The sequence below is a fragment of the Pseudomonas sp. 30_B genome, assembly GCF_017491605.1.
GTDB lineage: Bacteria > Pseudomonadota > Gammaproteobacteria > Pseudomonadales > Pseudomonadaceae > Pseudomonas.
This window is the reverse complement of the sequence record NZ_JAFGYY010000015.1, coordinates 1-55638: the sequence shown is the minus strand read 5'-3', so window position 1 is coordinate 55638 and position 55638 is coordinate 1. Positions and strand designations below refer to the sequence as shown.

At 67.8% G+C, this 55638-nt stretch carries 54 protein-coding genes (1 of these 54 only partly in view); 21 read left to right on the top strand and 33 right to left on the bottom strand.

Annotated features, from left to right (window positions below):
- Positions 1-101: the 5' portion of a hypothetical protein gene (locus J5M67_RS17545; protein WP_207886614.1), read on the bottom strand. The gene continues 67 nt to the left of window position 1, outside the view; 101 of the gene's 168 nt are visible here — the first part of the coding sequence; its start codon is at positions 99-101; the stop codon falls past the left edge of the window.
- A complete protein-coding gene (locus tag J5M67_RS17540; RefSeq protein WP_207886613.1) occupies positions 79-1284 on the bottom strand; it encodes a TolC family protein in 1206 nt (401 codons plus the stop codon). Before J5M67_RS17540 ends, J5M67_RS17545 begins: the two co-directional genes overlap by 23 nt.
- Before the next feature lie 456 nt (positions 1285-1740).
- Between J5M67_RS17540 and J5M67_RS17535 the strand changes: the two genes are divergently transcribed.
- Both J5M67_RS17535 and J5M67_RS17530 read left to right on the top strand, forming a co-directional pair.
- Positions 1741-2415 (top strand): heavy metal response regulator transcription factor, encoded by a 675-nt coding sequence (locus tag J5M67_RS17535; RefSeq protein WP_207886612.1) that lies wholly within the window; start codon positions 1741-1743, stop codon positions 2413-2415.
- On the top strand, positions 2412-3797 hold the full coding sequence (locus J5M67_RS17530) for a heavy metal sensor histidine kinase (protein WP_207886611.1): 1386 nt from the start codon (positions 2412-2414) through the stop codon (positions 3795-3797). Before J5M67_RS17535 ends, J5M67_RS17530 begins: the two co-directional genes overlap by 4 nt.
- A 16-nt stretch (positions 3798-3813) precedes the next feature.
- Here J5M67_RS17530 and J5M67_RS17525 read toward each other — a convergent pair whose 3' ends face one another.
- The gene (locus J5M67_RS17525) at positions 3814-4143 is read right to left on the bottom strand and encodes a DUF2790 domain-containing protein (RefSeq protein ID WP_207886610.1); all 330 of its coding nucleotides are present in this window, start codon (positions 4141-4143) and stop codon (positions 3814-3816) included.
- 144 nt (positions 4144-4287) lie between these two features.
- Between J5M67_RS17525 and J5M67_RS17520 the strand changes: the two genes are divergently transcribed.
- The 11 genes from J5M67_RS17520 to J5M67_RS17470 all read left to right on the top strand — a co-directional run bounded on the left by J5M67_RS17520 (position 4288) and on the right by J5M67_RS17470 (position 16896).
- The gene (locus tag J5M67_RS17520; protein WP_207886609.1) at positions 4288-4632 is read left to right on the top strand and encodes a hypothetical protein; all 345 of its coding nucleotides are present in this window, start codon (positions 4288-4290) and stop codon (positions 4630-4632) included.
- An 89-nt stretch (positions 4633-4721) separates the two neighbouring features.
- The gene (locus tag J5M67_RS17515) at positions 4722-5966 is read left to right on the top strand and encodes a TolC family protein (RefSeq protein WP_207886608.1); all 1245 of its coding nucleotides are present in this window, start codon (positions 4722-4724) and stop codon (positions 5964-5966) included.
- Positions 5963-7429, top strand: coding sequence for an efflux RND transporter periplasmic adaptor subunit (locus tag J5M67_RS17510; protein WP_207886607.1), 1467 nt, complete (start codon positions 5963-5965; stop codon positions 7427-7429). The genes J5M67_RS17515 and J5M67_RS17510 overlap by 4 nt, the downstream gene beginning before the upstream one ends.
- On the top strand, positions 7426-10578 hold the full coding sequence (locus J5M67_RS17505; RefSeq protein ID WP_207886606.1) for an efflux RND transporter permease subunit: 3153 nt from the start codon (positions 7426-7428) through the stop codon (positions 10576-10578). Before J5M67_RS17510 ends, J5M67_RS17505 begins: the two co-directional genes overlap by 4 nt.
- Positions 10575-10931: a copper-binding protein gene (locus J5M67_RS17500; protein WP_207886605.1), complete on the top strand. Its 357-nt coding sequence runs from the start codon at positions 10575-10577 to the stop codon at positions 10929-10931. The genes J5M67_RS17505 and J5M67_RS17500 overlap by 4 nt, the downstream gene beginning before the upstream one ends.
- A 301-nt stretch (positions 10932-11232) precedes the next feature.
- Positions 11233-12039, top strand: a complete 807-nt coding sequence (locus J5M67_RS17495; RefSeq protein WP_207886604.1) for an ABC transporter substrate-binding protein — start codon at positions 11233-11235, stop codon at positions 12037-12039.
- A gap of 77 nt (positions 12040-12116) precedes the next feature.
- Positions 12117-12830 carry an amino acid ABC transporter permease gene (locus J5M67_RS17490; RefSeq protein ID WP_207886603.1) on the top strand — a complete coding sequence of 238 codons (714 nt, stop codon included), beginning with the start codon at positions 12117-12119 and terminating at the stop codon, positions 12828-12830.
- 1 nt (position 12831) lies between these two features.
- Positions 12832-13524, top strand: a complete 693-nt coding sequence (locus tag J5M67_RS17485) for an amino acid ABC transporter permease (protein ID WP_207886602.1) — start codon at positions 12832-12834, stop codon at positions 13522-13524.
- Between the two features lie 214 nt (positions 13525-13738).
- The gene (locus J5M67_RS17480) at positions 13739-14200 is read left to right on the top strand and encodes a helix-turn-helix domain-containing protein (RefSeq protein ID WP_207886601.1); all 462 of its coding nucleotides are present in this window, start codon (positions 13739-13741) and stop codon (positions 14198-14200) included.
- A 12-nt stretch (positions 14201-14212) separates the two neighbouring features.
- On the top strand, positions 14213-15337 hold the full coding sequence (locus J5M67_RS17475) for an HlyD family secretion protein (RefSeq protein ID WP_207886600.1): 1125 nt from the start codon (positions 14213-14215) through the stop codon (positions 15335-15337).
- The gene (locus J5M67_RS17470; protein WP_368735938.1) at positions 15334-16896 is read left to right on the top strand and encodes a DHA2 family efflux MFS transporter permease subunit; all 1563 of its coding nucleotides are present in this window, start codon (positions 15334-15336) and stop codon (positions 16894-16896) included. Before J5M67_RS17475 ends, J5M67_RS17470 begins: the two co-directional genes overlap by 4 nt.
- A 107-nt stretch (positions 16897-17003) precedes the next feature.
- Here the strand turns inward: J5M67_RS17470 and dmpG are convergent, their stop codons facing one another.
- Genes dmpG through J5M67_RS17450 form a run of 4 tightly spaced genes read right to left on the bottom strand, consistent with a single transcriptional unit; the run spans position 17004 to position 20585 of the window.
- Positions 17004-18038 (bottom strand): 4-hydroxy-2-oxovalerate aldolase, encoded by a 1035-nt coding sequence (gene dmpG / locus J5M67_RS17465; RefSeq protein ID WP_207886599.1) that lies wholly within the window; start codon positions 18036-18038, stop codon positions 17004-17006.
- 13 nt (positions 18039-18051) lie between these two features.
- Complete coding sequence (locus J5M67_RS17460) at positions 18052-18960, bottom strand: acetaldehyde dehydrogenase (acetylating) (RefSeq protein WP_207886598.1); 909 nt, start codon at positions 18958-18960, stop codon at positions 18052-18054.
- Positions 18961-18969: 9 nt separating this feature from the next.
- Complete coding sequence (locus tag J5M67_RS17455) at positions 18970-19761, bottom strand: fumarylacetoacetate hydrolase family protein (RefSeq protein ID WP_207886597.1); 792 nt, start codon at positions 19759-19761, stop codon at positions 18970-18972.
- Positions 19758-20585, bottom strand: a complete 828-nt coding sequence (locus tag J5M67_RS17450) for an alpha/beta fold hydrolase (protein WP_207886596.1) — start codon at positions 20583-20585, stop codon at positions 19758-19760. Before J5M67_RS17450 ends, J5M67_RS17455 begins: the two co-directional genes overlap by 4 nt.
- Positions 20586-21036: 451 nt before the next feature.
- Here J5M67_RS17450 and J5M67_RS17445 point away from each other — a divergent pair, with 451 nt between their 5' ends.
- Both J5M67_RS17445 and J5M67_RS17440 read left to right on the top strand, forming a co-directional pair.
- A complete protein-coding gene (locus J5M67_RS17445) occupies positions 21037-21807 on the top strand; it encodes an SDR family oxidoreductase (RefSeq protein WP_207886595.1) in 771 nt (256 codons plus the stop codon).
- A 4-nt stretch (positions 21808-21811) separates the two neighbouring features.
- Positions 21812-22282 carry an SRPBCC family protein gene (locus tag J5M67_RS17440; protein ID WP_207886594.1) on the top strand — a complete coding sequence of 157 codons (471 nt, stop codon included), beginning with the start codon at positions 21812-21814 and terminating at the stop codon, positions 22280-22282.
- 401 nt (positions 22283-22683) lie between these two features.
- On the opposite strand, the gene J5M67_RS17435 is transcribed toward J5M67_RS17440, so the two are convergent.
- The 17 genes from J5M67_RS17435 to J5M67_RS17355 form a co-directional block, all read right to left on the bottom strand.
- On the bottom strand, positions 22684-23118 hold the full coding sequence (locus J5M67_RS17435; RefSeq protein WP_207886593.1) for a nuclear transport factor 2 family protein: 435 nt from the start codon (positions 23116-23118) through the stop codon (positions 22684-22686).
- Complete coding sequence (locus tag J5M67_RS17430) at positions 23115-23501, bottom strand: nuclear transport factor 2 family protein (protein ID WP_207886683.1); 387 nt, start codon at positions 23499-23501, stop codon at positions 23115-23117. The genes J5M67_RS17435 and J5M67_RS17430 overlap by 4 nt, the downstream gene beginning before the upstream one ends.
- Positions 23498-24700: an acetyl-CoA C-acyltransferase gene (locus tag J5M67_RS17425; protein WP_207886592.1), complete on the bottom strand. Its 1203-nt coding sequence runs from the start codon at positions 24698-24700 to the stop codon at positions 23498-23500. The genes J5M67_RS17430 and J5M67_RS17425 overlap by 4 nt, the downstream gene beginning before the upstream one ends.
- 196 nt (positions 24701-24896) lie before the next feature.
- The gene (locus J5M67_RS17420; protein ID WP_207886591.1) at positions 24897-25355 is read right to left on the bottom strand and encodes a MaoC family dehydratase; all 459 of its coding nucleotides are present in this window, start codon (positions 25353-25355) and stop codon (positions 24897-24899) included.
- A 1-nt stretch (position 25356) separates the two neighbouring features.
- On the bottom strand, positions 25357-26139 hold the full coding sequence (locus J5M67_RS17415) for an SDR family oxidoreductase (RefSeq protein ID WP_207886590.1): 783 nt from the start codon (positions 26137-26139) through the stop codon (positions 25357-25359).
- A gap of 11 nt (positions 26140-26150) precedes the next feature.
- A complete protein-coding gene (locus J5M67_RS17410) occupies positions 26151-27356 on the bottom strand; it encodes an acyl-CoA dehydrogenase family protein (RefSeq protein WP_207886589.1) in 1206 nt (401 codons plus the stop codon).
- A complete protein-coding gene (locus tag J5M67_RS17405; protein WP_207886588.1) occupies positions 27353-28519 on the bottom strand; it encodes an acyl-CoA dehydrogenase family protein in 1167 nt (388 codons plus the stop codon). The genes J5M67_RS17410 and J5M67_RS17405 overlap by 4 nt, the downstream gene beginning before the upstream one ends.
- A gap of 332 nt (positions 28520-28851) precedes the next feature.
- Positions 28852-29727 carry an SDR family oxidoreductase gene (locus J5M67_RS17400; RefSeq protein WP_207886587.1) on the bottom strand — a complete coding sequence of 292 codons (876 nt, stop codon included), beginning with the start codon at positions 29725-29727 and terminating at the stop codon, positions 28852-28854.
- Between the two features lie 169 nt (positions 29728-29896).
- Positions 29897-31045: an acetyl-CoA C-acetyltransferase gene (locus J5M67_RS17395; RefSeq protein WP_207886586.1), complete on the bottom strand. Its 1149-nt coding sequence runs from the start codon at positions 31043-31045 to the stop codon at positions 29897-29899.
- Positions 31046-31055: 10 nt separating this feature from the next.
- Complete coding sequence (locus J5M67_RS17390; protein ID WP_207886585.1) at positions 31056-32117, bottom strand: acyl-CoA dehydrogenase family protein; 1062 nt, start codon at positions 32115-32117, stop codon at positions 31056-31058.
- An 11-nt stretch (positions 32118-32128) separates the two neighbouring features.
- Positions 32129-33295 (bottom strand): acyl-CoA dehydrogenase, encoded by a 1167-nt coding sequence (locus J5M67_RS17385; protein ID WP_207886584.1) that lies wholly within the window; start codon positions 33293-33295, stop codon positions 32129-32131.
- Positions 33296-33314: 19 nt separating this feature from the next.
- Positions 33315-34067 carry an enoyl-CoA hydratase family protein gene (locus J5M67_RS17380; RefSeq protein WP_207886583.1) on the bottom strand — a complete coding sequence of 251 codons (753 nt, stop codon included), beginning with the start codon at positions 34065-34067 and terminating at the stop codon, positions 33315-33317.
- On the bottom strand, positions 34048-35148 hold the full coding sequence (locus tag J5M67_RS17375) for a nitronate monooxygenase family protein (protein WP_207886582.1): 1101 nt from the start codon (positions 35146-35148) through the stop codon (positions 34048-34050). Before J5M67_RS17375 ends, J5M67_RS17380 begins: the two co-directional genes overlap by 20 nt.
- The gene (locus J5M67_RS17370) at positions 35145-36008 is read right to left on the bottom strand and encodes an enoyl-CoA hydratase (protein ID WP_207886581.1); all 864 of its coding nucleotides are present in this window, start codon (positions 36006-36008) and stop codon (positions 35145-35147) included. The genes J5M67_RS17375 and J5M67_RS17370 overlap by 4 nt, the downstream gene beginning before the upstream one ends.
- A 2-nt stretch (positions 36009-36010) precedes the next feature.
- On the bottom strand, positions 36011-36820 hold the full coding sequence (locus J5M67_RS17365) for a CoA-transferase subunit beta (RefSeq protein WP_207886580.1): 810 nt from the start codon (positions 36818-36820) through the stop codon (positions 36011-36013).
- A 2-nt stretch (positions 36821-36822) separates the two neighbouring features.
- Entirely contained in the window at positions 36823-37704 is an 882-nt protein-coding gene (locus J5M67_RS17360) for a CoA transferase subunit A (RefSeq protein WP_207886579.1), read from the bottom strand.
- A gap of 10 nt (positions 37705-37714) precedes the next feature.
- Entirely contained in the window at positions 37715-38611 is an 897-nt protein-coding gene (locus J5M67_RS17355; protein ID WP_207886578.1) for a VOC family protein, read from the bottom strand.
- A 244-nt stretch (positions 38612-38855) separates the two neighbouring features.
- Between J5M67_RS17355 and J5M67_RS17350 the strand changes: the two genes are divergently transcribed.
- Positions 38856-40025 (top strand): helix-turn-helix transcriptional regulator, encoded by a 1170-nt coding sequence (locus J5M67_RS17350; RefSeq protein WP_207886577.1) that lies wholly within the window; start codon positions 38856-38858, stop codon positions 40023-40025.
- A gap of 741 nt (positions 40026-40766) precedes the next feature.
- On the opposite strand, the gene J5M67_RS17345 is transcribed toward J5M67_RS17350, so the two are convergent.
- The 6 genes from J5M67_RS17345 to J5M67_RS17320 all read right to left on the bottom strand — a co-directional run bounded on the left by J5M67_RS17345 (position 40767) and on the right by J5M67_RS17320 (position 46276).
- On the bottom strand, positions 40767-41210 hold the full coding sequence (locus J5M67_RS17345) for a nuclear transport factor 2 family protein (RefSeq protein WP_207886576.1): 444 nt from the start codon (positions 41208-41210) through the stop codon (positions 40767-40769).
- 209 nt (positions 41211-41419) lie between these two features.
- On the bottom strand, positions 41420-42175 hold the full coding sequence (locus J5M67_RS17340) for a glucose 1-dehydrogenase (RefSeq protein WP_207886575.1): 756 nt from the start codon (positions 42173-42175) through the stop codon (positions 41420-41422).
- Positions 42172-43176 (bottom strand): acetyltransferase, encoded by a 1005-nt coding sequence (locus J5M67_RS17335; protein ID WP_207886574.1) that lies wholly within the window; start codon positions 43174-43176, stop codon positions 42172-42174. Before J5M67_RS17335 ends, J5M67_RS17340 begins: the two co-directional genes overlap by 4 nt.
- Positions 43177-43185: 9 nt before the next feature.
- A complete protein-coding gene (locus J5M67_RS17330) occupies positions 43186-43974 on the bottom strand; it encodes an SDR family oxidoreductase (RefSeq protein WP_207886573.1) in 789 nt (262 codons plus the stop codon).
- 26 nt (positions 43975-44000) lie between these two features.
- Positions 44001-45164, bottom strand: a complete 1164-nt coding sequence (locus tag J5M67_RS17325; RefSeq protein ID WP_207886572.1) for a sulfotransferase — start codon at positions 45162-45164, stop codon at positions 44001-44003.
- On the bottom strand, positions 45164-46276 hold the full coding sequence (locus J5M67_RS17320) for a DUF1214 domain-containing protein (protein ID WP_207886571.1): 1113 nt from the start codon (positions 46274-46276) through the stop codon (positions 45164-45166). The genes J5M67_RS17325 and J5M67_RS17320 overlap by 1 nt, the downstream gene beginning before the upstream one ends.
- Positions 46277-46428: 152 nt before the next feature.
- Here J5M67_RS17320 and J5M67_RS17315 point away from each other — a divergent pair, with 152 nt between their 5' ends.
- The 3 genes from J5M67_RS17315 to cysN all read left to right on the top strand — a co-directional run bounded on the left by J5M67_RS17315 (position 46429) and on the right by cysN (position 49800).
- Entirely contained in the window at positions 46429-46899 is a 471-nt protein-coding gene (locus J5M67_RS17315) for an SRPBCC domain-containing protein (RefSeq protein WP_207886570.1), read from the top strand.
- Between the two features lie 112 nt (positions 46900-47011).
- Positions 47012-47908 (top strand): sulfate adenylyltransferase subunit CysD, encoded by an 897-nt coding sequence (cysD, locus tag J5M67_RS17310; RefSeq protein WP_207886569.1) that lies wholly within the window; start codon positions 47012-47014, stop codon positions 47906-47908.
- The gene (cysN, locus tag J5M67_RS17305; RefSeq protein WP_207886568.1) at positions 47908-49800 is read left to right on the top strand and encodes a sulfate adenylyltransferase subunit CysN; all 1893 of its coding nucleotides are present in this window, start codon (positions 47908-47910) and stop codon (positions 49798-49800) included. The genes cysD and cysN overlap by 1 nt, the downstream gene beginning before the upstream one ends.
- A gap of 1264 nt (positions 49801-51064) precedes the next feature.
- Here cysN and J5M67_RS17300 read toward each other — a convergent pair.
- From J5M67_RS17300 to J5M67_RS17290, 3 genes are all read right to left on the bottom strand, one after another.
- Positions 51065-52636 (bottom strand): FadD3 family acyl-CoA ligase, encoded by a 1572-nt coding sequence (locus tag J5M67_RS17300; protein WP_207886567.1) that lies wholly within the window; start codon positions 52634-52636, stop codon positions 51065-51067.
- Positions 52637-52844: 208 nt separating this feature from the next.
- On the bottom strand, positions 52845-53591 hold the full coding sequence (locus tag J5M67_RS17295; protein WP_207886566.1) for an SDR family NAD(P)-dependent oxidoreductase: 747 nt from the start codon (positions 53589-53591) through the stop codon (positions 52845-52847).
- 163 nt (positions 53592-53754) lie between these two features.
- A complete protein-coding gene (locus J5M67_RS17290; RefSeq protein ID WP_207886565.1) occupies positions 53755-54234 on the bottom strand; it encodes a nuclear transport factor 2 family protein in 480 nt (159 codons plus the stop codon).
- Between the two features lie 239 nt (positions 54235-54473).
- On the opposite strand from J5M67_RS17290, the gene J5M67_RS17285 reads away from it, so the two are divergent.
- Positions 54474-55229 carry an SDR family NAD(P)-dependent oxidoreductase gene (locus J5M67_RS17285; RefSeq protein ID WP_207886564.1) on the top strand — a complete coding sequence of 252 codons (756 nt, stop codon included), beginning with the start codon at positions 54474-54476 and terminating at the stop codon, positions 55227-55229.
- A gap of 14 nt (positions 55230-55243) precedes the next feature.
- Positions 55244-55638, top strand: a 395-nt coding sequence (locus tag J5M67_RS17280; protein WP_207886563.1) for an SDR family NAD(P)-dependent oxidoreductase, incomplete at its 3' end; no start/stop codon positions are given.

Sequence of the window (55638 nt, the reverse complement as noted above, 5' to 3'; positions counted from 1 at the left end):
GAGGGCCAGTGGCGGGTCGGTGCGTGGGCGGAAGTCGCCAGCACGGCGAACGCGAGGCCCAGGCCGGCGCGCCAGGCGCTAAGGCGCCGACGCGCCGACATCGCCGTAGACCCGCTCGATACGGCCCCAGGCATCGCTGACCTGGGCCAGGGCCTGGAGGTACTGGTCGCGGGCGGTGATCAGGGTGCGCTGGGCGTCGAGCACTTCGAGGAAGCCGAACTTGCCCATCTCGAAGCCGCGGGTGGCGCTTTCCACGGCGGTCTGCGCGCTGGGCAGGATGGTGCTGCGGAAGGCGCTCACCTCCACCTGCGCCGTGCTCCATTGCTGCAGCGCCTGCTGGGTTTCCTGGCGCAGGCGCAGCTCGGTGGCGTTGCGCAGGTCGCGCGCCTGGTCGGCGCGGCGGGCCTCGGCGAGGATGTTGCCCTGGTTACGGTCGAACAGCGGCAGCGGCATGCTCAGGCCGATCACCGCGATGCGATCGCTCCTGCCATCCTCGATGGCCTCCTGGCTGCCCAGGCTGACATCGAGGTCGGGGATGCGCTGGGTCTTCGCCAGATTCAGCGCCGCCTCTCCCTCCTCGATGCGGGTCTGCGCCAGGCGCATTTCCGCGCTGTCGCCCAGGCGGCGCAGCAGTTCGTCGCTGCTCGGCAGGCGTGGCAGGCGGTCGGCGACGGCGCTGCGCACGGCGCTGAAGTCCGGCGTCGGCAGGCCCATCAGGGCGGCCAGCCCCTGGTAGGCATCGGCCCGCTCGCGCCGCGCCCGCTCCTGCTCCAGACGCACTTCGGCCAGTTGCACCTGGGCGCGATTGGCCTCCAGCGGCGCCGCCTTGCCGGCGCGCACCCGGCCTTCCGCCGCCGTCAGCCCGCGCTGCGCCAGCGCCACCGACTGCTGCGCGAGGCGCTCGCGCTCCTGGGCACGCAGGGCTGCGTAGAAACCGGAGATCACCGCGCCGCGCAGTTCGTTGCGGCGCGCCTGCACGCCCAGCGCGGCAGCGTCCTGGCCGCGCTCGGCCAGGGCCACCCGCGCACCGCGCTTGCCACCCAGTTCCAGCGGCTGGCTGATGCCGATGGTGGTGGTGCGGTTGGCGGACTCGGTGCCCTCCTGCTCCCACGACAGCGTCGGGTTGGGCAGCAGCCCGGCCTGCTCGCGCAGGCCCTGGGCGATGCCGATGTCGCGGCCGCTGGCAGCCAGATCGGGGTTATTGGCGAAGGCGGCCTGCAAGGCCTCGCCGACGCCGATCTCGCGGCCCTGGGCCAGGCTGCCGAACAGCAGCAGGCCGAGCATCCAACCGCCTCTCGCCGGCCAACGGAAAACGCCTCCAGAACGACTCGAACGCACAGTGAACCTCACACGGTGGATTTAACTTCGACGGCGCACCGTCATTTCCACCGGCGAATCTAGAAGCGTCTCTCTAGCGACAAGGTGACTGGATAATTACAAACATGTAATTGGCCAGCCGGCTCATTCTCGTTGTATGTATTTAAAAAGGACTCCGCGCATTTCCATGTAACTTCAGGAAACAATTGGCAAGTTTCAATCGCTCTTCATCCGCCCTTGAAAACCCATCTAACTCAGTAGCTTACAGAATCAATTCGCAACACTTCGCACACCACCGGCACTGTTGACCCTGAAGTCGCTACAGCTTCTAGACTGCGCGCCCTGTGCCAGCGGCGACGAACTTTCCTGCCTGCCTGAAATAGCGCAGCGCCATTATTCAAGTCATTACCGGATAACTCACCCATGAAAATCCTGCTCATCGAGGACGACCACAAGACGGCCGATTATCTGCAACAGGGACTGAGCGAAAGCGGTTATGTGGTCGACCGCGCCGACAACGGCGTCGACGGCCTGCACCTGGCCCGGCAGTGCGCCTACGACCTGATCATCCTGGATGTGAACCTGCCGCAGATGGATGGCTGGGACGTGCTCGCCAGCCTGCGCGAGCACAGCGACATCCGGGTAATGATGCTCACCGCCCGTGGTCGTCTGACCGAACGGGTCAAAGGCTTCGACCTGGGCGCCGACGACTACCTGCTCAAGCCCTTCGAATTCCCCGAACTGCTGGCGCGGATACGCTCGCTGCTGCGCCGCAGCGAGCGCATCGAGCAGCCGCAGGTGTTGCAGATCGGCGGGCTGGAGCTCGACCCCGGCCGTCACCGCGCCTACCGCGACAACCAGCGCATCGACCTGACCAGCAAGGAGTTCGCCCTGCTGCACCTGCTGATGAGCCGCAGCGGCGAAGTGCTCTCGCGCACCCAGATCATCTCGCTGGTGTGGGACATGAACTTCGACTGCGACACCAACGTGGTGGAAGTCACGGTGCGCCGCCTGCGGGCGAAGATCGACGATCCCTTCGCCGACAAGCTGATCCACACCCTGCGCGGCGTCGGCTATGTGCTGGAGGCGCGAACATGAGACCGGCCAGCCTGTCGTTGCGCATCGGCCTGTGGGTCGGCCTGCTCGGCTCGGTGCTGATGCTCCTGCTGGTGGCGCTCGCCTACCTCGCGCTCGATCACCAGCTGGACGTCCGCGCCGCGCGGGCGCTGGAAGACAAGCTGGGGCAACTGCGCCACAGTCTCGACGTGGACCCCGGCCTCGCCGCGCTGCCCCTGCGCGGCTACGCGCTGAAGGACCAGTTGATGGGGCACGACAACCTGAGTGCCGCGCTGCTGGAAATGCGGCACGGCCAGCCGGCGCTGTTCAGCAGCGGCCGGGAGGCGGACCTGGCCACCCTGGATGATTTCGCCGGCAACGGCCGGCCCTTCAGCTGGAACACCGAGGACGGCCGGCGACTGCTGACCGGGCGCAACCAGGTGCCGCTGCGCGACGGCAACAGGGTACGGGTTTTCCTGACCCTGGATCGGCGCGACGACGACGCCCTGCTCGGCGCCTTCCTGCGCTCCGCCTTGCTGGCGATGCCGCCGCTGCTGCTGCTGATCGCCTTTGGCGCGCGGGTGGTGGCCAAACGCGGCCTGCAACCCTTGCGGCGCTTCGGCAAGGTCGCCTCGATGGTCTCCACCGAGGACCTCAGCCACCGCATGCCGGTGCAGCGCCTGCCCCGCGAGCTGGGCGACACCGCGCGGGCGCTGAACCTGATGCTGCACCGGCTGGACAATGGCGTGCAGCAGCTCACCCAGTTCTCGGACGACCTCGCCCACGAGTTGCGCTCGCCGATCGGCAACCTGCTGGGCAAGGCCCAGGTGACGCTGTCGCGGCCACGGGAGAAGGCGGAATACGAAGCCGTGCTGGCCTCGGGCATCGAGGAGCTGGAACGGGTCACGCGCATCGTCAGCGACATGCTGTTCCTGGCCCAGGTCAGCCACCCCAAGGCGCTGCTGCCGAGGGAGCCGGTGCGGCTGGATGAAGAAGCGCGCAAGGTCGCCGAACTGTTCGCCTTCAGCGCCGAGGAGAAGACCCAGTCGATCGAGATCGACGGCCACGGCCGGGTGCTGGGCGACCGCCTGATGATCCAGCGCGCCATTTCCAACCTGCTGTCCAACGCCATCCGCCATACATCAGAAGGAGGGCGCATCCGGGTGCGAATCGAAGGCGATCAGGAAGCGGTCGTGCTGCAGGTGGAGAATCCTGGCGCGGGTATCGCGCCGCAGCACCTGGAACACCTGTTCGAGCGTTTCTACCGGGTGGACAAGGGCCGCTCGCGCGCCGACGGCGGCACCGGGCTGGGGCTGGCCATCGTGCGTTCGATCATGGAGCTGCACCAGGGCACGGCCAGCGCCGAGAGTTCGGTGGAAGGCCCGACGCGTTTCCGCCTGGCCTTTCCACCCCTGCCCGAATGAGTCATGCCGGCCCTGCTCAGCGGGTGGTGCGACAGGCCACCCGCTCGGCGCGGTACTCGACGGTCTGCAGGTCGCCGAAGGAGTCTTCGTAGCGCATCTGCACCGGCACCACGCCGCAGTCGCTGCTCATGGGCGTCACCGCCACCACCTTGGCGATGTCCAGGTTCATGCCGTAGGTGTACTGCTTCACCTCGGCCATCTGCTCCGGGCTCGGCTGGTTCGCTTTCATTACCAGCAGGCGAGCCTGCTCCATGCGGGCGAAGGTGATGTCGCCGCCGCCATCGGCCAGCGCGAGGGAGGAAGTGCCCAGCAGGGCGGTGAGCAGGAGTACTCGTTGCAGTTTCATGGCAGTCACCTCGTCGGTGTGTTGGGAACGACTCCACCATAAGGCGCCGCCTCTAACAGCAAGCTGAGGCGAGCATGACGATTCGGTAATCCAACAGCATCGGTCGTTGACCTTCCCCCATGGGAAGGCCCTACACTGCTCACCATGACTCGCCGTCTGCGTCTGCTCATCGTCCTGCTGCTCAGCCTTGCGCTTCCCCTCACCGGGATGGCGGGCATCGAGGCGCCGACAGAACCCTGCCCGATGCAGAGCATGGGCATGGGCCAGATGGCGGGCATGGACCAGGACTGCTGCCAGGACATGGGCAAGATGGCCCAGCACGGCAAGAAGGACTGCAAGAGTGGGCAGGAGTGCAAGACTGGCAGCCTGCTGCAGGTCAGTATCCTGAAGACCGCGCCTCCCTCCCTCACGCTCCCGCGCCCCGCGCCGTACACCGATCCGATTCTCAGCCAGGCACCCTCCGAGCTCTGGCGACCTCCCTGCGCCTGATTCCTCCCCCGATCTGAACCCTGCCCGCGGCCCTGACGGCTGCCGGGTGGCTTGCGCTCATGCGCTGGTTTTCCAGAGGAATCCTCACCGTGACTCACGTCCGACTCCACCCCGGCTGGCTGCTGCTCGCGCTGCTGCCGGGCCTGTCGGCGCAGGCTGCGTCCCTGTCATTGGACGACGCCCTGTTGCTGGCCGAACACAACGCCCCTTCCCTGCTCGCCCAGAGCGAGAAAATCTCGGCGGCGAAAAGCGCCGCCATCCCCGCCGGAGAGCTGCCCGACCCCAAGCTCAACCTGGGTCTGCAGAACGTCCCCATCGAGGGCGACGAGCGCTGGACCACCCAGCGCGACAACATGTCCATGCAGGTGGTCGGCCTGATGCAGGAAATGCCCAACGGCGACAAGCGCAAGGCGCGCATCGAGACCGCCCAGGCCGCCGTCGAACGCGCCGACGCCGAAGCCGGCGTCGAGCGCCTGAAGGTCCGCAGCGCCTCGGCCCAGGCCTGGATCGCCGCCTATACGCTGCAACGCAAGTTGGCGATGTTCGATGACTTCTACCGCGAGAACCGCCTGCTGGATGCCACCGTTCGCGCACGCCTGGCCGGTGGAAGCGCGAGCACGGTCGATGCGGTGGCGCCGCGCCAGGAAGCGGCGCTGCTGGACGAGCAGAAGGACGACCTGCTGCGCCAGGAAACCCAGGCGCGGGCGGCGCTCAAGCGCTGGATCGGCCAGGACGCGCCAAAGTCGCTGAGCGGCGACTTTCCGCACTGGTCCATCGACGCCTCCCACTCGCTGCAACAGCTGCACCAGCACCCGGAACTCGCCGCTTACGGACCCATGACCCGCGAGGCCGAAGCCCTGGTGCGCGAGGCCGTGGCCGAGAAGAAACCGGACTGGAGCTGGGAGGTGGACTACCAGCGCCGTGGCCGCGAGTTCGGCGACATGATGACGCTGCAGGTGAGCTTCGACCTGCCGCTGTTCACCGGCACTCGCCAGGACCCGAAGATCGCCGCGCGACGCGCCCAGGTGCGCCAGCTGGAAGCCGAGCGCGAGGCGCTGGCCCGCGAACACGAGCAGGCGCTGGAGGACGATCTGGCCGAATACCGGCGGCTGCAACGCGCCGTCGAGCGCAGCAGCGGCACCCTGGTGCCGCTGGCCGAGGAGAAGGTGCGCCTGGCCACCGCCGGCTACCGCGCCAGCAAGACCAGCCTCGACGAGGTGGTCAGCGCCCGCCAGCAACTGGTCGAGGCGCGGCTCAAGCAGATCGACCTGCAAGGCTCCCTGGCACAGATCGCAGCACGCCTCTACTTCACCTACGAGGAGGGACGCGCATGAGCCGCTTCCCCTGGAATACCTCCGCGCTTTTGGTTCTCACCCTGGCCATCGGAGGCGCCGGCGGCTACTGGCTGGCCCGGAAAGCCCAGGCACAGGCCTCGGTGGCTGCAGCCGCCACGGAACGCAAACCGCTCTACTGGTACGACCCGATGGTCCCGCAGCAACACTTCGATGCGCCGGGCAAGTCGCCGTTCATGGACATGCAACTGGTGCCGAAATACGCGGACTCCGACGGCGATACGGCGGCCATCCGCATCGAACCCGGCATCCAGCAGAACCTCGGCATGCGCCTGGCCACGGTCAGCCTCGGCAAGCTCGACCGCACGCTGCAGGTCACCGGCCTGCTGACCTTCAACGACCGCGACGTGGCGCTGCTGCAGGCGCGCGCCGGCGGCTTCGTCGAACGCACCTATGCCCTGGCGCCGGGCGATGTGGTGAAGGCCGGCGCGCCGGTCGCGGACATCCTGGTTCCGGAGTGGGCCGGCTTGCAGGAGGAATACCTCGCCCTGCGCAGCACCTCGGAGCCGGCACTGCTGGCGGCGGCGCGGCAACGCCTGCTGCTGGCGGGCATGCCCGCGACGCTGGTCGAGCAGCTCGCGCGAAGCGGTCGCGCACGCCCGGTGATCACTCTGACCTCACCGATTGCCGGAGTCATCCGCGAGCTGGACGTACGCACCGGCATGACCCTGGCTGCCGGCGCACCGCTGGCGCGGATCAACGGCCTGGGCCAGGTCTGGCTGGAAGCGGCGGTACCCGAGACCCAGGCGGCAGGGCTCAAGGTCGGCCAGGCGGTCGATGCCCGTCTGCCGGCATTCCCCGATCGCCCGGTGACCGGCACCCTGGCCAGCATCCTGCCGGAGAACGACCAGCAGAGCCGCACCCTGCGCCTGCGCATCGAGCTGCCCAACGCCGACGGCCAGCTGCGCCCCGGCATGACCGCCCAGGTCAGCCTCGACCTGGCCGGGCAGAGCGCCGTGCTGCAAATCCCCAGCGAAGCGGTGATCCGCACCGGCAAGCGCAACCTGGTGATGCTGGCCGAGGACCAGGGTCGGTTCCGCCCCGTGGAGGTCCGACTCGGCCAGGAGAACGGCGGCCTGGTGGCGGTCCTGCAGGGTTTGCAGGAAGGCCAACGGGTGGTCGCCTCCGGCCAGTTCCTGATCGATTCGGAAGCCAGCCTGAAAGGCATCGAGGCACGCACGGTGGACGAGTCCGCAGCGACGATGACGAAGCCCGCCGTGCATGAAGCGGATGGCCGCATCGTGGAGATCACGGCGCAAGGCATGACCATCAGCCACGGCCCGTTCAACACCCTGGGCATGCCGGGCATGACCATGACCTTCGCCCTCGCCCGCCCCGAACTGGCAGAGGGACTCAAGCCCGGCGACCGCATCCGCTTCGGCGTCAGCCAGGGCGATGCGGGGCTGGTGATCGAGCAGGTCCGCAAGCAGGAGCAACAGCCATGATCGCGAAGCTCATCCGCTGGTCGGTGGCCAACCGCTTCCTGGTCCTGCTGGCCACGCTGTTCATCGTCGCCTGGGGCCTCTGGTCGCTGCGCAGTACGCCGATCGATGCCCTGCCGGACCTCTCCGACGTGCAGGTGATCATCCGCACCAGCTATCCGGGACAGGCGCCGCAGATCGTCGAGAACCAGGTCACCTACCCGCTGGCCACCACCATGCTGTCGGTGCCCGGCGCGAAGACCGTGCGCGGATTCTCCTCCTTCGGCGACAGCTTCGTCTACGTGCTGTTCGAGGACGGCACCGACCTCTACTGGGCGCGCTCGCGGGTGCTGGAGTACCTGAACCAGGTGCAGTCGCGCCTGCCGCCCACGGCGAAGACGGCGCTCGGCCCGGACGCCACCGGCGTGGGCTGGATCTACCAGTACGCCCTGGTGGATCGCAGCGGCAGGCATGACCTCGCCCAGCTGCGCGGCCTGCAGGACTGGTTCCTCAAGTACGAGCTGAAGACGGTGCCGGACGTGGCCGAGGTCGCCACCGTGGGCGGCATGGTCAAGCAGTACCAGGTGTTGCTCGACCCGGTGCGCCTCGCCAGCCTGGGCATTACTCAGGGCCAGGTGATCGAGGCCATCGGCAAGGCCAACCAGGAAACCGGCGGCGGCGTGCTCGAACTCGGTGAGGCGGAGTTCATGGTGCGCGCCTCGGGCTACCTGAAGACCCTCGCCGACTTCCGCGCGATTCCCCTGCGCCTGGCCGCCAACGGCAGCCCGGTGACCCTGGGCGATGTCGCCAGCATCCAGCTCGGCCCGGAAATGCGCCGGGGCATCGGCGAGCTGGATGGCGAAGGCGAAGCGGTGGGCGGGGTGATCGTCCTGCGCAACGGCAAGAACGCCCGCGAAGCCATCCTCCGGGTGAAGGACAAGCTGGAGTCGCTGAAGAAGAGCCTGCCCGAGGGCGTGGAGATCGTCACCACCTACGACCGCAGCCAGCTGATCGACCGCGCGGTGTCCAACCTCAGCCACAAGCTGATCGAGGAGTTCCTCGTGGTGGCGCTGGTCTGCGCGGCCTTCCTCTGGCACCTGCGCTCGTCGCTGGTGGCCATCGTCTCGCTGCCGGTGGGCGTGCTGATCGCGCTGATCGTCATGCGCCACCAGGGGATCAACGCCAACATCATGTCCCTGGGTGGCATTGCCATCGCCATCGGCGCGATGGTCGACGCGGCGGTGGTGATGATCGAGAACGCACACAAGCGCGTCGAGGCCTGGCAGGAGAAACACCCCGGCACGCCGCTGGTGGGCGAGCAGCACTGGAAGGTGATGACCGAGGCGGCCGCCGAGGTCGGGCCGGCGCTGTTCTTCAGCCTGCTGATCATCACCCTGTCGTTCATCCCGGTGTTCACCCTGCAGGCGCAGGAGGGCCGGCTGTTCGGCCCGCTGGCGTTCACCAAGACCTACGCCATGGCCGGCGCCGCGGGGCTTTCCGTGACCCTGGTGCCGGTGCTGATGGGCTACTGGATTCGCGGGCGCCTGCCCTCGGAGCAGCGCAACCCGCTCAACCGCTGGCTGATCCGGCTCTACCAGCCGGCGCTGGATGCGGTGCTGCGCCGGCCGCGCATGACGCTGGCAGCCGCGGTGCTGGTCTTCCTCTCCGGGCTGTGGCCGCTGTCCCATCTGGGCGGCGAGTTCCTCCCGCCGCTGGACGAAGGCGACCTGCTGTACATGCCCTCGGCCCTGCCCGGCCTCTCCGCGCAGAAGGCCTCGGAGCTGCTGCAGAGCACCGACCGTCTGATCAGGAGCGTACCGGAGGTCACCAGCGTGTTCGGCAAGGCCGGGCGCGCCGAGTCGGCCACCGACCCGGCGCCGCTGGAGATGTTCGAGACCACCATCCGTTTCAAGCCGAAGGATGAGTGGCGGCCGGGCATGACCAGCGAAAAGCTGGTGGAGGAGCTGGACCGCGTGGTGAAGGTGCCCGGCCTGACCAACATCTGGATTCCGCCGATCCGCAACCGCATCGACATGCTCGCCACCGGCATCAAGAGCCCCATCGGGGTGAAGATCGCCGGCACCGACCTGGCCGAGATCGACCGCGCCACCCAGGCGGTGGAACGGGTGGCCAAGGGCATTCCGGGCGTGACCTCGGCACTGGCCGAACGCCTCACCGGCGGGCGCTACATCGACGTCGACATCGACCGCCAGGCGGCGGCCCGCTACGGCATGAACATCGCCGACGTGCAGGCCATCGTCAGCAGCGCCATCGGCGGGGAGAACGTCGGCGAAACGGTGGAAGGCCTCGCCCGCTACCCGATCAACGTGCGCTACCCGCGCGAGTGGCGCGACTCGGTCGATGCGCTGCAGCAGTTGCCGATTTACACCGCCCAGGGCGGCCAGATCACCCTCGGCAGCGTGGCGCGGGTGCGCATCAGCGAAGGCCCGCCGATGCTCAAGAGCGAGAATGCCCGCCTCTCCGGCTGGGTCTACGTCGACGTGCGCGGCCGCGACCTGGCCTCTGTGGTGGCGGACCTGCGCCATGCGGTGGAGCGCGACGTGAAGCTCGCGCCGGGCATGAGCCTGAGCTACTCCGGCCAGTTCGAATACCTGGAACGCGCCAACGCCCGGCTCAAGCTGGTGGTGCCGGCGACCCTGGCGATCATCTTCGTGCTGCTCTACCTGACCTTCGGCCGTTTCGACGAGGCCCTGCTGATCATGGCCACCCTGCCCTTCGCCCTCACCGGCGGCGTGTGGCTGCTGTACCTGATGGGTTTCAACCTGTCGGTGGCCACCGGGGTCGGCTTCATCGCCCTGGCCGGGGTCGCGGCGGAGTTCGGGGTGATCATGCTGGTCTACCTGAAGAACGCCTGGGCCGAACGCCGGGACGCCAGCGGTCCCGACGCGCTGCTCGCGTCCATCCGCGAAGGCGCTGTGCAGCGCGTGCGGCCCAAGGCCATGACCGTGGCCGTGATAGTCGCCGGCCTGCTGCCGATCCTCTGGAGCAGCGGCACCGGCAGCGAGGTGATGAGCCGCATCGCCGTGCCCATGGTCGGCGGCATGATCACCGCCCCGCTGCTCTCCCTGTTCGTCATTCCCGCCGCCTACTGGCTGATGCGCCGTCGTCAGTCGCACCTGGCAACCCAATCCCACACTGGAGAAATCGCATGAAAACCCCATTGGTCGCCGCCGGCGCCCTGCTGTGCGCCCTGTCCTTTGCCGCCACCGCCGAGGACATGCCCGGCATGAAGATGGATGGCATGAGCATGGACGGTATGAACATGGAAAGCCCCAAGGCCGCCCCGACCGCCAGCGCGGAAGGCACCATCAAGGCCATCGACGGCGAGCGCCACACCGTCACCCTCGCCCACGGCCCGGTAGCGGCCCTGAAATGGCCGCCCATGACCATGGCGTTCAAGACCGCGCCGGGCCAACTGGATAGCCTGCAGGTCGGCGACAAGGTCGACTTCGAGTTCAGCAACGGCAACGGCGGCGCCTCGATCCTGAGCATTCGCAAGCAGTGATCCGGCAGTGAACGGAAACCTGTCTGTCGCACCCGCGGCGGACAGGTTTCGCCGAAACACTGCCTGATGTGCACGCCGGACTTTTATTCAATTAAATTTAGATAATATTAGATTTATATTCCTACAGGTTATCAGATAGACCGATTCATTCTTTCTCGGGAGCCCCTCCTTCCTGCGATATTCGGCATCGCCAGCGGGCCACCCCCGCGGCTCTACGGCGGGCCTCTCACACCCTGAACGCCCGCTCTCGATCATCAGGAAGCACGCCCCACTGGCGCGCTCCGACTGGAGCAGGACATCCATGAAGAAACTCACTGCCGTTACCGCCCTCGCCCTGGCCGTGCTCTCCGGCCTCGCCCACGCCGACCGCCTGGAAGACATCAAGAAATCCGGCGTGCTGCGCGTCGCCGCCTTCGACAGCAACCCGCCGTTCGGCTTCGTCGACGCCAAGAGCAAGCAGATCGAAGGCCTGGACGTGGACTACGCCAAGGCCCTGGCCGACAAGCTCGGCGTGAAGCTGCAGGTGCTGCCGACCAACCCCGCCAACCGCATTCCGCTGCTGACCGCCAACAAGGTGGACCTGGTGCTGGCCAACTTCACCATTACCCCGGAGCGCGCCCAGCAGGTCGACTTCAGCATTCCGTACTTCGCTTCCGGCCAGCAGTTCATCGTCAAGAAGGGCAGCCTGAAAGCGCCGGAAGAGCTGAACAAATGGCGCGTCGGCGTGGACAAGGGCACGGTCAACGAAGGCGTGCTGCGGGAGAAATTCCCCGGCGCCAAGGTTATCGCCTACGACGACACGCCCTTCGCCTTCACCGCCCTGCGCAACGGCCAGGTCCAGGCCATCACCCAGGACGGCCCGAAGCTGATCGGCCTGCTGGCCAATGTGCCGGACAAGGACAAGTACGAAGTGCCGCCCTTCACCATCTCCAATGACCTGATCGGCGTCGGCATTCCCAAGGGCGAGACGGCCCTGACTGAGTTCGTCAACCAGAGCCTCACGGACCTGGAGGCGAGCGGCCAGGCACAGACCATCTACGACACCTGGTTCGGCCCGGACACCAAGACGCCCCTGGCGCGCCTGTACAAGATCGGCGACAAGAGCTGATCCCACCGCATAGACCGCACCCGCGCACGCCCCACTCCGTGGGGCGTTGCCGTTCTTCCCCCTGATGGACTCCCACGATGTTTGGCGAACTGCTCGCCCAGACCTACCTGAGCTGGCTGCTCGACGGCTTCCTGCTCACCCTGGGTATCTCCCTGTTCTGCTGCCTCCTCGCCACCTTGCTCGGCGCGCCGCTGGCCGTGGCGCGGCAGGCGAAGTCGCGCTGGCTAGCGTGGCCGGCGCGCGCCTACCTGGCCCTGTTCCGCAACACGCCGCTGCTGGTGCAGCTGTTCTTCTGGTACTTCGGCGTGCCGGCGCTGCTGCCGGAAGAGCTGGTGTCCTGGCTCAACACGCCCCATGAACTGGGCGCCCTGGCGTGGCCGTCGTTCGAATTCCTCGCCGCGGCCTGGGGGCTGACGCTCTACACCACGGCCTTCATCGCCGAGGAATTCCGCGCCGGCATCGCCTCGGTCAGCCCGCAGCAACGCGAAGCCGGCATGGCGCTGGGGCTGCGCCCGCTGCAGGTGTGGCGCTGGGTGATCCTGCCGCAGGCATTGCGCACCGCGCTGCCGCCGCTGATGGGCCAGTACATGAATGCGCTGAAGAATTCCTCGCTGGCCATGGCCATCGGGCTAGCCGAGCTGTCCTACGCCTCGCGCCAGGTGGAGACACAGACCTTCAAGACTTTCCAGGCCTTCGGCATCGCCACCCTGCTGTACATCGGCGCCATCGCGCTGATCGAGGCGCTGGGCCAGGCGCTGCAGCAGACCCGCCGCTACCGCCAGGGAGCCTGACATGGACTTCTCCGTCATCCAGGACAACCTCTCCTACTTCCTCATCGGCGCCTACCCGGACGGCCCGCTGGGCGGCGCGGCGCTCACCGTGATCCTGGCGCTGGCCTCCGGCATCGCCTCGGCGGTGCTCGGGCTGGTGCTGGGCATTGCGCTGTCGGTATTGCGCGGCCGCCCGCGCCTGCTGCTGGTGGCCTTCCTCGGCTTCTTCCGCGCCATTCCCGTGCTGATGCTGATCTTCTGGACCTACTTCCTGCTGCCCATCGTCCTGCACATCGACGTACCGGCGCTGGACACGGTGGTCTGCGCGCTGTCGCTGATCGGCGGGGCCTATCTCGCCCACTCGGTGCACGCCGGCATCGAAAGCCTGCCCAAGGGCCAGTGGGACGCCGCCCGCGCCCTCGGCCTGCGGCCCTGGCAGGTGCTGCGCCTGGTGATCCTGCCGCAGGCGCTGCCGGTCATGCTGCCGTCCTTCCTCAACCAGTGGGTCTCGCTGATCAAGGACACCTCGCTGGCCTACGTGATCGGCGTCGGCGAGCTGTCCTTCGTCGCCACCCAGGTGAGCAACCGGGTGATGGTGCACCCCACGGAAGTCTTCCTGTTCGTCGCCCTGATCTACTTCCTGCTGTGCTCGGCGTTGGACCTGCTGGCGGCACTGTTCGCACGACTGACGCCGGACTACCGCAAGGCCACCTGAGCCATCGCCATGAACGTGAACCCCGCCGGCGTGGCGGGTTAGGACATCCCCTTCCGCCGTTCGTCCCTTCCCCGCGGAGTCACTTGCGCAAAGCAAGTTACCGGATTAGATTACAACCATAATATTTAGCCGAAGCGCTTTGTCCTCTCCCGTGCAGGGTCGTTACAGAGCACTCCGATTAGATGATGATATTAATCTAAAGAGGTTGACCGCCATGCGCAGAAGCCGCTTCGACCACATGCCCTGCCCCGTCGCCCAGGCCCTGGATCTGGTCGGCGACAACTGGAACGTGCTGATCCTGCGCGAAGCCTTCTACGGCTCCCGCCGCTTCGAGCAGTTCAGCGCCAATCTCGGCATCGCCAGCAACGTGCTGACCCGCCGCCTGCGCATCCTGGTCGACAACGGCCTGTTCGAACGCAGCCGCTACAACGACCACCCGCCGCGCTACGAGTACCTGCTCACCGACGCCGGCCGCGAACTGCGCCCGGTGCTGCTGACCCTGCTGCAGTGGGGCAAGCGCCACGCCGCCGGGGCCGACGGCGTGCAACTGATCGATACGCGCAACGGCCAGCCGGTGCAGATCGCCCTGGTCGATGCCAGCAGCGGCGAGCCCATCGGCCCGCAGCACCAGATTCGCCGTCGCGACGGCGCCCTCTCTTCCCCCACCCACGCCTGAACGGTAGCCGCCATGAACCAGCCCGCCTCCATTGTCGTCACCCCGGCCGCCGACACGGCCAAACCCAAGTCCCGCAAGGCCCTCAAGCTGGCCATCGCCGGCGCCGCGCTGCTCGGCGTCGCCGCCTATGCCGGCCACTGGTGGCTGAATGCACGCTTCCTGGAAGAAACCGACGATGCCTATGTCGGCGGCGACGTCACCGTCATCAGCCCGCGCGTGGCCGGCTACATCACCGAACTGCGGGTGAACGACAACCAGTTCGTCCACGCCGGCGACCTGCTGGCACGCATCGATGACCGCGATTACCGCGCGGCGCTGGCCAAGGCCGAAGGCGCGGTACACGCCGAGCAGGCGCTGCTGGTCAACGTGGATGCGCAGGCGGCTCTGCAGGACGCGCTGATCCGCCAGAGCCAGGCGGAAATCGACGCCGCCAGTGCCGAGGAAACCCGCACCCGCGACGACCAGCGTCGCTACGCCACCCTGGTGCGCACCAACGCCGTGTCGGTGGAAGCCGCGCAACGCGCCGACGCCAGCTGGAAGACCGCCCGCGCCAACAGCGACAAGGCCCGCGCCACACTGCTCGCCGCGCGCCGCCAACTGGACGTGATCCAGAGCCAGCGCCAGCAGGCCCAGGCCGCCCTGGAACAGGCCGTCGCCGAGCGCGACCGGGCCCAACTGGACGTGGGCTACACCGAGCTGCGCGCGCCGGTCGACGGCTATATCGGCAACCGCCGTGGGCGGGTCGGCGGCTACGTCAGCGCCGGTACCCAGTTGCTCGCGGTGGTGCCCGCGCAAGGGCTGTGGGTGGACGCCAACTTCAAGGAAGACCAACTGGCCCACATGCGGGCCGGCCAGGCGGTGACCATCGAGGCCGACATCCTGCCGGGCAAGGTCTTCCACGGCCATCTGGACAGCCTGGCCCCGGCCACCGGCGCGCAGTTCAGCATCCTGCCGCCGGAGAACGCCACCGGCAACTTCACCAAGATCGTCCAGCGCGTGCCGGTGCGCGTCTACCTCGACGCGGAGGACGGCAAGCTCGGTGACCTGCGCCCCGGCCTCTCGGTGGTGGTCGAGGTGGATACCCGCGGGCAGCGCCACGAAGCCGACCCGCGCGTCGCCCAGGAGCTGCGGCCGTGAACTTCTGGTCGGACGAGGTGGTGCCGGTCGAGAGCCTCTCCACCCGGCAGAAGGTGATCGCCTTCGCCTGCATGTGCGTGGGCATGTTCATCGCGCTGATCGACATCCAGATCGTCTCCGCCTCCCTGCGCGACATCGGCGGCGGCCTGTCGGCGGGCGCCGACGACACCGCCTGGGTGCAGACCAGCTACCTGATCGCCGAGATCATCGTCATCCCGCTGTCGGGCTGGCTGTCCAAGGTGATGTCCACCCGCTGGCTGTTCGCCGCCTCGGCCCTGGGCTTCACCCTTACCAGCCTGCTCTGCGCCGTGGCCTGGAACATCCAGAGCATGATCGCCTTCCGCGCGCTGCAGGGTTTTCTCGGCGGCTCGATGATCCCCATGGTGTTCACCACCGGCTTCCTCTACTTCGACGGCAAGCAGCGCGTGGTGGTGGCCGCCACCATCGGCGCCATCGCCTCGCTGGCGCCGACCCTCGGCCCAGTGGTCGGCGGCTGGATCACCGACATCTCCTCCTGGCCCTGGCTGTTCTACATCAACCTGGTGCCGGGCCTGTTCGTGACCATCATCGTGCCGATCATGGTGCGCATCGACAAACCCGACTGGTCGCTGGTGAAAGGTGCCGACTACCCGGCCATGCTGCTGATGGCGGTGTTCCTCGGCTGCCTGGAATACACCATGGAGGAAGGCCCGCGCTGGAACTGGTTCAGCGACGACACCATCCTCGTCACCGCGTGGATTTCCGCCATCACCGGCGTGGCCTTCATCGCCCGCAGCCTGACCGCGAAGAACCCCATCGTCGACCTGCGCGCGCTCAAGGAGCGCAACTTCGCCCTCGGCTGCCTGTTCTCCTTCGTCACCGGCATCGGCATCTTCGCCACCATCTACCTGACCCCGCTGTTCCTCGGCCGGGTGCGCGGCTACAGCGCGCTGGACATCGGCCTGGCGGTGTTCTCCACGGGCATCTTCCAGGTGATGAGCATCCCGATCTACGCGGCCCTGGCCAAGCGTTTCGACCTGCGCTGGATACTGGCGCTGGGCCTGGGCATGTTCGCCCTGTCGATGTGGGAGTTCTCCCCGATCACCCATGACTGGGGCGCCGCCCAGCTGATGCTGCCGCAGGCGCTGCGCGGCATGGCGCAGCAATTCAGCGTGGCGCCCACCGTGACCCTGGCGCTTGGCTCGCTGCCGCCGGCGCGACTGAAGCTGGCCTCGGGGCTCTTCAACCTGATGCGCAACCTCGGCGGCGCCATCGGCATCGCCGCCTGCGCCACCGTGCTCAACGACCGCACCAACCTGCACTTCCTGCGCCTGGCCGAACACCTGAACGCGCAGAACCAGGCCCTCGGCAACTGGCTGGCGCCGCATCTGGACGCCACCGGCGAAGCCAGCCAGCAGGCCCTGCGGCAACTGTGGAACCTCACCTACCGCGAGGCGCAGACCATGACTTTCGGCGACGCCTTCCTGCTCATCGGCGCCTGCTTCGCCATTACGCTGGTGCTGATTCCGCTGATGCACAAGATCGCCGCGCCGCCGCAACCCTCAGCCGACGCGCACTGAGCGGGCCGGAAATGAAAACAGGGTGACCCTGTTACCCAGGAGTCACCCTGCCTACGTTGCCGCGAATCAGAAGCTGTTTACGATCTCAGCAGATCGTAAACAGGTTCTCAGGTCGGCAGCAGACCGGCCTTGGCCGCCATGGTCAGGGCCAGGTCCTCGATCATGTCTTCCTGGCCGCCCACGGTGCCACGGCGCCCCAGCTCCACCAGCAGCTCGCGGGCGGAGATGCCGTAGCGGGCCTCGGCGCGCTTGGCGAACAGCAGGAAGGAGCTGTACACGCCGGCATAACCCAGGGTCAGCGCATCGCGGTCGAGGCGGATCGGGTGGTCCATCATCGGCACCACCAGGTCTTCGGCCACGTCCATGATGCGGTACAGGTCCACGCCGCTGTCGACGCCCATGCGCTTGAGCACGGCGACGAAGACTTCCAGCGGAGTGTTGCCGGCGCCGGCGCCCAGGCCGGCGACCGAGCCGTCGATGCGCGCGGCACCGGCCTCGATGGCGGCCAGGGAGTTGGCGATGGCCATGCCCATGTTGTGGTGGCCGTGGAAGCCGACTTCGGTGTTCGCCTTCAATTCAGAGCGCAGCAGGCCGATCTTCTCGCTGACTTCATCGGGCAGCATGTAGCCGGCCGAGTCGGTGCAGTAGATACAGTTGGCGCCGAAGCTTTCCATCAGCCGCGCCTGTTCCAGCAACTGCTCGGCGCTGACCATGTGCGCCATCATCAGGAAGCCGACGGTGTCCAGGCCCATCTCGCGGGACATGCCGATGTGCTGCTCGGAGACGTCCGCCTCGGTGCAGTGGGTCGCCACGCGGATGGTGGAAACGCCGCAGCCGTGGGCCATCTTCAGGTGCTCGACGGTGCCGATGCCGGGCAGCAGCAGCGCCGAGACCTTGGCCTGTTTCAACTTGGGAATCACCGCCTCGAAGTATTCGCGATCGGTGTGGGCCGGGAAGCCGTAGTTCACCGAGGCGCCGCCCAGGCCATCGCCATGGGTGATCTCGATCAGCGGCACGCCGGCTTCGTCCAGGCCCGTGGCCACGGAAACCATCTGCTCCAGGCTGATCTGGTGGCGCTTGGCGTGCATGCCGTCGCGCAGGCTCATATCGTGCAGGCGCACGCGCTTGCCTTGCAGGTTCATGGATTGTCTCTCCTCAGCGGGCCGGCAGTTGCAGGGCGCCCTGGTGGGCTTGTTCGGCGAACATCTCGGCGGTGCGCAGACCGGCGGCGGTCATGATGTCGAGGTTGCCGGCGGACTTGGGCAGGTAGTCGCCCAGGCCTTCCACTTCCAGGTACACCGAGACTCGGTTGCCATCGAATACCGGGCCGTTGATCAGCTTGTAGCCCGGCACGTAGCGCTGCACCTCGCGGATCATCTCGTGCACCGAGGCGCGGATGGCCGCCTGGTCCGGCGTGCCGGAAGTCAGGCAGTGGATGGTGTCGCGCATCATCAGCGGCGGCTCGGCCGGGTTGATGACGATGATCGCCTTGCCCTGCTTGGCGCCACCCACCTGCTCGATGGCACCGGCGGTGGTGCGAGTGAATTCGTCGATGTTCTTGCGCGTGCCCGGCCCGACCGAACGGGAGGACACGGTGGCGACGATCTCGGCGTAGTCCACCGGCTGCACCCGCGAGACCGCCGCCACCATCGGGATGGTGGCCTGGCCGCCGCAGGTGACCATGTTGACGTTCATCGCCAGGTTGCCGGCGTGCTCGGCGAGGTTCACCGGCGGCACGCAGAATGGGCCGATGGCGGCCGGGGTCAGGTCAACCATGATCACGCCCAGCGCGTTCAGCTTGCGGCTGTTCTCGGCGTGCACGTAGGCGGAGGTGGCATCGAAGGCGATGCGGATGTCGTCGTCCAGCACGTGCGGCAGCAGGCCGTCGACACCGTCGGAGGTGGTCTTCAGACCGAATTCGCGGGCGCGCGCCAGGCCGTCGGACGACGGGTCGACGCCGACCATCCACACCGGTTCGATCCATTCGGATCGGCGCATCTTCATCAGCAGGTCGGTGCCGATGTTGCCGGGGCCGATGATCGCGGCCCTGAGTTTCTTGCTCATGGATGACTCCTATGCACGGAAGGACACCTGGGCGCTGCCCAGGCCGTCGATGTCCAGTTCGAAACGGTCGCCCGCCTTCGCCGGCTCCAGCGGTACCAGCGAGCCGGAGAGGATGATTTCGCCGGCCTTGAAGGGAATGCCGAAGGCGCCCAGGGTGTTGGCCAGCCAGGCCACAGCGGTGAGCGGGTTGCCCTGCACCGCGGAGCCCAGGCCCTCGCTGATCTGCACGCCGTTCTTGCGCACGCGCATGCGCAGGTTGGGCAGGTCCAGTTCGCGCGGGTCGCGCTCCGTTTCGCCGATCACGAACACGCCGCAGGAGGCGTTGTCGGCCACGGTGTCCTGGATGCGGATCTTCCAGTCGTGGATGCGCGAGTCGACGATCTCGAAGCAGGCCATCACGCATTCGGTGGCGGCCAGCACGTCGGCCTCGGTCACGCCGGGGCCCTTGAGGTCGTGCTTGAGGCGGAAGGCGATCTCGCCCTCGGCGCGCGGCTGGATCAGGTTGTTTTCCGACAGCGAGATGTCGGCGCCATTGGCGAACCACATCTTGCGGGTGATGAACCCGAAGTCCGGCTGGTGCACGTTGAGCATGCGCTGCACGGCCTCGGAGGTGACGCCGATCTTCTTGCCGACCAGCTCGTCGCCGTCGGCCAGGCGCTGTTCGAGGATCAGGTGGGAGATGCGGTAGGCGTCCTCGACGCCGATCTGCTCCCAGCGCTCGGTCAGCGGCGCGACGCTGCGACCTTCGACCAGTGCGCGGTAGAGTTCCTCAGCGTACTGCTGCTGGAGTTGCTGGCTCATGCCGGGGTCTCCTCGAGGAAGGCCAGCACTTCGCGGTTGAACAGCGCGCGGTGCTCGACCATCACCCAGTGCCCGCACTCGCTGAGCAGCACGAAGCGGATGTTGCTGCAGGCGTCCATCAGCGTCTGTGCGCCGCTGGACGGGCAGAATTTGTCGTTCATGCCCCAGAATCCGAGGATCGGGCAGCTCAGTTGGGCGACTTGCGACGCGAGGTTCGGCACCTGCATGCGGGTCAGCACGCAGCGCGGCTGCTGCTTGACCACGGCGACACGCTCGTTGACCGTCTCGTCGCTGATCTGCGAGGCATCGAAGAGCTGCAGCGAGAGCAGGCGGCGCATGCCGTCGGCGTCGTTCAGCTCACCGTTGGCGAAGGCGGCGCCCATCTTCTGGATGCCTTCCATCTGCAGGTAGTACTGCTCCTTCTCCATCAGCCCGCCCGGCGCCATCAGCACCAGGCGCGCGATGCGCTGCGGCTGGTCGAGGGCCATCTTCATGGCGATGGCGCCGCCCAGGGAGTTGCCCACCAGGGTGCAGCGCGGGATGTCCAGGGCGTCGAGCAGGCCGAACATGGCGTCGACGAAGAAGTCGAGGGTGTAGTCGGTTTCCGGCTTGTCGCTGGCGCCGTAGCCGGGCAGGTCCGGCACCAGCACGCGGTGGCCGGCGGCGGCGAAGTCCGGGTAGTTCTGCTTGAAGTTGCTGTGGCCGCTGGCGCCGGGGCCGCTGCCGTGGATGAACAGCACGGTGTCGCCGCTGCCGTTGTCCAGGTAATGCAATCGGAGTCCGTCGTTGAGGGTGACGAAGTGCCCTTGCGGCAAGGCGGCCATGGCGTCGCTCCAGGGAGGGGAATGTGCCGGGATTATTCGGGCGCCTTGGCGGGGGCCACATCGTCCGAGAGGACTACGGGGGATTCGGGGGCGTGGATCGTTCTTCTGATGCCTCCAGGGAAGTCCGTGCCTGCGATTCCCCCTCACCCCAGCCCTCTCCCTCAGGGAGAGGGGGCCGTTCGGTGTTGCCGGGAGGCATAGCGCTCGCCGGATGCCATGCCAGTCCCCTCTCCCCCCGGGAGAGGGTTAGGGTGAGGGGGCCGCAGGCCAACGCCTGGCTCGCCGCTAACGTAGGGCGTACAACCGTTCGCGGTTGTACGCCGATACACCGAACGTCCCACAACGCCGCGGTTGAACCGGGCGAATCGCGGACCCGCCCCTAGTCCCTTCGGACGTGGGCGCGAGACGCCGCCACGCCTAGGCTGGAAGCCTTCCCCATCGAGGAGCGGACATGACACGAGCATTGGATTTCAGCGGCCAGGTGGTACTGGTCACCGGCGGCGGCAAGGGCGTGGGCCGGGGCATCAGCCAGCGCTTCCTGGAACAGGGCGCCGAGGTGGTGATCTGCGGGCGCGAAGCCCCGGAGCAACTGCCCAGCCACAATGGCCGGGAAGCCTGGTTCATCCCCTGCGACGTGCGCGACTTCGAGCAGTTGCAGGCACTGATGGCCGCCATCGACGAACGCCATGGCCGCCTCGACGTGCTGATCAACAATGCCGGCGGCGCCCCCTACGCCGATGCCGCCGAAGCCTCGCCGCGCTTCTCCGAGGCCATCGTCCGGCTCAACCTGCTGGCCCCGCTGAACCTCTGCCAGCTGGCCAACCAGCGCATGCAGAAGCAGGCCGGCGGTGGCGCCATCGTCAATATCTGCAGCGTCAGCGCCGTGCGCCCCTCGCCGGGCACCGCCGCTTATGGCGCGGCCAAGGCCGGGCTGCTCAACCTGGGCCGCTCGCTGGCGGTGGAATGGGCGCCCAAGGTCCGGGTGAACGCGGTGATCGGTGGCCTGATCCGCACCGAGCAGAGCCACCTGCACTACGGCGACGAAGCGGGCATTCAGCGCGTGGCCGACACCATTCCGCTGGCACGCCTGGCGGAGCCGGGCGACATCGGCGATGCCTGCCTGTACCTTGCCTCGTCGATGGCCTCTTACGTCAGCGGCGCCGAGATCGCCGTGCACGGCGGCGGCGAACGTCCGGCCTTCCTCGAAGCGGCACAGGGATAAGACCATGCTCAGCGCCCGTCACGATCTCGTTCTCGACCTCACCCCCGAAGCGGCCTGGTCCCGCCTGCGCGACCTGAGCCTGGCGCCGCACTACGTCCCCGGCCTGACCGGCTGCGAATTCCACCCCGGCCCGCGCGACGGGCTGGGCGCCAGCCGCCGGGTGCTGATGAAGCGCGGCTTCCTCGATGAAAGCGTGGTGGAGTGGCGCGAAGGCCAGGGCCTGGTGCTGCGCCTGCACCGCGCCGAGCAGGGGCCACCCTTCCCCTTCCGTGAAGCCAGCTTCCGCTATGCGCTGCATCCGGAAAGCGGCGGGCGTACCCGGCTGAGCCTGAGCCTGGATGGCGACCTGCGTGGCGGGCGTTTGGGCGAATGGCTGCTGGCGGGTGTGCTGAAGAAGACCGTGGCGAAGATCGCGGTGAATCTCAAGGCGTTTTACGAGACAGGCAAGAACCAGAATCCGGATTACGTTGCTTGAGCTTGGCTATGCCTCGATCGGGGCTGCAGGTGGACTGTATGTCTTCTGGGCTCCCGCGTTCGCGGGAGTGACGGTTTCGTGCACCGCCATCCGCACCGTCATCCCCGCGAACGCGGGGACCCAGAAAACTACGTAGGAGCGGACTCCGTCCGCGATCGGTCCGCATCGCGCCGGATGCCATCGCGGACGGAGTCCGCTCCTACGGGCGCCCCGCTCAATCGCGGAGTTGACGATGAGTTGGGTGTATCGGCGTATAACCGCGAACGGTTATACGCCCTACGCGAGGAACCCTGCGCGCGGGGGCGGAGCATCCTTGTAGGAGCGAGCTTGCTCGCGAACAAACCCCGCTTCAAGGCATGGGTTCGCGAGCAAGCTCGCTCCTACGAAGAGCATGCAGGTGCTCAGTCCCGCGCCACCTCGAAATGCCCACGGAAGGTCGTCTCGACGATCCGCCACTGGCCGTCCACGCGTCGGTAGCGGTCCTGGTAGAAGCCACCCAGTTGCCGGGTCGCTCCCGTTTCGCCGTCACGGTTCTGGTAATGCAGCGCCCAGCGCGCGCTGGCGTTGTCGGCATCCTCCAGCTCGATCTCCGGATTGGCCGCGTGGTGCAGGTCGATCACCCGCGGCACACAGGCCAGCTCCCGGTAAAGCGCCAGGAACGGCTCGCGGTCGCGGAACACACCCAGCGGGCCGTAGTCGATCAGTACCTCGCCCGAGACGAAGCAGGCGCGGATCGCCTCCACGTCCTTCAGGTCGCAGGCATTGAGGTAGCGGTGCTTGAGCTGGCGGATGGCTTCGAGCGCCTCCAGGCGCTCGATTCGTTGTTCCAGGTTCATTCCGGTCTCCGTTCCACGTTGAGGTCACCCCAGTAGGCCTTCATCGAACGGATGCGGCCCTGTTCGTCGAACTCCATCACGTCGATCACGTGCAGGCTGCACGGCGCGCCGTTCCAGTTCAGGTCGACACGGAACGGCATGGCGCCGCAGCCGTTGCCGGTGACCCGCACCGGCCCGGTGAGCTGGGCGCTGGCCTCGGCGCGGCCCAGGCCCTCGTGGTAGAAACGCGCGATGGCCTCGATCCCGACCAGGGGCTTGGCGCCCACCGGGTCCTCGACCACCGCGTCATCGGCGTAGAGCGAGAGGATGCCGTCGATGTCGCCGGCATCCACCAGCTCCACGTAGCGCGCCATGCGCCGGCGGATCAGCTGAGCGTCCATCAGGCCACCTCGAACAGCGCGGCCGCGCCCATGCCGCCACCGATGCACATGCTCACCACCACGTAGCGCACGCCACGGCGACGGCCTTCCAGCAGCGCGTGGCCAGCCATGCGCGCGCCGGACATGCCGAACGGATGGCCGATGGCGATGGCGCCGCCGTTGACGTTCAGGCGCTCGTCAGGGATGCCCAGCTTGTCCTGGCAGAACAGCACCTGGCAGGCGAAGGCTTCGTTGATCTCCCACAGGCCGATGTCGTCCACCTTCAGGCCGTGGCGCTTGAGCAGCTTGGGCACCGCGAAGACCGGGCCGATGCCCATCTCGTCGGCGTTGCAGCCGGCCACTGCCAGGCCACGGTAGATGCCCAGCGGTTGCAGGCCACGGCGTTCGGCTTCGCGGGCCTCCATCAGCAGCGACGCCGAGGCGCCGTCGGACAGTTGCGAGGCGTTGCCAGCGGTGATGAAGCGCCCCGCTCCACTCCACTGGCCACCCTGCCAGACCGGCTCCAGCGCGGCGAGACTGGCCAGGGTGGTGTCGGCGCGGTTGCATTCGTCGCGCTCGATCAGCACGGATTCGTGGCGGCTCTCGCCGGTGGCCTTGTCCACCACCAGGCGCTGTGCGCGCATCGGCAGGATCTCGTCGGCGAACAGGCCACTGCTCTGCGCGGCGGCGGTGCGCTGCTGGCTAAGCAGGGAGTAGGCGTCCTGGGCTTCGCGACTGATGTTGTAGCGGGCGGCGACGATCTCGGCGGTCTCGATCATCGGGATGTACGCCGCCGGGTCGCGCTCCAGCACGGCCTGCGACTGGTTGCGGTAGGCGTTCTTGTGCTTGTTCTGCACCAGGGAGATGGACTCCAGGCCACCGGCCACGGCGATGTCCAGCTCGTTGCAGGCGATCGACTTGGCGGCGGTGGCGATGCTCATCAGGCCGGAGGCGCACTGGCGCTCCATGGCCATGCCGGCGACGCTCGACGGCAGGCCGCCGGCGATGGCGCAGAGGCGGCCGAGGTTGTAGGCCTGGGTGCCCTGCTGCGCGGCGGCACCGATGATGACGTCCTCCACTTCGCCCGGCTCAATGCCGGCGCGACGGACCACCTCGGCCACCACGGCGCCGCCCATGGCGGGGGCCTCGGTGTCGTTGAAGGCGCCACGGAAGGCCTTGCCGATGGCGGTACGGGCGGTGGAGACGATTACGGCTTCTCTCATGATGGGTTCCTTCGGAAGTACTGGGTTGGCGCCCTGTAGGAGCGAGCTTGCGACCCACATGGATGTGGGGAATGCCGAAATCCGTCGGGAACGGATTCGGCCTCGCGAACCGCCTCACTGCGAGGCCGGTTCGCGAGCAAGCTCGCTCCTACGAAGAGCCGCTTATGCGGGGTAGCTCTTCAAAGTGGGTAGCTCTTCAAACGGGAAAGTAACGACTGATGGTGTCCACCACACAGCCGGGGCGGTCTTCGCCCTCGATCTCGACGCTGACGCGCACGGTGGACTGAACGCCGCCCTTCACCGCCTCGGCGGCGACCAGTTCGGCGCGGCCGCGCACGCGGGCGCCGGCCTTGACTACGTTGGGGAAGCGCACGCGGTCACAGCCGTAGTTCACGCCCATGGAAATGCCGCGCACCTCGACGATCTGCGGCAGGAACAGGTTGACCAGCGACAGCGTCAGATAACCGTGGGCGATGCAGGTGCCGTACGGGCCGCTCGCCGCGCGAACCGGATCGACGTGAATCCACTGGTGATCCCCGGTGGCCTCGGCGAACTGGTCGATGCGCGACTGCTCGACGGTGATCCATTCGCTCTCGCCGAGAACCTCGCCGACGCAGCCCAGCAGTTCTTCCGGATGCTCGAAGATGCGCGCCATGTCAGGCCCTCTGGCTGGAGACCGACAGCACTTCGCCGGTCATGTAGGAGCTGTAGTCGCTGGCCAGGAACATCATCACGTTGGCGATTTCCCAGACCTCGGCGGCGCGGCCGAAGGCCTCGTTGGCGGCCAGCTTGTCCAGCAGTTCCTGCGGCGCGGATTTGCGCAGGAAGTCGTGCAGGGCAATGCTCGGGCTCACCGCGTTGATGCGGATGCCGTGCTCGGCCGCTTCCACGGCGGCGCAGCGGGTCAGCGCCATCACCCCGGCCTTGGCCGCGGCGTAGTGGCTCTGCTCCTTCTGCGCGCGCCAGCCGAGCACCGAGGCGTTGTTGACGATGGCGCCGGCGCGGCGCTCCATCATGTACGGCAGCATGGCGCGGGTCATGCGCATGGTGCCGGTGAGGGTGACGTCGAGAACGCGGTTCCACTCCTCGTCGACCATCTCCACCAGCGAGCGCGAGCCACCCAGGCCGGCGTTGTTGATCAGCACGTCGACACCGCCCAGGCGTTCCTCGGCGGCGGCCACCAGGGCGCGTACCTGCTCCTCGTTGGTGACGTTGCAGACCTGCCCGTACACCGCCTGCAGCCCGCAGGCCTGGCGGATGCGCTCGACGGCTTCGTTCAGGCGGCCTTCATGGATGTCGCTGATCATCAGCGCGCGGCAGCCTTCCTCGGCGGCGCGCAGGGCGGCGGAGAAGCCGATGCCGGCGCCCGCAGCGGCGGTGATCAGCACCGATTTGCCGCGCAGCAGGCCGCGGCCGGATACGTATTCGGGTTTGAGCATGGTGAGTCTCCTTACTGCGGGCCCTGGCGGGGCGCCTTGGGTTCTTTGGGCAGGCCGAGGGCGCGCTCGGCGATGAGGTTGCGCTGGATCTCGTTGCTGCCGCCGTAGATGGTGTCGGAGCGGCTGAACAGGAACAGGCCCTGCAGGCGGCTCAGCTGATACGGGCCGCCGTCGAGGATTTCCGCCTCGGCGCCGAGCACGTCCATCGCCAGCTTGCCCAGGCGCGCGTGCCAGTCGGACCAGCACAGCTTGTAGATCAGCGCTTCGCGGCGCAGGCCGCTGTCCTGGCCACCGGAGAGCATGCGCAGCGAGTTGTAGCGCAGCACCTTGAGCCCGCCCCAGGCCTCGGCGAGGCGCTGGCGCAGCAGCGGGTCGCGGGCGGCGCCGTTGGCGCGGGCGATGCGGATGATCTCGTCCAGTTCGTTCTGGAACTGCATCTGCTGGCCGAGCGTGGACACGCCGCGCTCGAAGCCCAGCAGCGCCATGGCGATCTTCCAGCCGTCGCCCGGCGCGCCGAGCAGGTTCTCGGCAGCGGTCTCGGCGTCGTCGAAGAACACCTCGTTGAATTCGGAGGTGCCGGTGAGCTGCTCGATGGGCCGCACGGTGATGCCCGGCTGGTTCATCGGCACCAGCAGGAAGGCCAGGCCATGGTGGCCGACGCTGCCCGGCTCGCTGCGGGCAATGACGAAGCACCAGTCGGATTCATGGGCCAGCGAGGTCCACACCTTCTGCCCGTTGATGCGCCAGACGTTGCGCTCGGCATCGAAGGTGGCGCGGGTCTTCACGGCGGCCAGGTCGGAGCCGGCGCCCGGCTCGGAGTAACCCTGGCACCAGAACTCGCGACCGCTGACGATGCCCGGCAGCAGGCGGCGCTTCTGCTCCTCGGTGCCGAAGGCGGCGATGGTCGGACCGGCCAGGCCCTCGCCGATGTGTCCCATGCGGCCGGGGCCGCCGGCGCGGGCGTATTCCTCGTGGAAGATCACCTGCTGGTTGATCGACAGGCCTCGCCCGCCATGTTCTTTCGCCCAGCCCACGCAGGTCCAGCCGCCTTCGGCGAGCTTGCGCTCCCAGGCTTTGCGTTCCTCGGGGAAGCTGTGCTCGTCGCCCGGACCTCCACGGAAGCGCAGCGGCTCGAACTCGCCACGCAGGTTGTCCGCCAGCCACTGGGCGACTTCGGCGCGGAAGGCCTCGTCGGCGGCGTCGAATCCGATCTTCATGGGCGTTCCTCCAGGATGGCGGCGGCGATGCGCTCGCGGTGCCAGGCCGGCGTGCCGAACAGGCTTTCGCTGGCGCGGGCGCGCTTGAAATACAGGTGCGGGTCGTATTCCCAGGTGAAGCCGACCCCGCCGTGCAGCTGGATCGACTCGGCGGCGCCGTGGAAGAAGGCTTCCGAGGCCTGGGACTTGGCCAGCGCGGCGGCCAGCGGCAGCTCGGCGGCCAGCGTGGTGTCACCCTGCCCGTCCAGCGCTTCCTGGGCCACGCAGGCGGCGTAGTAGAGCGCGGAGCGCGCGCATTCCACCTGCAGCATCATGTCCGCCATGCGGTGCTTGAGCGCCTGAAAGCTGCCCACCGGACGGCCGAACTGGCGGCGTTCCTGGGTGTAGGCAACGGTCAGGTCGAGCGCCTGCTGGGCGCCGCCGACCTGCTCGGCGGCCAGGGTCACGGCGGCCAGTTGCAGCACCTTGTCCAGCGCCGGCCAGGCGCGGCCCGCCGCACCCAGCAGGGCCTCGGCGGGCAGGTAGAGACCGTTCAGCTCGACCTCGGCCAGTTGGCGGGTCTGGTCCAGGGTCGGCAATGCGCGGCGTTGCAGGCCTTCGCTGTCTGCGGGCACGGCGAACAGGCAGACGCCCTCCTCGCCCTGGCTGCCGGCCAGGCGCGCGGGGATCAGCAGCAGGTCGGCGCTGTGGCCGTCGAGCACCGGACGCAGACGGCCGTCGAGGACGAAGCCGTCGCCTTCCGGGCGTACCTGCACCTGGACCGCGTTTGCCTCCGGCACGCCTTGGGCGCCGAGGGCCAGGGTGGCGGTGAGACTGCCTTCGGCCAGGCCGGGCAGCCAGCGTGCCTGCTGTTCCTCGTTGCCGAGCACACGCAGGGCGCACACGGCCAGGGTGCTGGCGAAGAACGGCAGCGACGCCAGGCGGCGGCCCAGCTGCTCCTGCACGATGGCCAGCTCGACGAAGCCCAGGCCCAGGCCGCCGTGGGCCTCGGGCACCAGCAGCGCCTGCCAGCCGAGTTCATCGCGAATGCGCTGCCAGAGCGCCAGGTCATGACCGCCGGCGGCCATGGCCGCGCGCACGGCGCTGGAGGGTGAAGCATCGGCGAGGAAGCTTTCCGCGCTGTCGCGGATCATCTCCTGCTCGTCGGTGAAGGCGAATTCCATGGGAAGCGGCCCTGTGGGTTCAGATGCAGGGCAGTCTGGCGGGAGATGGTCGAGCGGGAATCGTCCGAATGGACGTGGGGGAAGCGATGAAGTTGGAGCGAAAAGACTGCGGGCGCGAAAACCGTTCGGTGCGCTCGACGGACGCCGGAATCCCCCTGTAGGAGCGGGCCATGCCCGCGAATCGCGCGCATGGCGCGCTCCTACAAGAGCGCCTCAGGCTCGGTATCCACCCTGTAGGAGCGAGCTTGCTCGCGAACGGCCCCGCAGCGGGGATTGGTTCGCGAGCAAGAGCTAGGCGCCCCCCCTCGGTCCTACGAAGAGCGTTGGCTCCGTCAGGTGCCGTAGACCTTCTGTGCCGGCACGGCGCGTTCGATCAGTTCCGCCACCACGCCGCCAACCTCTGCCGGCAGCCAGCGCGCGCCCTTGTCGCGTTCCGGGCCGCGGCGCCAGCCGTCGCCGATGGAGAGCTTGCCGCCTTCCACCTCGAACAGGCGGCCGGTGACGTGCTGGGAGTCCTCGGATACCAGCCAGGCCACCAGCGGCGCGACGTTTTCCGGGGCGAAGTGGTCGAAGCCGTCTTCGGGCTTCTTCATCACCTCGGCGAACACCTGCTCGGTCATGCCGGTGCGCGCGGCAGGAGCCAGGGCGTTGGCGGTGATGCCGTAGCGCGCCAGTTCCGCCGCCTGTACCAGGGTCAGGGAGGCGATGCCGCCCTTGGCCGCCGAGTAGTTGGACTGGCCGATGGAGCCCTGCAGGCCGGCGCCGGAGCTGGTGTTGATGATGCGCGCCTGCACTTTCACGCCGGCCTTGGCCTGGTCGCGCCAGTGGTGCACGGCATGGCTGGCAATGCAGAAGTGGCCCTTGAGGTGCACCGACATCACCGCGTCCCAGTCGGCCTCGGTGAGGCTGGCGAACATGCGGTCGCGGCAGATGCCGGCGTTGTTGACCACGGCGTGCAGGTCGCCGAAGGCGTCGATGGCGGCGCGGACGATCTCGCCGGCTTCGCCGTAGCTGGTGATGTCGTGGCTGTCGCCGATGGCCTGGCCACCCTGGTCACGGATCAGGGCGACCACGCCGGCAACGGCTTCGCGGTTGATGTCGTTGACCACGACCTTGGCGCCTTCGGCGGCCAGGGCCAGGGCATAGGCGCGACCGAGGCCGCCGCCGGCGCCGGTGATGATCACGACGCGGTCTTTGCAGATGGACATGGGGTTCTCCGGTCAATCAGTTTCGAGAGAGTCGCGGGCAGCGCCCGCCTGTAGGAGCGGGCCATGCCCGCGATCCGCCGGCAGGGCCGGCGGCGTCAATACATCGGCGCCGCGGAAAGGAGCGCCTTACAGGCGCTGTTCGCGGGCATGGCCCGCTCCTACAACGGTGTCAGAGACGCTCGATAATCGTCACGTTGGCCTGCCCGCCGCCTTCGCACATGGTCTGCAGGCCATAGCGGCCTCCGCTGCGTTCCAGCTCATGGAGCAGCGTGGTCATCAGGCGGGTGCCGGTGGCGCCCAACGGGTGGCCGAGGGCGATGGCGCCGCCATGAACGTTGGTGCGTTCGTGCGGGTAGCCGGTTTCCTGCAGCCAGGCCATGACCACCGAAGCGAAGGCTTCGTTGATCTCCACCCGGTCGATATCGTCCAAGCGCATGCCGGCCTTCTTCAGCGCGTACTCGGTGGCCGGGATCGGTGCGGTGAGCATCCATACCGGGTCGTCGGCGCGCACGCTGATGTGGTGGATGCGCGCACGCGGCGTCAGGTTGTAACGCTTCAGGGCGCGCTCGGAGACGATCAACATGGCGCTGGCGGCGTCGCAGGTCTGGCTGGATACGCCAGCGGTGACGCGGTCGCAGCCGAACAGCGCTTCCAGCTCGGCCATTTTTTCCAGGCTGGTCTGGCGCGGCGTCTCGTCATGCTGCACACCGGCCAGCGGGACGATCTCGCGGGCGAAGTGGCCGGCCTCGATGGCGCGCAGCGCGCGGCGGTGCGATTCCAGCGAGTAGGCTTCCAGCGCTTCGCGGCTGAGCTGCCACTTCTCGGCGATCATCTGCGCCGAACGGAACTGGCTCGGCGGCGTGGAACCGTAGCGCTTCACCCAGCCTTCGGAGCCGCTGAAGGGATCGGTGAAGCCCAGCGGCTCGGCGGCGGTCATGGCCGAGGAGATCGGGATCTGCGTCATGGTCTGCACGCCACCGGCGATCACCACGTCCTGGGTGCCGCTCATCACCGCCTGGGCGGCGAAGTGCACGGCCTGCTGCGAGGAGCCGCACTGGCGGTCGATGGTGGTGCCGGGCACGCCCTGGTCGAGGCCGGCGGCCAGCCAGGCGGTGCGGGCGATGTCGCCGGCCAGCGGGCCGATGGTGTCGACGCAGCCGAAGATGACGTCGTCGTAGTCCGCATCCGGGATGCCGTTGCGCTGCACCAGTTCGCGCAGCACATGGGCGCCCAGGTCGGCAGCGTGGATCTGCGACAGACCACCCTTGCGCTTGCCGGTGGGCGTGCGCAGGGCGTCGACTATGTAGGCTTCTGCCATTTCAAATTCCTCAAAGAGCGAAGGTGTGGCCGGCGCCGGCGCTGACCGCCCCGCCGAACAGCGCCTGGCACAGCCGCGCCTTGTGCAGGCTGCGGTCGCCCCAGACCTTGTCCAGGGCCCAGGCGCGTTTCATGTAGAGCTGCAGGTCGACTTCCCAGGTGTACCCCATGGCGCCGTGCACCTGGATGGCGTTCTTGGCCGCCAGCTGGGAGGCCTCGGAGCACGCCAGGGCCGCCTGGGACACGTGCAGCGCGGCCTGCGGATGACCCTGCGCAAGGGACTGCGCGGCGCGGTACAGCGGCGCCTTGGCGAACTCGATGAGCACCGCGACGTTGGCCATCAGGTGCTTGACCGCCTGGAAGCTGCCGATCGGCTTGCCGAACTGCTTGCGTTCGAAGCTGTAGTCCACCGCCAGGTCCACCATGCGCCGGGCCAGACCCAGCTGCTGCGCGGCGCAGGCCAGGGCGCCACGCTCGAAGGCGACGCTCCACAGGCTGCAGGCCGCATCGCCGCTGGCTACGCGGGTGGCGTCGCTGGGCGTCCAGGTCACGCTGTACAGATGGCGCGACGGGTCCAGCGCCGGGTTGCGGGTGAGCTGCACGGCCTCACGGGGGACCGCGTGGATGTCGTCGCGGCTGCCGAGGATCAGCAGGTCGGCGACGTGGGCGTCGGCCACCAGCAGGTTGTCCGGGTGTCCGACCGCCAGGCGTGCCTCGCCGGCGGCGATGCGGCCCAGCCACTCGGCCTTGAGCGCTTCGTGCTCGGCGCCCAGGGCCGCCAGCAGCGGTGCGCCCACCAGTACGGTGTCCAGCAGCGGCTCGGCCAGGGCGGCGTAGCCGCATTCCTGGGCCGGCAGCATCCAGTCGGTTTCGTCCAGGCCCAAGCCGCCGTAGTTTTCCGGCAGGTTCAGGGCGGTCAGGCCCAGCTCGGCGAGCTGCGCCCAGAGTTCGTCGCTGCGGCCGCTCTCGCTGTCCCACAGTTCGCGCAGGCGCTCGGGGGTCACCTGGTTGGTGAGGAAGGCGCGCACGCTGTCGTGGAAGCTCAGCTGGTCGTCGTTGAAAGTGAAGTCCATGGTCCCGGTCCTCAGGCGCGCGGCATGCCGAGCATGCGTTCGGCGATGATGTTGCGCTGGATTTCGTTGGTGCCGGCGTAGATCGGGCCGGCCAGGGAGAACAGGAAGCCGTCCAGCCAGCGGCCGACCTCGCCCGCCAGCGGCGCTTCGGGCAGCAGTTCGGCGCGGGCGCCGAGGATGCTCAGGGCGGTGTCGTGCATGCGCTGGTCCAGCTCCGACCAGAAGATCTTGTTGGTCGAGGATTCCGGGCCGATGCGGCCGCCCTGCTGCAGGCGCGAGGCGGTCATGTAGGTGCTCAGGGTGTAGGCCTCGGCATCCAGCCAGGCGCGCATCACCGCTTCGCCGATGGCAGGGTCGCGGTCGGCGGCTTCGCGGTTCTCCAGGTACAGCTGCAGCAGGCGCCGCGCGGTTTCCTGGAAGCGCGCCGGGGAACGCAGCATCAGCCCGCGCTCGAAGCCGGCGGTGGACATCGCCACGTGCCAGCCCTGCCCTTCGCCACCCAGGACGTTCTCCACCGGCACCTTGACGTCGTCGAAGAAGATCTCGGCGAAGCCCGGCAGGCCGTCGAGCTGGGCGATCGGGCGGACGGTGATGCCCGGCGAGTTCAGCGGCACCAGGATGAAGGTCAGGCCGTGGTGGCGGCTCGACGCCGGGTCGGTGCGGAACATGCCGAACAGCCAGTCGGCCCACACCGCGCGGGTCGACCAGGTCTTCTGGCCGTTGATCACGTAGTGGTCGCCGACGCGCTCGGCGCGGGAGCGGATGGCCGCCATGTCGGAGCCGGCGCCCGGTTCGGACCAGCCCTGGGCCCAGACGTCCTGGCCACGCGCCATGCGCGGCAGGAAGCGCGCCTTCTGCGCCTCGGTGCCGAATTCCATGAGGGTCGGGCCGAGCAGGAAGATGCCGTTCTGGTTGACCCGGCCGGGAGCGCCGGCGCGGTAGTACTCTTCCTCGAAGATCAGCCACTGGATCAGGTCGCAGCCGCGGCCGCCGTAGGCTTCCGGCCAGGTCACCATGCCCCAGTGGCCGTCATGCAGGCGAGCTTCCCACTCGCGGTGCAGGCGGAAACCCTCTTCGGTGTCGTACGAGGGCAAGGGATTCTTCGGCACATTGGCCGCCAGCCAGGCGCGGACTTCCTCGCGGAAGGCCTGTTGCTCTTTGTTGTAGTTAAGGTCCATGGGCTGTGCCTGTGGTTGATCAGTTGAATTGCGCTTCGCGCTTCTCGACGAAGGAGTCGCGCGCTTCCTGGGAATCCAGCGAGCGGTAGGCTTCGAGGGTGAAGCCCTGCTCCCAGCGGTATTTGTCTTCGAGGTTGCCGTCCTCGATGCCGGTCAGCGCTTCCTTGGCCAGGGCGATCATCGCCGGGCTCTTGGCAGCGATCTTGCGCGCCACGTCCAGGGCCGCGTCGCGCAGCTTGTCGCGCGGCACCACGCGCTCCACCGCGCCCAGGCGGTAGGCTTCGTAGGCGTCGATGGGCTCGCCGGTGAAGTACATGTGGCGCACCTTCTGCACCGGGAACAGGCGCTGCAGGTGGGCGCCGCCGCCCATGGCGCCACGGTCCACCTCGGGCACGCCGAAGGTCGCGCATTCGCTGGCGACGACGATGTCCGCCGCGCCACAGAGGCCGATGCCGCCGCCGAGGACGAAGCCATGCACGGCGGCGATCACCGGCTTGGGATTGCGGTGCACGGCCTTGAAGCTGTCGTAGTTGCCCTTGTTCACCGCGACGATCAGGTTGCCGTCGGCGGCCAGTTCCTTGATGTCGACGCCTGCGCAGAAGCCCCGGCCCTCGGCGCGGATGACGATGACCCGCACCGCGTCGTCGCGGCCCAGGCGTTCCAGCTCGGCGGCGATGGCCGCCCAGCCGGCGCAGTTGAAGGCGTTCACCGGCGGACGGTCGAACACCATCTCGGCGATGTACTCGTTGATCTCAACGCGAAACGGCTGCATGGAGGCTCTCCTGGGTCTGTTGCGGTTCCACCCGGCGGGCCAGCTCGGTGAGCCGGGCCTCGGCCTGGGTGACGATGTTCTGGATGATCTCGGCGCACGGCGAGCGGCTGCCGAGCAGCGCGGCGACCTGGCCGGCCGGCAGCACGCCGTCTTCGGGCTGACCGTCGACCATGGCCTTCTGGATCACCATGGGCGCATTGGCGGCCAGCAACGCCTGGGAAAGGGTCAGCTCGCCCCGGTTGCGCAGGGCCTGGAGCATCTGCCCGATGCTGATGCCGGAATGGCGGCGGTAGGCCAGCGCGCACTGCACGGCGAGGCCCAGGCGACGCCAGGGGCCGGCAGCCTCCAGGGCGTCGAGCAATTCGTTGCGGATCATCCGCTGCGGCAGGCCGTCGAGCGCGCGGCTGACGATCACCTTGGCCGGGTCCTTCACGCCCAGGTAGCGCGCCAGGGTGGCGTCCGGCACCGGGCTTTCCTGGCTCATCAAAAAGCGCGTGCCCATGGCCACGCCTTCGGCGCCCAGGGCCAGCGCGGCCACGAGACCGGCGCCGTCATGGAAGCCACCGGCGGCGACGACCGGCACCTGCACGGCTTCGCGCACCTGGGCCAGCAGCAACGAGGTGGGCACCGAGCCGGTGTGACCGCCGCCCTCCCCGCCTTGCACGGTGACGATGTCGGCGCCCATCTCCACGGCCTTCTGCGCGTGCTTGAGCGCGCCGACGGTGGGCATGCAGATCACCCCGGCCTCTTTCAGCCGGGCGACCATCTGCTTGCCCGGCGAGCGGCTGTAGCTCACCGCCTTAACACCGTGGCGCAGCACCAGCTCGACGATCTCGGCGGCGTTGGGCTGGTACATGTGGAAGTTGACGCCGAACGGCGCCGAGGTCAGCGATTTTGTTTCGAGGATCGCCGCTTCCATCTGGTGCGGCTCGATGGTGGCGCCGGCGAGGAAGCCGAACGCGCCGGCATTGCCGGTGGCCGCCACCAGGCGCGGGTCGGCCACCCAGCCCATGGCGGTCTGGATGATCGGGTAGCGGCAGCCGAGCAGCTCGGTAACGCGGGTGCTCAGGTCCAGGCTCATCGGCCGCCCTCCACCGGCTCGCGCTGCGAGCTGGCCATGGCGCGGGCATCGTAGCCGCCCAGGCGGTCGCCGCTGACCAGTTCGTTGTGGGCGTGGGCGAAGTGGTGCAGGCCGAACACCATGTCCATGGTGGCGCGCTTGCCCATCAGGTCCTCGGCGTTGTTCACCGCCTGCTTGGCCAGCTGCAGGCCCAGGCGCGGCATCTCGGCCACGCGGCGGGCCATGTCCAGGGTCACGTCCAGCAGCACGTCGCGCGGCACCACCTTGTTGACCATGCCCAGTTGCCAGGCGCGGTCGGCGCCCAGGCGTTCGCCGAGGAAGAGGAACTCCTTGGCGATGCGCGGGCTGAGTTCATGCACGTGGGCGAAGTACTCGACGCCGGGGATGCCCATGCGCACCACCGGGTCGCGGAAGTAGGCATCCTCGCTGGCGACGATCAGGTCGCACACCCAGGCCAGCATCAGCCCGCCGGCGATGCAGGCGCCCTGCACCATGGCCACGGTCGGCTTGGGCATTTCGCGCCAGCGCCGGCACATGCCCAGGTAGACCTCCTGCTCGCGGGCGTAGAGGAACTCGCCGCCCGGCTTGTTCACGTGGTCGTACCACAGGCTCGCGCGGTCGAAGCTTTCGTTCACGTCGCGGCCCGGGGTGCCGATGTCGTGGCCGGCGGAGAAGTGCTTGCCCTCGCCGCGCAGGACGATGACCTTGACCGAATCGTCGTCGCAGGCGCGGCGGAAGGCCGCGTCCAGCGCGTAGGTCATCTTCGAGTTCTGCGCGTTGTGGTACTCGGGACGGTTCATGGTGACCAGGGCCACCGGGCCCTGCACCTCGTAGAGAACGACCTCTTCGACTTCGCTCATGACTAGGCTTCCTTGGCGCTGCGCAGCGCCGGCGGGTTGTCCTTGAGCTGGCGGGCACGCAGGTTGTGCGGGTCGAGCTGCTGCAGGATCGCCAGCTGCCCGGCCGTGGGCATGGCCGTGGTCGGGATCTGCGCCGGCAGGGCCAGGTCGAAGCTGGTGTTGTCCAGCACCTGCGCCAGCTCCACGCCCGGATGCAGTGAGCGAACGCGCATCTGGTGCTGCGGGCCGCCGAAGTCGAGCACGCAGAGGTCGGTGACGATCAGGCGGATGTCGATGTCGTCCAGCGACCAGCCACGTGCCAGGCGCGCCGGGTTGTAGCCGACCGAGGCGACCATGTCGACCTCGCCTTCGACGAATACCCGACGGCTGTGCGACGGCACGAAGAAGGAGTTGGCGTGGCTGATGGAGTTACCCGGGAAGCCGCGCACGCCGAGCATCTGCGCCTTGGGCTTGGCGTAGTCGCCGATGCAGGAAATGTTGGCCTGGCCGAAGCGGTCGATCTGGGTCGGGCCGACCAGCGCATGGCGACGGCCGCCCCAGACGTTGTCGAAGATGCGCGAGAAGCCCATCCAGCTGTCGAACTTCGGCACGTAGCCGTTGCGGGCGCCCAGCGGTACCGGCTCGGCGACCATGAAGGCCTCGGAATCGGTCATCAGCAGGTCCGGGTTGCTGGTCAGCATGGCCAGGGATGCGGCCAGGCGCGGGACCACGCCGATGCCGGTGGCGAGCACTTCGCCGTCGTCACGCCAGCATTCGCTGGCGGCGCAGATCAACAGCTCGGCGAGGCTGCAGGAAGCGGTTGCGTCAGTCATGGTCAGAACACCGGCAGGGGCAGCTTGCGGAGCGACTCGAGCCCACCGACCTTTTCCAGGTAGGCGGCTTCGCCGTCGCGGATGAATTCGTCGTAGTAGCGCTGCCAGCCGTCCTCTTCCTGGACGGAGGCGTTGTAGCGCTGGAAGTGCGGCACGTCGAAGCCGTACAGCGGGGCGCAGGAACTGGGGTGAGCGCCACCGGGGACGTGGACCACGCCGTCGGTGAGGTTGCGCTCCCAGAACACGCTGCGCGCCGCCTGCGGGTTGGCGTGGAAGTGCGCGGACTCCACCAGCTCGTCGCAGCTGACGAAGGTCTTCGCCGCGGCGCGGACGAACAGGTCGTCCATGTAGTGGTCCGGTCCGTCGATCTGGCACACGCCACGGGCGTCGGCACGGTCGACGTGGACCAGCGCCGCGTCCAGCTTCAGCGCCGGCATGGCGACCCAGTCGCGGCCGTCGGCGTAGGGCGAGGCGACCAGCTTGATCTGCGGGTTGTGCTTGAGCACGTCGGTGCCCAGGCCCACGGCGGTGGGAATGAACGGCACGTTCATCGCCGCGGCGCGCAGGCCCAGCAGCATCATGCCCTCGTCGATTTCCATCACGTCCAGCTCACCGGCCTGGCGGGCCTTGCGGAAGTAGGGTTCGAGCGGGATGAAGTCCAGCGAGACGAAGGCGAACACCAGTTTCTTCACCTTGCCGGCGGCACAGAGCATGCCGACGTCGGCGCCGCCGTAGGCGACGATGGTGAGGTCCTTGAGGTCCGACCGAACGATCTCGCGGATCAGGGCCATGGGTTTGCGGCGCGGGCCCCAGCCACCGATACCGATGGTCATGCCGTCGCGCAGCTGGGCGACCATTTCGGCCGCCGTCATGCGTTTATCCATGTTGCGCTCCTTACTGGCGACCGACGCTGAAGTCGTGGCCCCAATGGCTGACCACGGTGCTTTCGAAAGGCGTGTGCGCCTCCCAGTCCACTTCCAGGCCGCCGTGGCCGTATTCGATGTCAAAGCCGCCGGGGCTCTGCATATAGAACGAGACCATGTGGTCGTTGGTGTGCTTGCCGAGGGTGGCCGAGAGCTTCACGCCGTTGGCGTGCATGCGGTCCAGGGCGCGGCCCACGTCGTCGAGGGAGGCGGTTTCCAGCATCATGTGCACGCAGCCGCTGGGGATCGGGCACTCGAAGATCGCCAGGGAATGGTGGCGGGCGTTGTTGCAGTGCATGAAGTGGATGCGCTTCTCCGGCTCCTGCGGATCGGGGGTGAAACGCACCTTCATCAGGTCGGAGAGGCCGAAGCCCATCACCTGCTCGTAGAAATCGCGGCAGCGCTCGAAGGCCGGCGCCGGCAGCACCACGTGGCCCATGCCCATGGAGCCGGTGACGAAGCCGCTGACACCCGCCGGGGAGACGAACGGACGGAAGTCCTGGCACGGACCCCAGAACAGCTCGTGGCGGTTGCCGTCCGGATCGCGGAACAGCGCCAGCTCCTGGACCTTGCGCACCGCACAGTCGGCGGCACTGCCACGGACAACCTCGACATCGGCCCGGGCCAGCTCGGCGATGGCCTGCTCGAAGGCGGCCTTGCCGGCCACTTCCCAGCCGCTGGCACCGTAGCCGTCGCGCCCATCCTGCAGCACCAGCACGCGGTAGTGACGCTCGTCCATCTTCAGGTACAGCGCACCTTCTGGCGCGGCGTCGTCCACCATCATGCCCAGCACGTCGCTGGCGTAGCTGCGCCAGCGCGAAAGATCGCTGGCCAGGACGGTCACGTAGCCCAGTCCTCGGATATCCATGGGTGCTCTCCTCATCGTTATTGCCGCTCCGCCTGGCGGAATGGCTGGTGATGAGGATTCAAACAGCGCGGGCAAAGCCGAACATCGTCCAATGGGACTAGCGCTAAAGGGGCATGGCGCGGGCGCTGCAGGGCAAACGGGGTACCTGAACGGGCAGGTCGCTGCCTAGGCCGAACGGACGATTTGCCGGACGCGGGCGGCACCGATACTCCGCCCACGACAATAAAGGACGGGCACTGCACAGATGACCCTTTCCACCCCCGACAGCCAGACGCTCTGCGCCAGCGCCGGCCTCGACGCCGCCGCCCTGGGCGAACTGCTCCACCTGGTCTACCGCGGCCCGCAGGAGAGCACGCCCTGGGCGAGCCTGCTGGAACACCTGCGCCAGCGCTGCGGCGCCAGCTACTTCACCCTGGTGCTGCGCAACCCCGCGCAGCAACGGCCGGGGCTGATCGTCAACGCCTCGGTGCACGGCCCGCACCTACCGGGCGAGCCGTCGTACAGCGAGCACTACTACGCCATTTGCCCCTTCCTCGACTGGCCCGTGGGCCAGGTCGCCAGCGCCGACCAGGTGATCGGCACCGACGCCTGGCTGGCGCATGACTTCTACCGCCAGTACCTGGCGCCGCTGGACCTGCGCTACGTGCTGGTCGCCCACATGCGCACGCCGGGCGGCATGCATTGCGCGCTGTTCGCCTGCCGTGGGCCGGACGGAGAGGACTTCAACGAAGCGGAACGGGCCCTGGTGCGGCTGCTGCTGCCGCACCTGCAACAGGCGGTGGACCTGCATTCGACGGTCGACCAGCTGGAATCCGAGCGCCGTCTCTACGCCCTGACCATCGACCGCCTGCTGGTGGGCACCGCGATCCTCGACACCCAGGGCCGGCTGATGCGCTGCAACGACGCGGCGCAACGCCTGCTCGACAGCCGCGACGGCCTGGAGTGCCGGCAGGAACGCCTGCACGCCTTCGGCCGCCAGGACAACCGCAACCTGCAGACCGCCATCCAGGCGCTGCTGCAGCGGCGGGAAAACGTCGACGATGTGGAAGTCCTGGCGCTGTCCCGGCCCAGCGGCGGCATGCCGTTGAACCTGCTGCTGCGGCCCCTGGCGCTGAACCACGAAAGCCACGGCGACGCCCGCCAGCCGGCAGTGGCGGTGTTCATCCGCAACCCGGCCGACTCCCCCCGCGCCTCGCGCACCCTGCTGCGCAGCCTGTTCCAGCTGACCCGCACGGAAACCGAAGTGGCGATGCAGATGATGGACGGCCTGACCCTGGACGAAACTGCCGACGCCCTGGGCGTCTCGCGCAACACCGTGCGCGCCCACCTGCGCGGCGTGTTCGCCAAGACCGGCGTGACACGGCAGGCGGAGCTGGTGAAGACGCTGCTCAATAGTGTGGCGTCGTTGGCGTAAGGGATGGATCAATCCGAGGGACCGGGCGACCCACCGGTCCTACAGGGTGGCGGCAAGCACCTGCGCCTTCCGGTCTGCACAAATTCCGCCGCGATGGATTTCGCGGACAAGGTCCGCTCCTACCGGATGGCTCTGCGCTCGGATCGGCCCTCACCCTAGCCCTCTCCCAGAGGGAGAGGGGACCGTCAGGTGAAGGCTGCAATCACAGCGTCAGCCGGCACAATCTCCCCCCTCTCCCTCGGGAGAGGGCTGGGGTGAGGGGAAACACAAGCACAGACTTTCGGGAAAAAGACAGTTGCTCCTACGGGAGCCCATCACGCTCATTGTTCTGGCTTTAGCTCTTGAAGACTTCCAGAGAAACCTCCGCGCACTCCGGACGCCCCTTCAGGAGGCCGAGTGGAATCGGAGTTTCAGGGGTTGAGCGGCATGGATGCCGCGAGAGTCGCGATGGGCCAGGGATGGCCCTTCGTGGGGGGACGCCTAGTTCGGGCCCCTGAAACTTCGATGGAGCGAGGGAACCCCGGCGAAGCCGGGGCCGGATGATGGGGCAAAGACCTTTGGTTACTTTCTGTCGTTTGAGAAAGTAACTCGCCCGAGGGGGCGAAACAGAAGACATCCGAGCACGCCGAAGCGGCGCAGGAACACCAGACAAGACGGCGGATAACGCTTGAAGCGTTATTCGCCCTACGTAAAGCCAGAGCATCGCGGACGAAGTCCGCTCCTACGGGGAGGGTACGGCAATCAGACCGACAACCCCTCCGGCACATTGAACGCGTAGCTCTTCTCCTCACTGCGCCGCTCGATACGCCACCCTTCGGCGGTCCGCCGATAGCGATCGTGATACCAGAGCCCGAGGAAGAAGGTCTGCCGCGTACCATCGGCCAGGTCCACCTGCATCGGGTTGAAGCAGAGGATGCGGCCGCTGGCCTGGTCGCCCTCCAGCTGGATGGCGACGTTCGAAATCATGTGCTGATAGGCCGGGAAATTGCCCAGCGCCTCGCGCAGCCAGTCCTTCATCGCCGGGTAATGCCCATCGACGCCGCCCATGGCGCGGTAGTCGATGTAGGCATCGGTGCTGAACACCCGGTCCAATGCATCGAAGTCGCGACTGTCGATGGCCGTGGAATAGTCGACCGCCAGTTGCTGGATCTCCAGCCGATCCGAAATTTCCTGCAGGGACAGCATGTCACCCTCCTCCGAGCTCAATCACGACCTGAGCGATACCCCCGGAGCAGCGGCGTACAACCGCGGACGGTTGTACGCCCTACGCCGAGGTTGAGCATTGTGTAGGGCGTATAACGCTCCGCGTTATACGCCGATTGACCTGGGCAATGCCCCGCTCGGGGTCGAGCCGGAAACCATCACCCAGCCCGACCACGACACAGGAGACAGCCTCAGCCGAACGTCGCGCCCGCCAGCATGCCGCCGTCGACCACGAACTCGGCGCCGGTGCAGTAGCTGGACTCGTCGCTGGCGAGGAACAGCACCAGCCGGGCCACTTCCTCCGGCTGGCCGATGCGCGGAATCGGCAGGCCGCTGTAGAAGGCCGAGGCGTCGATATCGGCCATCTCCGGCGGACGCGCCATGGGCGTGTCGATGCCGCCTGGATGCACCGAGTTGACGCGGATGCCGTAGCGCCCCAGCTCCAGCGCGGCGGACTTGGTCATGCCGCGCACGGCGAACTTGCTGGCGACGTAGGCGCTGCCGCCGGCCACGCCTTCCATGCCCGCCGTCGAGGAGAGGTTGACGATGGAGCCGCCTCCGGCGCGCTTGAGCGCCGGCACAACGGCCTTCATGCCCAGCCAGCAGCCCACCTGGTTGACCTCGATGACCTTGCGGTAACTCTCCAGCGAGCACTCTTCCAGCGGCGCCAGCAGCAGGATGCCGGCGTTGTTGACCAGCACGTCGAGCCGGCCGAAGTGCGCTTCCGCCACCCGTACCGCCGCGTTCCACTGCTCCGCCGAGGTCACGTCCAGGTGCTGGTAGAGCGCGGCGTCACCCAGCTCGTCGGCCAGGCGCGCGCCCTCCTCATCCAGCAGATCGGCGATCACCACCCGGCCGCCCTGTTCGACGAACAGGCGCGCTTCCGCCGCGCCCTGCCCGCGCGCGGCGCCGGTGATCAGGGCTACCTTTCCATCCAGTCGCTTCATGCACTTGCCTCCTCAGCGGCCTGCCCGGCCAGTTGCGGATAGTCAGCCAGCAGACGGCTGGCCAGTTCGTCCAGTTGCGTGTCGTCGAGATGATTGATGCCGGCCGAGCGGGCCCGCCCGCCACCGGTGGGGAAACCACGGCAGAAGGCGTCCGCCGCCAATTCCGCGCCCGCCGGTACGCGCAGGCTGAACAGCCAGCCGCCCTCGGCCTTGGCGCTGAGCAGGCCGACGGCCCGCTGCGGCTCGCGGCTCGCCAGCCGGTTGGCCAGCACCCCGCTCACCCGCCGCGCCCAGGCCTCCGCCGGCAGGCGGTAGAGCAACGCGCCCGGCCCCTGGCGCCAGGGGCTCTGGCCCTGGGCCGCCGCCATGTCGGCGGCATGGGCCGCGCGCAGGGTGGTGAAGCTGGGGCTGTCGCGGATGAACTCCAGCGGGTCCGCATAGGGCAGCAGCTCGGCGGCCAGCACCAGGGGATCGAAGTGCAGGTCCGCCAGGCTCTCGCCGTAGGCGTTGTAGTTCAGCAGCAGGCCCAGTTCCTCCAGCGCCGCCATGTCGTCGGCGGCCAGGCCATGCCGTTGCGCCAGGGCGCGCGCCGGGCCGGCCAGACCGTCGCCGAAGGCCGCCGCCACCGCCCAGCGGTGGAAGCGGCCGTCGAGGTAACGGTCGACCAGGATGCTGGTGCAAACGTCGGCGGCGGTATCGATGAAGGACTCGAAGGCCGCATGCGTCAGCAGCTCGCCAGCGTGGTGGTGGTCGAAGTAGCGCAGGGCGGCACCGGCTTCCAGCAGGCGCCGGGTGTCGTCGTGGTTCTGCGCGTGGGAGATGTCCAGCACCGTGACCCGCTCGCCGGCCCCGGCCTGCACCCGGCGCAGCAGGTCGATGTCGCGCTTCACCCCGCTGACCAGCTTCACGTCCGCCTCCAGCTCGCCGGCCAGGCGTAGCTGTTGCAGGGCGCAGAGGCCGTCGGCGTCGCCGTTGAAGGCGCAGTGGTCGATCAGGCTCATGTCCGCTCCTCAGCCCATCAGCTCGCCGCCATTGGCGTCGAGCTGCGCGCCGTTGATCGCGCTGGCGTAGTCCGAGGCGAGGAACAGCGCCGCACGGGCACATTCCTCGTCCGTGCGCATGCGCCCACCGGGAATGCCGGCGCTGAACTCGGCGCGCACCTGCTCCTCGCTGACGCCACGGGCGGCGGCGGTCTGGCGCACCACCGCCTGCACCGGCTCGCCCCACATCCAGCCGCAGGCCACGGCGTTGACGCGCAGGCCGTGCACGGCCTGCTCGCTCGCCAGGTAGCGCACCGACGCCGCCAGCGCGGCCTTGGACGCCGAGTACGCGGCGCCGCCCTGGTAGGGCTTGCGCACGCCGAGGGTATTGATCATGACGATGGCGCCGGCGCGCTGCGCCTGCATCGCCGGCAGCACCGCGCGGCTCATGTTCAGCGAACCCAGCAGGTTGACCTCCAGGGCCTCGCGCAGCGGGTCGTTGTCGCCCTCTTCCACGGCCTGGAAACCGCCATGGGAGAAGGCGCTGTTGATCAGCGCGTCGATGCGTCCGAAGCGCGCCACCGTGGCCTGGGCGAAGTCGTTGCAGGCGGCGGGATCGGTGATGTCGGTGGGCAGGCGCAGCACCTCGCAGCCGGGGGCGATGGCGTGGATGCGTTCCTCGGCCTCGACCAGCCGCGCTTCGCTGCGCGCGCCGATGGCCAGGGCGCGCGCGCCTTCGCGGGCGGCTTCCAGGGCCAGCTTGATGCCCAGCCCCGGACCTATGCCGGAAATCATCACAACCTTGTCTTTCAGCAGCATGGGGAATCTCTCCTGTGTTGGGCGGCTCAGGCCTGGATGTGCCGGCGGCGGTAGTCGGCGTAGTCGCGCGCGAGGGTGGCCTCGTCGAGGCCGAACTGCTCGGCGCTGTACTGGTGGGCGGCGCGCTTCTCGCGGCCGTTGTCGGCCAGCCAGCGCTGCATGGCGGCGCGGCTGTCCGGGGTCAGGTCGAGGCCGGCGAAGGCATAGATGCGCTCGACCACGCCCAGCGGGTCGCTCACGGTGTCCTCGAAGCGCACGTCGAGGAAGCGGCCGGCCGGCAGGTCGTCACGCACCTGCATGGTGTGGCGCAGGGCGCGGGCCATGCGCTGGTTCCACTGGCCACCGACGGCGCGGGCATCCACCTGCTCGCTGTAGAGCTGCCAGAGGGTATGGACGAAGCTGGCCAGGGACGGGATGGTCTTGCCCGGGTCGCGGTGGGTCAGCACCACCTGGGCACGGGGGAACACCTCGAACAGCAGTTCGACGGTGTGCAGGTGCTGCGGGCTCTTCAGCAGCCAGCGGCGCCCCGGCGCGATGCCCCGGCGCACCTGCTGCCACTGCAGGAACTGCAGGGTCTTCTTCAGGTAGCGGTAGACCTGGGCCTGGTCCTGGCGGTCGAGCCAGGCGGTGTAGCTCGGCACGTTGACGTAGGAGTCCATGGCGCAGAGGAAGGAATGCTCCATGAGCATGAATTCCTCGTCCGGCTGTTCGGCGTCCAGCGGGTGGATGGCCAGCAGCTGCGGCAGGAACTCGATCATCCCCGCCACTTCCATACGCGCCCTTTCGATGCGCTGGCTCGGCTGCTCGACCGCCTCGCCCGGCAGCGGTGCCGGGTAGCGGGTTTCCCACCACTGCGCCTTGCTGAACTGCGGGTCCACCGCCAGGGTGCGCTGCAGCAGCGTGGTGCCGGTGCGCGGCAGGCCGACGATCACCAGCGGATCGTCGATGGGCTGTCCGAGGATTTCCGGGTGGCGCTTGCAGTAATCCTCCAGCACCAGGCGGTTGCCCAACTGCGCCAGCAGCTTCTCGCGCAGCAGCGCGCGGCCCTGGGCGGAGAGTCTGGCCTCGTCGCGCAGGGCGATGGCGAGCACGTCCAGCGCCTCGCGGAAGTCGCCCTCGCCGAAGTCATCGAGACCACCGTTGCGGGCGCTGGCTTCGGCCAGCAGGGTGTTAGCGGAAAAATCGTCCATCACGGCAGGTCCTTGAGTTCGGCGAGCTTGAGCACGCGGGTGGTGGGCTGCACCGGCTGCTTCGCGCCAACCCAGCGCAGACAGAGGGTGCCGATGGGATGGCCGGCGGTTTCCAGCCAGTTGGGCAAGCCCGGATCGCGGGCGCTGAGGACCATGCGCACGCCGCCCTTCCCGTCCAGCTGCGCCGAATGCTTGTTCAGGCAGATGCGGTGGTAGCGGTAGTCCAGCGACTCCATCCAGTAGTTGTTGATCTGCAGGTTCCAGAAGTCGCACTGCGGCACCCGGTCCACCTCGATCACCAGGGCCTCGTCGTCGGCCAGCGCCCAGTAGGAGTGGTAGTAGATGATGTTCGGGTCGCCGCCGACCGACTGGCACAGCGCCTGGTCCGCCAGCGGCAGTTCGTTGGCATGGGCCTGGTAGCCCTGGGCCCAGTCGGCGAACAGCCGCGCGGTGCCTTCGACGAAGGAGGCGGCGCGGGTCAGTCCCTGCTGCAGGCGCTGCGGGGTCAGGGGCTCCGGCGCCTGGGCGCCGTCCAGCCGCTCGATGCGCAGTTGCGCCGGTTGCTCGGCGGAGCGGTCAAGGAAGGTCTGACGCACCACCAGGGCGTTGCTCGCGGCCTCCATCGGCAGCCAGTTGCCAAGGGCCGGGCGGTGCTGGCTGAGGATGATCTCGAAGTTGCCGTCGGCGTCGATCTCCAGCTGGCTGGCGTCGATGAAACCAGTCTGGATCATCTTGCCGTCGGTCTCGTAGCCACCCTTCTGGGTGCCGAAGCTCAGGTAGGACACGCTGCCCCGGCTGCCGCTGACGCGGTACTGGTGCTCGCCGTTGAGACGGGCGTAGCGGTACAGGTTGTCCGGGTTGTCGGCGCCGATCTTCGCCGTCTCGTGGGAGGGCGTGATGAAGCCGGGGAAGTCCGGGTCGGCGAACTCCAGGTGCATTTCCAGGGCGATGCGCAGCAGGCGGGTCAGGTAGCGGAAGCCTTCGGCGCGGGTCTGCCCGTCGGCGGGAGCCTCGGCGCGGAGTATCTGTTCGCCGCTGCGGCGCAGTTGTTCGCAGAAAAGGTTCCAGCTTTCGCCGCTGATGACTTCGTGTTCGATCCTGTTGGTGGGCATTTCGGTCTCCTCCAGTGGGCCTGTAAAGACCTTAGGGAGGAGCGACATTCGGATTCTTCGTCCGAGCGGACGAGGAGCGCGAAGACGCTTGCGCCGAGTATCGACCCTGACGCGTCGCGCGGTGCGATGCGCACGTCTGGAGGAAGACTCCCATGAGCACAGAGAAAAATCTGGTGCGCTCCCTGAGCGTGGAGATCGCAGCGCCCGCCGAGCTGGTCTGGTCGATCCTGATTGACCTGCCGAACTATCCGCAATGGAACCCCTACACCGTCAAGGTGGAATCGAGCCTGCGCCTGGGCGAGCCGGTCAACCTGTTCCTGCCCAATCCGGCGCAGCCCGGCGAACTGATCCATGTGGTCGAGCATCTGGCGGACTTCGAGCCGCACCGCCTGCTCGCCTGGGAAATGATCGCCAGCGCCGACAACCCGGACGCCGCGCGCCGCGAGCAGATCATCGAAGCCAACGGCCCGGACAGCTGCCGCTACCACACCACCGACCAGTTCCTCGGCCCCACCGCCGATCAGGTGATGGCCAACCACGGCCCGTGGGTCAAGCAGGGCTTCGACGCCGTTGCCCTGGCGCTCAAGGCGCGTGCCGAGGCATTGGTCGCGATACCCGCCTGATTCTGGCCGTCGCGGTTTTTTTCGTCCGCTCGGACGAAGAACCCGCGACGGTGCATTACCTACCGTGGTGCCACGCCGGCCCCGAGGACGGCAAGACACGAGGAGGTAAGTGATGTTGAGTCATCTGCAACGGCTGGAAGCGGAAAGCATCCAGATCATCCGCGAAGTGGTCGCCGAGTGTGAGAACCCGGTGATGCTTTACTCCATCGGCAAGGACAGCGCGGTGATGCTGCACCTGGCGATGAAGGCCTTCGCCCCGGGCAAGCCGCCCTTCCCCCTGCTGCACGTGGACACCACCTGGAAATTCCGCGAGATGATCGACTTCCGCGATCAGACCGCCAAACGCCTGGGCCTGGAGCTGCTGGTGCACATCAACCCCGAGGGTGTGGAGCGCGGCATCAACCCCTTCGAGCACGGTTCGGCGCTGCACACCGACATCTGGAAGACCCAGGGCCTGAAGCAAGCGCTGGACCACCATGGGTTCGACGCGGCCTTCGGCGGCGCGCGCCGCGACGAGGAGAAATCGCGGGCCAAGGAGCGGGTGTTCTCGATCCGTTCCGAGCAGCACCGCTGGGACCCCAAGCAGCAGCGTCCGGAACTCTGGAGCCTGTACAACACCCGCAAGCGCAAGGGTGAAAGCCTGCGGGTATTCCCGCTGTCGAACTGGACCGAGCTGGACATCTGGCAATACATTTTCCTGGAGCAGATCCCCATCGTGCCGCTGTATTTCGCCAAGGAGCGCCCGGTGGTGCGCCGCGACGGCACCCTGATCATGGTCGACGACGAACGCCTGCCGCTGCGCGACGGGGAAGCCCCGGAGCTGCGCAAGGTGCGCTTCCGCACCCTGGGCTGCTACCCGCTCACCGGCGCCATCGACAGCGACGCCGACGACCTGCCGGCGATCATCCAGGAGATGCTCGTCAGCCGCACCTCCGAACGCCAGGGCCGCCTGATCGACAGCGACTCGGCCGGCTCCATGGAGAAGAAGAAACAAGAGGGGTACTTCTGATGAACGCCATCACCCAATCGGCACGCGACGACCTCACCGCCTACCTGGCCCAGCAACAGCACAAGCAACTGCTGCGCTTCATCACCTGCGGCAGCGTCGACGACGGCAAGAGCACCCTGATCGGCCGCCTGCTCTACGAATCCAAGGTGCTGTTCGAAGACCAGCTCGGCCAGCTGGAGGCCGACTCGAAGAAGCTCGGTACCCAGGGCGAGGAGCTGGATTTCGCCCTGCTGGTGGACGGCCTGGCCGCCGAGCGCGAACAGGGCATCACCATCGACGTGGCCTACCGCTTCTTCGCCACCGACAAGCGCAAGTTCATCGTCGCCGACACCCCCGGCCACGAGCAGTACACCCGCAACATGGTGACCGGCGCCTCCACCGCCGACCTCGCGGTGATCCTGGTGGACGCCCGCCAGGGCCTGCTGGTGCAGACCCGCCGGCACAGCTACCTGGTGTCCCTGCTGGGCATCCGCAAGGTGGTGCTGGCGATCAACAAGCTCGACCTGATGGACTACTCGCAGGACGTCTTCGAGCGCATCGAACGTGACTACCGCGCCTTCGCCGCGCAGATCGGCCTCGACGACATCCAGTGCATCCCGCTCTCGGCGCTGCGCGGCGACAACATGCTCGAACCCAGCCCGAACACCCCCTGGTACCAGGGACCGAGTCTGCTGCAGTACCTGGAGAGCGTGCCGCTGGAAGAATCGCGGCAGAGCCAGGCGGCGTTCCGCCTGCCGGTGCAATGGGTGAACCGGCCGAACCTGGACTTCCGGGGCTTCAGCGGCAACATCGCCGCCGGCAGCATCCGCGTCGGCGAGCGCATTCGCGTGCTGCCTTCCGGCCAGCAGAGCACGGTCAGCGGCATCCTCGGTACCGCCGGCCAGCAGGACGAAGCGGTCTGCGGCCAGGCGGTGACCCTGACCCTGGAAGGCGAGATCGACATCAGCCGCGGCGACCTGCTCACCCTGGCCGACGCCCCGGCGGAAGTGGCCGACCAGTTCGAAGCTACCCTGGTATGGATGGACCAGGACGCCCTGCTCCCCGGCCGCCCCTACCTGATGAAGATCGGCACCCGCACCGTCGGCATGAGCTGCACCAGCCTCAAGCACCGGGTCGACGTGAACACTCTCGAGCACCTGGCCGCGCGCACCCTGGAGCTGAACGAGATCGGCGTGTGCAACCTCAACCTGGACCGCCCGATCGCCTTCGATGCCTACGCCGACAACCGCGACACCGGCGGCTTCATCGTCATCGACCGGCTGAGCAACCGCACCGTTGGCGCCGGCATGCTGCACTTCGCCCTGCGCCGCGCGCAGAACGTGCACTGGCAGGCCATCGACGTGAACCGCGAGGCCCACGCCGCGCTCAAGGGCCAGACGCCACGGGTGCTGTGGTTCACCGGGCTGTCCGGCGCCGGCAAGTCGACCATCGCCAACCTGGTGGAACGCAAGCTGCACGCCCTCGGCCGGCACACCTACCTGCTCGACGGCGACAACGTCCGCCACGGCCTGAACCGCGACCTGGGCTTCACCGAGGCCGATCGCGTGGAAAACATCCGCCGCGTAGCCGAGGTGGCGAAGCTGATGCTCGATGCCGGGTTGATCACCCTGGTCTCCTTCATCTCGCCGTTCCGCGCCGAACGCGACATGGCGCGCAACCTGGCTGGCGAAGGCAACTTCCTGGAGATCTTCGTCGACACGCCGCTGAGCCTGGCCGAGGAGCGCGACCCCAAAGGCCTGTACCAGAAGGCCCGGCGCGGCGAGCTAAAGAACTTCACCGGCATCGACTCGCCGTACGAGGCGCCGCTGAGTCCGGAGATTCGCATCGATACCCGCCATGAATCGGCGGAGGCGGCTGCGGAGCGGATCGTGGAGATCCTGCTGATGGGTTGATACGAGCGGTAAGGCACCAAGGCCCGCCCCCTCACCGGGGCGGGCCTTGGTTTTTCGTAGGAGCAACTGTCTTCATACCGGGTTATTCCCTGCCAGCGCTTCCCCCTCACCCCAGCCCTCTCCCTCAGGGAGAGGGAGCCGTCCGTGCCAACTGACACTTCGGTTTCATCCTGCACCGAACGGTCCCCTCTCCCGCTTGCGGGAGAGGGTTAGGGTGAGGGGCTTTTGATCTTGTAGGAGCGGACTTCGTCCGCGATCCGGCCGCAAGGCCGGCCACAACGACTGTCCCGGCTTCGCCTGGATTTCGCGGAGAAGCTCCGCATACCGAACGTTGGGCGTATAACCGTTCGCGGTTATACGCCGTTTCACCCGCCCCATCGCCAACGCCGTGGCCCATCCCGGATCCATTCCGAAACCCGAGCAAACCGGCCACCAAGGCCAGTCGGCGTATAACGCGGAGCGTTATACGCCCCACGCAACCGACGGGACTCTGCGCACGCCTGCAACTTTGGCGGCTTCATGCTGGACTGCTCTTCGTAGGATGGTGTGGAGCGAAGCGATACCCATCACGGCGGATAGCGTTCGCGCCGGACTGCTCTTCGTAGGAGCGAGCTTGCTCGCGAACAGAGTTATCCGGTCACATCGGTATTGGGCGGTTCGCGAGCAAGCTCGCTCCTACAGGGTCGCGACAAACACCGGCGCTTTCCTGTCCGCACAGATTCCGCCGCGAGGGATTTCGCGGACAAGGTCCGCTCCTACGGAAGAGCGCAGCTCCGCTCTGGCTTTAAAGACTTCCAGAGAAATATCCGCGCACTCCGATCGCCCCTTCAGGAGGCCGAGTGGAATCGGAGTTTCAGGGGTTGAGCGGCATGGATGCCGCGAGAGCGTCGTTGGGCCATGGATGGCCCGTCGACGCGCGCCCCTGAAACTCCGATGGAGCGAGGGGAGTCCCGCGAAGCGGGACCCGGATGGTGGGGCAAGACCTTTTGGTTCCTTTTGGGGCGTTTGCCAAAAGGGACTCGCCCGAGGGGGCGAAACAAAATCTATCAGCACACACCGAAGCGGCGCAGAAACACCCAAAGCCAAATCGGCGAATAACGCCTTAGGCGTTATTCGCCCTACGAAAAGAAAAAGCATCGCGGACGAAGTCCGCTCCTACGAGGGGCTTTCCAATCCCCGATTGCATCCACCAACCACCAGGCAAAAAAAAGCCCCGCAGGTAGATTTCCCCACGGGGCATGACCAGCCAAAGGATTCGGTTGTATCAGCTCGCCGCCAGCTCCCGCAGGGCGGCCTTGGTGACCTTGCCGGCGGCGTTCAGCGGCAGCGCGTCGAGCAGCATGGCGCGGCGCGGGGCCTTGTAGTTGGCCATGCGTTCGCGGCACCAGGCGAGGAACGCGTCGAGGTCGATGGACTGCCCGGCCGCCGGCAGCAGGAAGGCCATGGCCACCTCCCCCAGGCGCTCGTCGGGGATGCCGATCACCGCTGCCTGGGCCACGCCCGGGTAGCAGAGGATGGCCTGCTCGATCTCCGCCGGGTACACGTTGAAGCCGCCGTTGATGAACATGTCCTTGAGACGGTCGGTGATGCGCAGGTAGCCGCGCTCATCCAGCACGCCGACGTCACCGGTGTGCAGCCAGCCTTCGGCGTCGATGGCTTCGGCGGTCGCCTCGGGGTTGCCGAAGTAGCCCTGCATCAGGTTGTAGCCACGCACCACCACTTCCCCCGGCTCGCCGGCCGGGACGCTGCGACCCTCGGCGTCCACGCAGCGCACCTCCACTTCGGGGAAGGCGCGACCGCTGGTGGTGGCGATGGTTTCGGCATCGTCGCCGGGACGGCAGATGGTGACGAAGCCGCAGGTCTCGGTCAGGCCGTAGGCGGTGACGATGGTCTCGAAGCCCAGTTCGCTGCGCATGCGCCGGACCATTTCCACCGGCACCGAGGCGGCGCCGGTGACGGCCACGCGCAGCGAGCCCAGGTCATAGGCGCCGCGATCGGGATGCGCCAGCAGCGACTGGTACAGCGTCGGCGGGCCGGGCAGCACGGTTACGCGCTCGGCGGCCACCCGTTCGAGCAGCACGTTCACGTCGAACACCGCCTGCGGCAGGATGCAGCAGCCGCGCATCAGCGCCGCCAGCCAGCCGGCTTTGTAGCCGAAGCTGTGGAAGAAGGGATTGACGATCAGGTAGCGGTCGCCCTGGCGCAGGCCGACCATTTCGCTCCAGTCGCGCACCAGGCGCAGGTTCTGCCCGTGGGCGGTCATCACGCCCTTGGGCTTGCCGGTGGTGCCGGAGGTGAACAGCAGGTCGCACAGGTCGTCGCTGCCGACCGCCGCCTGGCGCTCGTCCAGCTGCGTCTCGGGCACGCCATCGGCCAGGGCCAGGAACTCGTCCCAGCCCAGCGCGCCAGCACGCTCGCCGCGCAGGATCACCCGCTGGCGCAGCGCCGGCAGGTCCTCGCCGGCCAGCAGCGCCGGGTAATCGTTGCCGAGGAAGTCGCCGATGACGAACAGCAGGCTGGCGCCGCTCTCACGCAGCACCAGGCCGGCCTCGGCGCCCTTCATGCGGGTATTCAGCGGCACCAGCACGGCGCCCACGCTGTGCAGCGCGGTGGCCGCGACTATCCATTCCCAGTGGTTCGGCGCCCACACCGCGACCCGCTCGCCATGGCCGATGCCCAGTGCCAGCAACGCGCGGGCGGCACGCCGGCGCCACTGGTCGAGTTCGCGGTAATTCAGGCGGACGTCGCCGTCCTCGATGGCCGCTTGCTCGCCATAGGCGATCGCCGTGGCGCTCAGCAGCTGGGGAATGGTCAGGGCGGATTGCGGGCTGGTCATGGCAGGAAAAACTCACGAACGAAAACCGAAGAAGGGCCGGCGCAGCGCCGGCCCGTTGCCGCTTGGGCGCCTGTTTACGATCTCGCGAGCTAGAGCAGAACAAGGCAAAAACAGACGAGGAAGCGGAGTTTACGAGCTGTAAATGAGCATTCCGAGTCTGTTTTTAACGCAGTTCTGCCGACGCGCAGCAGATCGTAGGCAGGCGCTCTCAGTCTTGCGGCGGAGCGAAACGCCGGCCGGCGGAGAAGCCACCGTCGACGGCGATCATCTGCCCGCTGACGAAGGACGCATCGTCCGAGGCGAGGAACAGCGCGGCCTTGGCCACCTCTTCCGGCTGGCCGGCGCGGCTGAGCATGTGCTGCGAGGCGAAGAAGGCGTGGAAGGCGGCCTGTTCGCGCACCATCTGGGTCATGGGGGTTTCGATCAGGCCCGGGCAGAGGCCGTTGACGCGCACGTTGGCATGGCCGTAGTCGATGGCCATGGAGCGGGTCAGCTGGTTGATGCCACCTTTGGCGACGTTGTAGGCGACGTTACCGTCGCAGCCCTGCAGGCCGAAGATCGAGCCGATGTTGATGATCGAGCCGCTGCGCTGGGCGACCATCTGGCCCACGGCGTGCTTGCTGGTGAGCATGCTGCCGGTGAGGTTGATGTCGAGCACGCGCTGCCACTCGCGGGTGGACGAATCGGTGACGCTGCCACGGCTGGCGACGCCGGCGGCGTTGACCAGCACGTCGAGGCGGCCATGGCGCGAAACGACTTCGCCCATCACCTGCTCGACGTTGCTCTCGTTGCTCACGTCCAGGGCCATGAACAGGCCGGGGAAATCGGCGGGGGCGGTGCCCACGTCCAGGCCCACCACTTGTGCGCCTTCTTCCGCGAAGCAGCGCGCACACGCCAGGCCGATGCCCGATGCCGCGCCCGTGATCACCGCGACCTTGCCTTGCAGTCGATTCATTGCATACCTCTGGTCTTGTTGTTCTGAGGGTGTCCTGCGGCGGAAGTCTAATCAGCCGCCGGGAGATGGTGATCGTCCATTGAGACTAGCCAGACGGCAAGCCCGGAAAGCGTTCGAGCCCACCGGCGCCTGGCGGCGCCTCGGACCGAGGCCCGCGCCCACCTCAACCCGCTACGCCGAACCAGCTCTTGACCACGCGAAAATCCGCCGGGATGGGCGTCGTGACGTTGTCGAGCACGCGGCGGTAGCCGGTCGACAGGATCAGCCAGGCGCCATCGCGCTTGACGTATTCGTCCTGGTAGAACGCCGTGCCCTGCACGATCCAGTCGTTATCCAGATCGATCACCTGGTCTTCCAGGTACCACACGCCACGGGCGCGATCAGGCGCGAGCAGCTCGATCTCGGGATGGTGGCCCTGGTGCTTCGACAACAGGGTCGGACGATCCATCATCCCTTTCAGCCCGGCGATGAAAGCGTCGCGGCCGACGAACGCGTAAGCGCCGCTGTCCAGCTGGGTGGTGACGTCCTCGGCGAGGCAGGTGGCGAACAGCGCCCAGTCATGGGTGTCGATGGCACGGAAGTAACGGTACTTCAGCTGGCGGATCTGCTCGATCTCAAGAAGGACTTCGACGGACTCGACCATTTGTTTGGCTCCGGCGGTGGGGGGAGCACGAGCCTGTCAGCGCACCTACCGCCGTTCATCGTCCAAGGGGACTAGCCCTAGTCCGATCGGCCGATTTCCACCACCCCGAAGGATGCAAGTCTGCCCTTCCCTGCCTCATCGCAGGTCCTGCCAGGAGGCTCGCTGCCGCTCCATCCGCGAAGCGCGGGTGATCACGGGCAACGCCGCCTCCTTACAACAAGAATAAGGAGAAATCACGCATGAACATGCTGCAAGGCAAGGTGGCGCTGGTCACCGGTGGTGGTCAGGGCGTCGGCCAGGGCATCGCCTTCGCCCTCGCCGCCGAGGGTGCCAGGGTCGCCGTGGCGGGCCGTACCCGCGCCACGCTGGAACAGACCGTGGAAGAAATCCGCCAGCGCGGTGGCGAAGCGCTCGCGGTGGAGTGCGACGTGATGAGTGCAAGCGATCTCGAGCGTAGCGTGGCCGAGGTGGTGGAGGCTTTCGGCAGCCTCGACATCCTGGTCAACAACGCGCAGATCGTGCCGCTGGGACGCATCCTTGATGTCAGCGACGATGAATTCATGAAGGGCATCGACTCGGGCCCGATGGCTACGCTGCGCCTGATGCGCGCCTGCTACCCCCATCTCAAGGGCAATGGCTCGATCGTCAACCTGGCCTCCTCCGCCGCCGTGCGCTGGGATGCCTCCGGCTACGGTCACTACGCCGCGACCAAGGAAGCCATCCGCTCCCTGAGCCGCGCGGCCGCCTGCGAATGGGGCGTGGACGGCATCCGCGTCAACGTCATCGCTCCCCATGCGCTGTCGCCGGGACTGCGGGGCTGGGTGGACGCCCATCCGGCAGAGGCCGAGGCGTTCTTCCAGAGCATTCCGCTGCGGCGCGTCGGCGACTGCGAAGCCGACATCGGCCGCACCGTGGCCTTCCTGGTCAGCGACAACGCCCGCTACCTGACCGGCGCCACCATCCCGCTGGATGGCGGCCAAGCCTACTGGGGTTGAACAAGGAGCTTTTCATGCAACGTCTGGAAAACAAGATTGCCATCATCACCGGAGGCGCCCGCGGTATGGGCGCCGAAACCGCGCGCCTGTTCGTCGCCGAAGGCGCCCGCGTGGTCATCGCCGACCTCCTCGAACAGGAAGGCGCGGCCCTGGCCGCCGAACTGGGCGAAGCGGCCAGCTTCCAGCGCCTGGACGTGAGCTGCGAGGAAAACTGGCAGCGCGTGGTACAGGCCACCCTGGAGCGTCACGGGCGAATCGACGTGCTGGTGAACAACGCCGCCGTGCTGGTGTTCGGCGCCATCGAGCAACTGTCCAAGGCGGAGTTCGAGCGGGCGCTGTCGATCAACCTGACCGGCACCTTCCTCGGCATCCACAGCGTGGCGCCGATCATGCGCGAACAAGGCCGTGG

Excerpts from the sequence above, each read along its gene's own strand:
- J5M67_RS17375 (WP_207886582.1), bottom strand. The coding sequence starts at position 35,148 with ATGAGCCTGGACCTGAGCACCCGCGTTACCGAGCTGCTCGGCTGCCGC.
- cysN (WP_207886568.1), top strand. The coding sequence starts at position 47,908 with ATGAACGCCATCACCCAATCGGCACGCGACGACCTCACCGCCTACCTG.
- J5M67_RS17445 (WP_207886595.1), top strand. The coding sequence starts at position 21,037 with ATGACACGAGCATTGGATTTCAGCGGCCAGGTGGTACTGGTCACCGGC.
- J5M67_RS17345 (WP_207886576.1), bottom strand. The coding sequence starts at position 41,210 with ATGCTGTCCCTGCAGGAAATTTCGGATCGGCTGGAGATCCAGCAACTG.
- J5M67_RS17320 (WP_207886571.1), bottom strand. The coding sequence starts at position 46,276 with ATGCCCACCAACAGGATCGAACACGAAGTCATCAGCGGCGAAAGCTGG.
- J5M67_RS17450 (WP_207886596.1), bottom strand. The coding sequence starts at position 20,585 with ATGGCCGCCTTGCCGCAAGGGCACTTCGTCACCCTCAACGACGGACTC.
- J5M67_RS17350 (WP_207886577.1), top strand. The coding sequence starts at position 38,856 with ATGACCCTTTCCACCCCCGACAGCCAGACGCTCTGCGCCAGCGCCGGC.
- J5M67_RS17355 (WP_207886578.1), bottom strand. The coding sequence starts at position 38,611 with ATGGATATCCGAGGACTGGGCTACGTGACCGTCCTGGCCAGCGATCTT.
- J5M67_RS17480 (WP_207886601.1), top strand. The coding sequence starts at position 13,739 with ATGCGCAGAAGCCGCTTCGACCACATGCCCTGCCCCGTCGCCCAGGCC.
- J5M67_RS17530 (WP_207886611.1), top strand. The coding sequence starts at position 2,412 with ATGAGACCGGCCAGCCTGTCGTTGCGCATCGGCCTGTGGGTCGGCCTG.
- J5M67_RS17540 (WP_207886613.1), bottom strand. The coding sequence starts at position 1,284 with ATGCTCGGCCTGCTGCTGTTCGGCAGCCTGGCCCAGGGCCGCGAGATC.
- J5M67_RS17370 (WP_207886581.1), bottom strand. The coding sequence starts at position 36,008 with ATGAGCGAAGTCGAAGAGGTCGTTCTCTACGAGGTGCAGGGCCCGGTG.
- J5M67_RS17385 (WP_207886584.1), bottom strand. The coding sequence starts at position 33,295 with ATGGACCTTAACTACAACAAAGAGCAACAGGCCTTCCGCGAGGAAGTC.
- dmpG (WP_207886599.1), bottom strand. The coding sequence starts at position 18,038 with ATGAACCTGCAAGGCAAGCGCGTGCGCCTGCACGATATGAGCCTGCGC.
- J5M67_RS17300 (WP_207886567.1), bottom strand. The coding sequence starts at position 52,636 with ATGACCAGCCCGCAATCCGCCCTGACCATTCCCCAGCTGCTGAGCGCC.
- J5M67_RS17505 (WP_207886606.1), top strand. The coding sequence starts at position 7,426 with ATGATCGCGAAGCTCATCCGCTGGTCGGTGGCCAACCGCTTCCTGGTC.
- J5M67_RS17425 (WP_207886592.1), bottom strand. The coding sequence starts at position 24,700 with ATGAGAGAAGCCGTAATCGTCTCCACCGCCCGTACCGCCATCGGCAAG.
- J5M67_RS17490 (WP_207886603.1), top strand. The coding sequence starts at position 12,117 with ATGTTTGGCGAACTGCTCGCCCAGACCTACCTGAGCTGGCTGCTCGAC.
- J5M67_RS17380 (WP_207886583.1), bottom strand. The coding sequence starts at position 34,067 with ATGCAGCCGTTTCGCGTTGAGATCAACGAGTACATCGCCGAGATGGTG.
- J5M67_RS17285 (WP_207886564.1), top strand. The coding sequence starts at position 54,474 with ATGAACATGCTGCAAGGCAAGGTGGCGCTGGTCACCGGTGGTGGTCAG.
- J5M67_RS17340 (WP_207886575.1), bottom strand. The coding sequence starts at position 42,175 with ATGAAGCGACTGGATGGAAAGGTAGCCCTGATCACCGGCGCCGCGCGC.
- J5M67_RS17525 (WP_207886610.1), bottom strand. The coding sequence starts at position 4,143 with ATGAAACTGCAACGAGTACTCCTGCTCACCGCCCTGCTGGGCACTTCC.
- J5M67_RS17485 (WP_207886602.1), top strand. The coding sequence starts at position 12,832 with ATGGACTTCTCCGTCATCCAGGACAACCTCTCCTACTTCCTCATCGGC.
- J5M67_RS17495 (WP_207886604.1), top strand. The coding sequence starts at position 11,233 with ATGAAGAAACTCACTGCCGTTACCGCCCTCGCCCTGGCCGTGCTCTCC.
- cysD (WP_207886569.1), top strand. The coding sequence starts at position 47,012 with ATGTTGAGTCATCTGCAACGGCTGGAAGCGGAAAGCATCCAGATCATC.
- J5M67_RS17290 (WP_207886565.1), bottom strand. The coding sequence starts at position 54,234 with ATGGTCGAGTCCGTCGAAGTCCTTCTTGAGATCGAGCAGATCCGCCAG.
- J5M67_RS17395 (WP_207886586.1), bottom strand. The coding sequence starts at position 31,045 with ATGGCAGAAGCCTACATAGTCGACGCCCTGCGCACGCCCACCGGCAAG.
- J5M67_RS17360 (WP_207886579.1), bottom strand. The coding sequence starts at position 37,704 with ATGGATAAACGCATGACGGCGGCCGAAATGGTCGCCCAGCTGCGCGAC.
- J5M67_RS17415 (WP_207886590.1), bottom strand. The coding sequence starts at position 26,139 with ATGCTCAAACCCGAATACGTATCCGGCCGCGGCCTGCTGCGCGGCAAA.
- J5M67_RS17460 (WP_207886598.1), bottom strand. The coding sequence starts at position 18,960 with ATGAGCAAGAAACTCAGGGCCGCGATCATCGGCCCCGGCAACATCGGC.
- J5M67_RS17295 (WP_207886566.1), bottom strand. The coding sequence starts at position 53,591 with ATGAATCGACTGCAAGGCAAGGTCGCGGTGATCACGGGCGCGGCATCG.
- J5M67_RS17410 (WP_207886589.1), bottom strand. The coding sequence starts at position 27,356 with ATGAAGATCGGATTCGACGCCGCCGACGAGGCCTTCCGCGCCGAAGTC.
- J5M67_RS17405 (WP_207886588.1), bottom strand. The coding sequence starts at position 28,519 with ATGGAATTCGCCTTCACCGACGAGCAGGAGATGATCCGCGACAGCGCG.
- J5M67_RS17435 (WP_207886593.1), bottom strand. The coding sequence starts at position 23,118 with ATGAACCTGGAACAACGAATCGAGCGCCTGGAGGCGCTCGAAGCCATC.
- J5M67_RS17330 (WP_207886573.1), bottom strand. The coding sequence starts at position 43,974 with ATGCTGCTGAAAGACAAGGTTGTGATGATTTCCGGCATAGGTCCGGGG.
- J5M67_RS17365 (WP_207886580.1), bottom strand. The coding sequence starts at position 36,820 with ATGACTGACGCAACCGCTTCCTGCAGCCTCGCCGAGCTGTTGATCTGC.
- J5M67_RS17520 (WP_207886609.1), top strand. The coding sequence starts at position 4,288 with ATGACTCGCCGTCTGCGTCTGCTCATCGTCCTGCTGCTCAGCCTTGCG.
- J5M67_RS17325 (WP_207886572.1), bottom strand. The coding sequence starts at position 45,164 with ATGGACGATTTTTCCGCTAACACCCTGCTGGCCGAAGCCAGCGCCCGC.
- J5M67_RS17400 (WP_207886587.1), bottom strand. The coding sequence starts at position 29,727 with ATGTCCATCTGCAAAGACCGCGTCGTGATCATCACCGGCGCCGGCGGC.
- J5M67_RS17500 (WP_207886605.1), top strand. The coding sequence starts at position 10,575 with ATGAAAACCCCATTGGTCGCCGCCGGCGCCCTGCTGTGCGCCCTGTCC.
- J5M67_RS17510 (WP_207886607.1), top strand. The coding sequence starts at position 5,963 with ATGAGCCGCTTCCCCTGGAATACCTCCGCGCTTTTGGTTCTCACCCTG.
- J5M67_RS17455 (WP_207886597.1), bottom strand. The coding sequence starts at position 19,761 with ATGAGCCAGCAACTCCAGCAGCAGTACGCTGAGGAACTCTACCGCGCA.
- J5M67_RS17475 (WP_207886600.1), top strand. The coding sequence starts at position 14,213 with ATGAACCAGCCCGCCTCCATTGTCGTCACCCCGGCCGCCGACACGGCC.
- J5M67_RS17535 (WP_207886612.1), top strand. The coding sequence starts at position 1,741 with ATGAAAATCCTGCTCATCGAGGACGACCACAAGACGGCCGATTATCTG.
- J5M67_RS17390 (WP_207886585.1), bottom strand. The coding sequence starts at position 32,117 with ATGGACTTCACTTTCAACGACGACCAGCTGAGCTTCCACGACAGCGTG.
- J5M67_RS17420 (WP_207886591.1), bottom strand. The coding sequence starts at position 25,355 with ATGGCGCGCATCTTCGAGCATCCGGAAGAACTGCTGGGCTGCGTCGGC.
- J5M67_RS17440 (WP_207886594.1), top strand. The coding sequence starts at position 21,812 with ATGCTCAGCGCCCGTCACGATCTCGTTCTCGACCTCACCCCCGAAGCG.
- J5M67_RS17335 (WP_207886574.1), bottom strand. The coding sequence starts at position 43,176 with ATGAGCCTGATCGACCACTGCGCCTTCAACGGCGACGCCGACGGCCTC.
- J5M67_RS17315 (WP_207886570.1), top strand. The coding sequence starts at position 46,429 with ATGAGCACAGAGAAAAATCTGGTGCGCTCCCTGAGCGTGGAGATCGCA.